We start from the raw sequence: 57,443 nt of genomic DNA, 5'->3' as shown, positions 1-57,443 counted from the left end.
CCCTCTGCCTTGGCAAACACACGCTGCATTTTGTCTTTGCTCCCATGGTGCACTGGCCGGAGGTCATGATGGCCTATGAGGAAAGCGAAAAAATCCTGTTTGCCGCCGATGCCTTTGGCTCCTTTGGCGCCCATAACGGCGCGCTGTTCAGCGACGAAGTGGCGGATGCAAAGGCGGAGCTGCCCGAAATGCGACGGTATTACGGCAATATCGTCGGCAAATACGGCCCGCAGGTTCAGGCGGTTTTGAAAAAGGCGGCAGGGCTGGACATTGCGGTTATCTGCCCGCTGCATGGCCTCATCTGGCGAGGCGATTTCGGCTGGGTGCTGGAGGCCTATGATAAATGGAGCAAATACGAACCGGAGGAAAAATCCGTGGTGGTGTTCTATGCCTCCATGTATGGCGATACCCAGAATGCGGCGGAAATTCTGGCCGGGATGCTGGCCCAGGAGGGTGTGAAGGGCATCCGGGTTTATGACGTATCCAAAACCCACGTTTCCTATCTCATTTCCGAAGTGTTCCGGTGCAGCCATCTGGTGATGGCGGCTCCGACGTATAACAACGGCCTGTATCCGGCTATGGAAAACCTTTTGACGGATATGGCGGCCCTGAATCTGCAAAACCGCACAGTGGGGCTGATTGCCAACGGTTCCTGGGCGCCCCAGTCCGGGAAGATCATGGATGCAAAGCTGAGCGCCATGAAGAATATGCGGGTACTGGATGGCACTGTGACGCTGCGTTCCTCCCTAAAGGAGGAGCAGACAGAGGAGCTGGCCGCCCTCTGCCGGCAGATCGTGGAAAGCCTGTGACACGAAAAAAAGCCGGGAAGCTGCATTCCCGGCTTTTTTCATATCTTTGTGACAAAGTTACAGAACCTTTCTCCTTTTTTGCATAAGATAAAGAAAAACAAAAAAGGAGGGCGAACGATGAGCGTCGTCACAATCACAAAAAAGAATTTTCAAAAGGAAGTTTTGCAGGCGAAGCAGCCCGTGCTTTTGGATTTCTGGGCGGAATGGTGCGGGCCGTGCCAGATGCTTTCCCCGGTGGTGGAGGAGGTCGCCCGCCAGGTGAAGGATGTAAAGATCGGGAAGATCAACGTGGATGAGGAGCAGGAGCTGGCCATGCAGTTTCGGGTGATGAGCATTCCCACGCTGGCCTACATAAAAAATGGGACTGTGGTGGAAAAATCTGTGGGGCTGAAATCCAAAGAAGGAATTCTGGACCTGATGGGCAAATAGAGTCAGCCTGTCAAGCGACGACAAAGGGAAGGAGGATGAGATATGCAGTATCTGCTGACATTTTTAGAAGGAGTGATTTCCTTCATCTCCCCCTGCCTTTTGCCCATGCTGCCCGTCTATATCTCCTATTTTGCCGGAGAAGGCGGCGGGGAGGGAAACAGGCGGGTCTGGCCCCGGGCGCTGGCGTTTGTCCTTGGGTTTACGGTGGTCTTTGTGGCGCTGGGGCTGTTTGCCGGGGCGCTGGGCAGTCTGCTCCGGAAGTATCAGATGGTGTTTCAGATCGTCTGTGGGCTGATCGTTGTGATCCTGGGCCTGAGCTTCTTGGGCGTGATCCGCATCCCGCTGTTTTCCGGCGGGAAGGCGGGGCGGGAAATCGCCGTGCGAGGCGTGATTTCAGCCTTTCTGTTCGGGCTGGTGTTCTCCATCAGCTGGACGCCATGCGTGGGTGCGTTTCTGGGAGCGGCCCTGATGCTGGCCTCCCAGCAGGCTTCGGTCTGGCAGGGGCTTTTGCTGCTCCTCTGCTATTCCCTGGGCCTGGGGATTCCCTTCCTGGTGAGCGCCGTTCTCATCGGGAAGCTGAAAACCGCCTTTGATTTCATCAAGCGGCATTACAAAACCATCAACCTGATTTCGGGAATTTTCCTGATTCTCATGGGGATTCTCATGATGACCGGCCTGTTGGCCCGACTGCTGTCCCTGCTGAGTTAGCCGGAGGAAGAAAAAATGAGCAAAGCGAAAAAGACGTTTTTATGGATGGGGATATTTGTCGTCGTGCTGGCGGCTGCGGCCCTGGGATATAGCGCACTGTCTAAAAATTATTCGGCGGAACCGGCGCCCAGCGCCGGCAGCAGCGAAACTCGGGAGGCTGCGCCGGATTTCACCGTGCTGAACGAACAGGGAGAGGAAGTAACGCTTTCCTCCTATTTTGGAAAGCCCATTATCTTGAACTTCTGGGCCACATGGTGTCCCAACTGCCGGGAGGAAATGCCGGATTTTCAGGATATCCATGAGCTTTATGGGGACCGCATCCATGTTCTCATGATTAACGAAACGGACGGAGCGCGGGAAACCCAACGAAAGGCCCGGGAATACATCGCGGAGGAAGGATACACCTTCCCCGTGCTCTATGACACGACCTTTGAAGCTACGGAGATTTATGCGCCCCGCTATATCCCAACGACGGTTTTCATCGATGCGGAGGGAAATGTGGTGCACCGGCAGGAGGGAGCAATGCCGACAGAGGTGCTGGGCAAATGGATGGAAGAACTGCTGAAATAGAAATAGGGAATAAGACGCCCGGATTGCCGCGGGCGTCTTGTTTGCTGTTGTTGCCCTTCTCGCAGAATCTATGGTATACTGGAAAAAATACATGTTTTCGCCGCAAACCGGATAAAAATAGAAAGAGGAGGGATGGATATGCTGGAACAATACCTGCCTTTTTTCACAAAGCTGACGCCGCAGCAACAGGCGGTTCTTTCGCAGAACACCACGCGGCATACGGCAAAAAAAGGGGAGATTGTCCATAACGGTTCGCTGGACTGCATCGGCATACTCATTCTCGTGCGTGGGCAGTTCCGGGTGTTTACCCTCTCGGAGGAGGGCCGGGAAATCACGCTCTACCGCCTTTGGGAGCGGGATATCTGCCTGCTTTCGGCTTCCTGCATGCTGAACAGCATCCAGTTTGATGTGTCTGTGGAGGCGAAAAAGGAGACGGAATATTGGAAAATTCCTGCTTCTGTATACCGGAAAGTAATGCAGCAAGCGGCGCCCATGGCCAACTATACCGGCGAGCTTCTGGCGGCCAGGTTTTCGGATGTCATGTGGCTGATGGATCAGATCCTATATAAGCGGATGGATTCCCGGCTGGCGGCCTTTCTTTTGGAGGAGAGCCAGCTCGAAGGGGGACGGGAGCTGAAGATGACCCATGAAGCCATTGCCCGGCATCTGGGAAGCGCCCGGGAGGTGGTGACCCGCATGCTCAAATATTTCCAATCTGAGGGATTGGTAGCACTCTCCCGAGGAAGCGTGACAATATCGGATGAAACAGGGCTGCGGAAACTGGCCGAGGAAAGCCTGCGGTAAATAAATGGCGGTATGGGCAAAAACTGGCGGAAAATAAGCCACAGTTTCCATGTTTTTTTGTTTGACGGAAATAAGGAAGGGTATATATAAATTATAGAAAAATAAAACTATACGAGAGAAAAAGGAGCGAAGAAGCATGTTGCAGGAAAAGGTAAAACAGCTGTTAAACGAGCAGATCAATAAAGAGTTTTATTCGGCTTATCTCTATTTGGATATCGCCAACTATTATACCGAACAGGGACTCCATGGATTTGCCAACTGGTATACGGTTCAGGCACAGGAGGAGAGGGATCATGCGCTCCTGTTCATGAAGTATTTGCAGAACAACGATGAAAAAGTCACCTTTGAGGCGGTTGCAAAGCCGGATAAGGTGTTTGCTGATCTCAAAGCGCCGCTTTCCGTGGGATTGGAGCATGAACGCTATGTCACCAGCCTGATTCACACCATCTATGACGCGGCATACAGCGTGAAAGATTTCCGGACCATGCAGTTTTTGGACTGGTTCGTCAAGGAACAGGGCGAGGAAGAAACCAATGCAGACGATCTGGTGAAAAAGATGGAGCTTTTTGGATCCGACGCCAAGAGCCTGTATATGCTGGATCAGGAGCTGGCCGGCCGGGTATACGCTGCGCCTTCGCTGGTTCTCTAAAAACGGGAAATACGAAAAGAACAGGCGATATTTTCGCCTGCTCTTTTTTTGTTGAAAATTATATAGGACCTTTTTTCCTGTTGCATTCGCACAAACATTTGGCAGTTTTCCGCGAGTGTTTGGGGAAATGCGGCCAGCCTGCATTTCTTCCAACGCCAAATTTTTGTGCCAAGACCCTTTTGACGCTCTTGGAACCTGATGGACAAGCAAGGTTTATTTGCCCGCCGCCCGGTCCTTTTCCAGAAGGGCAATGGCCTGATCCAGGGAATCCAGCCGGGCATAGAGCATAGACTGGACGGTTTCGTCCGGCTGCTGAAGATCCGGGATCATCACCGGATGCAGACCGGCGCGATAGGCGGAGGTTACGCCCGCGGGGGAATCCTCCAGGGCGATGCAGTCTCCCGGGTCCATTTGAATGGACGCGCAGGCTGCCAGATAGATATCCGGGGCCGGCTTGCTGTTTTCCACCATATCGCCGCAGACGATACCTGAAAAATAATCCGTGAAACCGGCATTTTTCAGGTTATATAGGGTGGTGGCCCGGTCCGTCGAGGTGGCCAGAGCCAGGGGATATCCCCGTTCCTTTAAATAGGCCAGCAGCTCCCTTGCCCCTTTCAGCACCGGCATGCCATGGGTAGCAATATAATCCTCAATATAGGCGGTTTTGAGCTTGCGGTAGCGATAGAAGTCAAAGTCCGCACCCAGCGCCTCCTGAAACACCAGATGACAGTTTTTGATGTTGCGCCCCAGGAGCTTCATGACCAGATCGGCATGAATGGGATATCCGGTGACACGCCCGACATGCTCCCAGCCTGCAATGGCCAGGCGCTCGGTGTCAAATAAGGTGCCGTCCATATCGAATACAACTGCTTTAATCAACTGCGGTTCCTCTCCATTTTCTTAAAATACGCCCACCCGTCACCCATTATAGCATAGATAGAGAAAAAAAGGATGGAAAACGCGAAAAAAACGTGGAGTCTCCCAATTTTTGGAGCAAAATGGGCGAAAAGGACAGAATGGCAAAACGCAGAGGGGCTAGGCGAAGACAGAGAAGGCCTGCGCCCGCCTGTTGGAGATTGAGATATGCAGAATACAAATTTCTGATAGGAAGATATGTTGATTTTGTGGGGCGTGAATGCTAAAATACGGCTAAGAACTTCGGAGGAGGGAAGGGATGGAGCTTCGGGTTTTGAGTTATTTCCTGACGGTGGCCAGGGAGGAAAACATTACAAAGGCGGCGGCGCTGCTTCACGTTACGCAGCCCACCATTTCCCGCCAGCTGATGCAGCTGGAGGAAGAATTGGGGGTCAAGCTGTTCCGGAGGAGCAATCACAGCATTCTGTTGACAGAGCAGGGGATGCTCCTGAAACGGCGGGCCCAGGAGCTGGTTTCCCTGGCGGAAAAGACAAAGCGGGAACTCAGCCAGGAGGAGGCGCTGGGCGGCGAAATCTCCATTGGCAGCGGGGAATATCAGAACAGCTCGCTATTGGCGGAAATTCTTGCCGCGTTCCATGAAAGATACCCCGGCGTTTGTTTTACGATGTTCAGCGGAAATTCCGACGATATCAAAGAGCGCATGGAACGGGGGCTTTTGGATATTGGCTTTTTGCTGGAGCCGGTGGATATGGGGAAATATGCGTTTATCCGAAGCCCTTATAAAGAGGAATGGGGGGTCCTGGTGCCGGAGGGATCGCCGCTCTCCCAAAAGGGCTTTGCCGCGCCAAAGGATCTCGCGGACAAACGGCTGCTGTTTACCCGCCGGGATCTGATCAAAAAAGAGCTAACCAACTGGTTTGGCGAGTATGCCGACCAGCTCCGGATTGTGGCCAGCGGCAACCTGCCGTATAATCTGGCGGCCATGGCCCGACAGAACATGGGGATCTTTCTCAACCTCAAGCTGGGTTGTACTTATGAAGGGCTGCGCTATATTCCCCTGATGCCTCGTCTGGAAAGCAGCACGGCTCTCGCCTGGAAGAAAAACCAGATGATGCCGCCCGCGGTAAGCGCTTTTATAGATTTTGCAAAGAAATACATAAATTGTATATCTATAGATAAAATATAAGTATTTTACATTTCTTGAAGGCTTCGATACAATATAGGTGTCCGATGAAGGGCGCCTATATTTTTGTCCCTAAAAGAGGGCTTTGGGGCCGCAGAAAAACAAAAAAACGGGATGGTTTAGAAATAAAAAGGGGATATCCACGGGATATGCCGTCAACGAAGCCCCCTGGTTATTGCGGAGAGGAGTTTACAAGTCCGATGACAAAGCAGGAAGTATCTGAACGGTTTCAGATTCCCATAGCGATCCTGGATGAATATGAAAGCTGGAATTTATGCGATTCTGTCCGGCAGGTCATGGAAGCATGGCAGTATGACGACCGGGATATCGAACGGCTCAGCCTGATTATGACGCTCCATGACATTGGCTTTGCAAAAGAGGAGATCTTTTCATATATGAAGCTGTATCTCGCCGGCAGGGATACGCGGGCGGAACGGCTGGCATTGCTGAATAAACGGCGTTTGGCGTCGCTGGATGAGATTCACTTCAGAGAAATGCAGCTGGCCCGGCTGGACTATCTGCGCTATGAAATTCAAAAGGATAAAAAGAAGAAAGGATGATTGCAATGAAAAAGATGATAGCACTGATGCTCTCTATCCTGCTACTGTTTACACTGAGCGCCTGCGCGGGCGACAGCGGGCAGGAAAGCGGGAACGCGGCGGAGAATACGCCCGCCGAAACGGTTATACCTTCTTTGGAGGCGCAGGGCAGCGCAGCTGCCGAACCCGAAGCCTCCGTGGGAGGCAAGGCGCTTGTTCTCTATTTCTCCTGCACCGGGAACACCGAGGCCGTGGCAAAGGAGATTGCCGCGCAGACCGGGGCAGAGGCAATGGAGCTTCTTCCGGAAGAGCCCTATACAGAAGATGATCTGAATTATCAGGACGACAACTGCCGCGCCAATCAGGAGATGAACGACGAAAATGCCCGTCCTGCGATATCCGGCCGCATAGAGAATCTTTCGGATTACGACACGCTGTATATCGGCTTCCCCATTTGGTGGGGCACGATGCCACGGATTATGAACACCTTTTTTGACGAATATGACCTGTCCGGCAAGACGGTGATGCCTTTCTGCACCTCTGGCGGCAGCGGAATCGATCAGGCGGTTTCGGCCATCCGGGAGGCAGAGCCGGATGCGGAAGTCCGGGAAGGGCTGCGGGTTGGAAGCGGATCGGCAGAAAACTGCACGGAGGCCGTTGCTGCATGGCTGGAAGGAAATGAATAGAAAGCAGAGAAATATATAGGCAGGAAACAACATATCAAGGGACGATCAAAAGGAACCGCAGTTTTTGCGCGGACTGCCGCCGGGCGCGCCTGGGCGGCTGGAGTGCCCATAAAAACCAAGCGGCACTGCGACAGATGGGAAAGGAGATTTTAAAAATGAAATTTCAGGATGCAAAGCAGTTTGAAGAAGTCAATGTATTCGGCATGGGCCAGCCCAACGACGCCTATGCGGCGTATTTCACCGGCCAATCCTTCTTAAACCCGCTGACAGGACCGGAGGCGGGCCTTCATCTTTCCAATGTGACCTTTGAGCCGGGATGCCGGAACAACTGGCATGTTCACCATGCGAAAAGCGGAGGCGGGCAGATTCTGATCTGCACGGCGGGGGAAGGATGGTATCAGGAAGAAGGAAAGGCGGCAGTGGCATTGGAGCCGGGGCGCGTGATCGTGATTCCGGCAAATGTGAAGCATTGGCACGGCGCAAAGGCGGATTCCTGGTTCAGCCATATCGCCATGGAGGTTCCGGGAGAAGAGACTTCCACCCAATGGCTGGAGCCTGTTGCGGATAAGGAATATCAGGAGCTTTAAGGAGGAATATCAATGAAAAAGAAGGTAGTTGCTTATTTTTCTGCCAGCGGTGTGACAAAGCGCGCTGCTGAACGGCTGGCAAAGGCCGCCGGTGCGGATCTGTTTGAAATCAAACCTGCCGTGCCGTATAGCCAGGCTGATCTGGACTGGACGAATAAAAAAAGCCGCAGCTCGGTGGAAATGGGGAACCCGGATTCCCGGCCGGAAATCGCAGAACGGATGGAAAATATGGAAGAATACGATACGGTATTTTTGGGCTTTCCCATCTGGTGGTATGTTGCCCCCACCATTATCGATACGTTTCTGGAAAGCTATGACTTTTCTGGAAAGACCATCGTTCCCTTTGCGACATCCGGCGGCAGCGGTTTTGGGAGAACGGCGGAGGTTTTAAAGCCGCTTTGCTCGGACACCGCGAAGTGGCTTCCGGGAAAAATGCTCAACCGCACATCCGAAAAGGAGATGGAGGAATGGGTTTCCAGCCTTTCCTGAGGGCATGCGGAGACGCGTGAACAGGAAAGAAGATTAAAGAAAAGGAGAAAAATATGCGGATCGTAGTGATCGAGAGCAGCCCGCATAAAAAAGGATCATCCAACCTGCTGGCCGAGCGTTTCATGGAAGGAGCGAGAGCGGCGGGGCACGAAACGGCGGTGTTTGATGCGGGACATGCGCGGATTGCTCCCTGCCTGGGATGCGGGGCCTGCGGCATGGACGGCCCCTGCGTGCAGAAGGACGACATGGGAAAGCTCCGGGAAGAGATTGCAAAGGCCGATATGATGGTTTTTGTAACCCCGCTCTATTATTTTGGGATGTCTGCCCAATTAAAAAAGGTCATTGACCGTTTTTATGCCTTTAATGGGGAATTATCCGCCCGGGGGATGAAAACAGCGATGATCGTGGCGGCATGGGACAGCAATGACTGGACGATGAAGGATATTCAGGCCCATTATGAGACGCTGTGCCGGTATCTGCATTTTGATAACCGGGGAGAGGTGCTGGGCATGGGATGCGGAAGCGTCGCCATGACAAAAGCCACTGCATATCCCGGGGAAGCATACCGGCTGGGCAAATCCCTGTAAGGAGAGTCCGGCCTGGGGCCGCGGCAAAGGATTTTGGGAGGGCAGTATGTGCGCCGTGAGCACACCTCTTTATTTGAATGGCGGCCAGGCGCCAATCTTATGATAAAAAAATAGAACAGTAAAAAACGGTGCATAGGAAATGCACCGTTTTTTGTCTGTTTTAATAGAAATTACAGCTTCTGGTTGAATTCCAGCGTTTCCCCATTGGGCCCGGCGATGGAGAAATATTTGACGCCGTTCTCCCAGAAATCCAGGAACAGGATGCCGTCCGTGAGGATCTCATATCCGCCTGCCTGGGCGGCGGCATAGGCCGCTTCGATATCCGTCACATTGAGAGCGATATGGTCGATGGCGCCGTTCACGCCCGGAGCCGCGCCATTCTGCCAGGTTTCCACAACCACGCCCTTCAGCTCCATAAAAGCCACAGGCTCGGGCGGGTTTGCCGCCTTATTGACCGTGCGGTAGATGGTCTGAAAGCCCAGGCTGTTATAGAAGGCGATGGTTTTTTCAATGTCGTTGGTGGGGATTCCGATATGCTGCAATCCCGTGACTGTTTCGCTGATATTCATGGCAAATTCTCCCTTTCCTTTTATGCGCTTTTTTACAAGCCGTTTTTTTAAGTATACTCTTTTTTCCGGGATTTGTCAGCAGACGGCGGCACATATATGGAGAGAATTTGGAAAAAGTAGAAACAAATTGTGAACACTGGGAATAGGATATTGCAATGGTCATAGGGGAATGATACACTTGTTTTAAACAAATGTTTGAAACTTTAATTTCAAACGGATGTTTCGGAGGCGAAAAATGCAAGACTATATCGCAATGGAAAATGTGAAAAAGGAATATAAAATGGGAGAAGTCGTCATTCCAGCGTCCAACGGGGTGTCGTTTTCCATAAAAAAAGGCGAATTCGTGGTGATCGTGGGGGCCAGCGGCGCGGGAAAAACCACGGTGCTCAACATGCTGGGCGGCATGGACAGCTGCGATTCCGGCAAAATTTTAGTGGACGGGGCGGATATCAGCCGCTATAACCGGCGGCAGCTCACGGAATACCGCCGCTATGACATCGGCTTCATCTTTCAGTTCTATAACCTGATCCCCAATTTGACGGCCAAGGAAAACGTGGAGCTGGCGGCAGAGATCAGCAAGAATTCCATGGATGTGGAAAAAGTGCTGGCCCAGGTGGGGCTGGAGGAACGGATGCAGAACTTTCCGGCCCAGCTTTCCGGCGGGGAGCAGCAGCGGGTTTCCATCGCCCGGGCGCTGGCGAAAAATCCCAAGCTCCTGCTCTGCGACGAACCCACCGGAGCCCTGGACTATAACACGGGCAAGGCGGTTTTGAAGCTCTTGCAGGATACATGCGTTCTCACGGGAATGACCGTGGTGGTGGTCACCCATAACCAGGCGATTGTGCCCATGGCCAACCGGGTGATCCGCATGCGCAACGGACGGGCCGACAGCATCACCACCAACGAACATCCGCTTCCTGTCAGCGAAATTGAATGGTAGGGAAAAGTTATGAAAACCTATTGGAAGGATATCTTTCGGGAAATATGGAAAACACGGGGCCGATTCCTGGCGATTCTGGCGATTATCGCCCTGGGAACCGGCTTTTTTGCCGGAATCAAGGTGGCTTGTTCGGATCTCAAGGAGACGGCGGATTCCTTTTATAAGGAACATGGCCTGATGGATTTTCGTCTGGCTTCGACCTATGGCGTGACGGAAGAGGATATCGCCGCGCTGGAGGCGCGGGAGGACGTGGCGCAGGTCATGCCCGGTTACAGCGCGGATGTCTTGGCCAACACGGGCTCGGGGGACTTTGTCTTGAAGCTGATGGCATTTGACGGCCCGCTGAACTCTTTTACGGTCAAGGAAGGACGGCTGCCTCAGGCTTCAGGAGAGATTGCCATTGAGCGAGTGGGAGCGGCCCAGAATATTGCTGTTGGCGACGAGATAGAACTGGCGTCCGGAAATGACGATCCCCTTTCGGATACTCTCAAAGTTGAGAGGGTGCGGGTGGTGGGAATTGTGGAGTCTCCCCTCTATCCCGGCGAAGGCCGGGGGACGGCCAATATCGGTTCGGGCAGCGTGGAATGCGTGGCCGTGATCCCCACTTCGGATTTTGCTTTGGAGGTCTATACCGACGCCTATATTACTTTGCGGGAAACCCAGAACCTGGCGGCGTATACCGCGGAATATGACGACACGATTGCGGCAAAACAGAAGGAGCTGGAAGCCTTTGCAGCACAGCGCGGCGCGCTGCGCCTGGAAGAGATTCGGGAGGAGGCCAACACCGAGATTGCCGATGCCAAACAGGAATTGGCCGATGGCGAAGCCGAGATGAACGAAGAACTGGCAAAGGCGCAAAAGGAGTTGGACGACGCCAAGGCAGAGCTTGAAAAGGGAGAAAAAGAGCTGGCTGACGGACGGGCGGCTCTGGAAAAACAGGAAAAGGACGGGCAGGCGCAGATTGACAGCGCACGCAAAGAATTGGAGGCGGGCGAAAGGCAGTATGAGGAGCTGCAGGCCGCCTATGAAACGAATAAGGCGCAGGCAGACGCCAGTCTGCCGGAGAGCAAAGCCGCTTTAGAGGAGCTGAAAGGGCAGATGGACAGCCTTTCCGTGCAAATTGCCGCACTGGAGGAAGCTTCTCCCGAAGCGCCGGAATTGCCGCAAATGAAGGCCCAGCTGGCAGCTATGCAGGAGCAATATGACGCAGGCATGGCGGAAATTGAGAAGGCTGAAGCGGGGCTGAAGCAGATGGAGGATGCTCTGGCCTCTATGCGCAGCCAGTTGGACAGCGGAAAAAGTGAGCTGGAGAAAAATGAAAAGGCCCTGAGGGATGGTATTGCCCAGGGAAAACAGAAGCTGGCGGAAGCGGAGGCCGAGCTGGCCCGGGGCAAAGAGGAATATACCTCTGGAGAGGCAGAATATCAGGAGGAAAAGGCCAAGGCAGAGCAGGAGCTGGCAGATGCACGGCAGGAAATTGCCGATGCGGAGCAGGAGCTGGCAGACCTGGAGACGCCGGAATGGTATGTACTATCTCGGGCGGACTATCCAGGATATACAGAATATGGAGAAAATGCGGAAAGCATCGATAAAATTTCTCTGGTGCTGCCGGTATTTTTCATTCTGATTGCCGTGCTGGTGTGCCTGACGACCATGACACGCATGGTGGAGGAGCGGCGCACGCAGATTGGAACGCTGAAGGCCCTTGGTTTCGGCACGGGAAAGATTGTGAGCAAATACATGGTCTATGCCTTTGCTTCCAGCCTTATGGGAAGTGTAATCGGCCTGTTGATCGGATTCAAGGTGTTTCCGTGGGCCTGTTATACTGCCTTCCCCATCAGCTACCCCATATTCCCCATGGTGCATATGCCCTTCCATTGGGAATATGCGGGTCTATGCACGGCGGCGGCTGTATTGGCGACTCTGCTGGCCACCTTTGCCGCCTGCCGCAAGGAGCTGCGGGAAAGCCCGGCCAGCCTGATGCGGCCCAAGGCGCCCAAGGCAGGCAGGCGGATGCTGTTGGAAAAATTCGGGAGCCTTTGGAAGCGGATCTCTTTTGCCTATAAGGTGACGCTGCGGAATTTTGTGCGCTATAAAAAGCGGGTTCTGATGACTATTGTAGGCATTGCGGGATGTACGGCGCTCATGCTGGCGGGTTTCGGCCTGCGCTATTCCATCACATCCGTGATCCCGCGGCAGTTTGGGGAGATTTTCCACTATGACGGCGTAGCGGCTGAGAAAGACGGTGCCAGCGGGCAGGAAAAAGAAGCTCTCCTTTCGGCTATGGAGGAAGGAGGCATTTCTGGTCATCTGGCCGTGCTGCAAAAGACGGTGACAGCCGCAGCGGGTGACAACACGCTGGAAGCAAATCTGATTGTCCCTGAGGAACCGGATAAAATAGGAGAGTTCATCAGCCTGCGCACCCGGGAGGGAAAACAGCAGATCGATCTTGCGGCGGCGGGAACCGTTGTGAGTGAAAAGCTGGCTAACCGGCTGGAGCTGGAGGTAGGGGACGCCTTTGCCCTTCGCATGGGAGATGAGGAAATGACGCTTAGGGTAGGCGGCATCACGGAAAACTACACCCAGCATTTTGTCTATGTCACGCCGGAAGCATATGCCCAGGCCGCCGGAAAGGCCATGGAAGAAAACGCCGTTTTCTTTACGCTGGCTTCCGAGGATGACCGGGATGCGGTTTCGGAGCGGCTGGTGCAGGAACCGGCCGTGCTGGCCGTGTCCCTTACCCAGGAACAGCAAAAGACCATGGAGGATTCCATGGGGAACCTGAGCATCATTGTGCTGGTGATTATATTGTCCGCCGGGGCTTTGGCGGTAGTGGTGCTTTATAATCTCATGAATATCAACATTGCCGAGCGGACGAGGGAGCTGGCCACCATCAAGGTTCTGGGCTTCCGGGAGGGGGAGACAGCGGCCTACGTCTACCGGGAAAATATCCTCTGTACCGTGATTGGCATTGCCGTAGGCCTGGTTCTGGGAACCTTCCTTAAAAATTTCATTCTATCAGTGGCCGAGCTGGAGAGCATGATGTTTGCCCCGGAAACCGACGTTTGGAGCTACGTGTTCTCTGCCGGGCTGACCCTGGCTTTCACTTTCCTGGTCAACGGACTGTTTTTCTTCAAGCTGCGCCGCCTGAACATGGCGGAAAGCATGAAATCCGTAGAATAGGAAAAAAGTGCCGGAATCCGGAAAGTGTGGTATACTGATAAAAAAGGGGAAGCCACCGCAGGCAGCCTGCCTGCGGTGGGAAAAATAACGTGGAAAGGAGAGGAAAATGGTAAATTCGGAAAAGCAAAAGTGGATCTTGGAAAAAGCCGTTGAGATCTATAACCAAAAGGGCGAAATTGTTATCCGGGAACTGGCGCAGGCGGCCGGTATCAACGTGGCGTCTGTGAACTACTATTTCGGGAGCAAGGAAAACCTGATGGCGGAAGTGGAAAAATACCTGATCGCGGCTATCAACGATCTCATCGCGCCCATTGAGAAGGAAGAGCTTCCCGGAAGGGAAAAGCTGAAAAAGGTGCTTTATGCGCTCACGGAATATTTCGTGAAAAACCCGGGAACCATCAAATATTTTTATACAATTCTGGGCATCAACAACGAGCACAACCTGCTTCTGCTCAAGCATATTGTGGACCGCAAAAATCCTTACATTCAGCTGTGCTCGCGGATTATTCAGGAGGAGACGGGGATTACCGACGAGTTTGAGGTGTTCTGCCGCTATCTCATGTTCATCTGTTCCCTGGTGCCGCCGTTTTTGTTCTGTATGCTGGATGCGGATATGCTCCGCCAGCTTTCGGATTTCATGAATGTGAGCTATACCGAAAAGGAAATCCCCAAGGATCTTCTGCTGAAATATATGGACACCACCATAGGGCTGGTTTTATCCAAGCCGTGAAATCATCTTTTTCATCTTTCTATTTGAAGAATCGGAGAATGCCGCCGGAAAAAACCGGCGGTATTTTTCTGCCGGTTTCCATAAACCGGCAGATCATCGCCGCCTATCACTAAATGGAGAAAATTATTATAGCAAACAATAAAGAAACCCGGAAACAGAAAGCCGGGAAAACTGGGAACGGACGGCTTTCCCTTAATAAAAGGCGGGAAATTCCAGTGCGGCCGCCGTTTCCCGGCCATCCTTCTGCGCGGTTCCCGTGCAGCTCCAAACCGGCAGGCGGTTGCCAAGAACTGTGCGGCGGTAACAGAGGCGCGCCTCCTGGATTACGATAACATCCGGATGGGAAAGGCCATTAGTGTCAAGAGAGGAAATCTGCAGGGAGGCAGGGGAGGAAAGGCAGTCTGCAAGGGGGTGCAGAGAAAGCTCTCCCTGTTTTTCATAACGCCGGATACTGCTATGAATTTTTACAAGGCCATTCTGGCCATAGGAAACCGTGATTTCTCCTTCCGCTGAAAGATAGGAAGGAGGAAAGGAGAAGGTGACGGTCTGGCCGACAGTCAAGGTTTCCTCCCCCGCTTCGCCGGAGGAGAGGGATACGGGAAAGGCGATTTCCCCTTGCAGTCCCTCCTGATAGAGGCCATATTGCTGCAAAATCAGGCGTGCCTGGCGCATGGCGCTCTGGGGAGCCAGAGGCGCATACGCCTGGCGGGGAAAACTGCCGCGGGAATAGGTAAAACTGCCATCGGCCGGATTCAGCGTCAAGTCGCCGTCAGTCCCTGCGGCATAAAGGGAACCGTCCTCCAGCCGCCGGGTTTCTCCGGCGATGGAAAAAGTGTCTTTGAGCGCCGCCATCTGTTCGTCCGGCGCGGGATCGATTCCCTGGTAGGCATAACAGGGCGGTTCTGCCGGTTCCGGCCCGGCCAGGACCAGGGAGGACGGGCGGTATAGACGGGTGTTGACGACGTTCAGGCGATCCCAGTCGGCGCCATAGCCCCAAAAATAGAGCAGGGCGCCGGAAAGGACAAACAGAGCCGCCAGACTGCCACAGGCAATGCGCGTATTCTTTTTGGGGACATAGGGGCATATGGTTTGCCACCAGGAACGCCCAGCCAGCAGGCTGGCCGCAAAAATATAGAGGAGATAGCCCAGGACGCAGCCCACAAGATTGCAAAGGATATCGTCCACATCAAAAATGCGCCCCAGCGCCGGAAACAAAAATTGAAGGGATTCAATGAGGCCAGTGGTCAAAAGCCCGGCGAGGGCTGTGGGCAGAAGGCGCCGGAAAGGACGGGGGAACACTATGGGCAGGAGCAGCCCCAAGGGGACAAAGGCGAGAATATTGAGAAAAATCTGCAGGAGCATGACGGAATCTCGGTTGTGAAGGGCTGTGGAAAGCTGAAAACCGGGAAAAAAATTCGTCATGGCGGCCCGGAGCTCGGGAGTGACCGAGGGCTGGGGATTCAGAACCAGGGCAAACAGGGCCAGCATATAAGCCAACAGGGCAAAGCGCGCCAGATGCCTGGCCAGCGGCACAGGCCGGGAAAAGACGGCCCAAAACACGCCATAGAGAATGGCGGCGCAGGCGGCGGACAGGCAGAGAATCACGCCATGAGAGAGCATAGGGACATCCCCCTTTTTTTGAGATGCAGGGCGGCATATACCGATGTTTCCCGGGGAAAAGATTGTTTTTGCCGCCTATAGGTTATAGGGTATAGAAAAAACAGGGGGATTGCAAGGAAAAATGCAGGGGAATCTGTATCCATTTCGTAAAAAATCAAGCTGGGCGGGAAGGGAAAACTGTGGTATGATACAACAAAGATGGAAAACAGAAAGGAAACAGGCAATGCAGAAGCAGAAGGTTTTGGTTTGCGTATCCCGCTTTGAGGAGCGCTGCGCGGAGGCGAGGGAACGGCTTTTGGCGGCGGGGCTGGATGTGACGTTTACAGAAAAGAAGCTGCGGGAGCTGCCCGCGGAGGAGGTACGGGATCTGATCGCGGGAATTGACGCGGCGATTGTGGGGATGGACCCCTGGGGCGAGGAGATGTTCGCCATGGCGCCCCAGCTTAAAGTAATTTCCCGGTTTGGCGTGGGGGTGGACACCATCGATCTGGAAGGCGCCCGGCGGCGGCGCATCTATGTGACCAACGCGGCGGGCAGCAACGCCCAGGCTGTAGCGGAGCTGGCGGTGTTTCTCATGCTGGGAGCGCTGCGCCACGGCGGAGAGTTATCACACGCAATGACAGAGGGCCGCTGGCTGCGGCGGATGGGCGGTGAGCTTTCGGGAAAGACGGTGGGCCTTATCGGATTTGGGGAGATCGGACGGCGGACGGCCGAACTGGTTCGGGCCTTCGGCGCGGAAGTGATCGCCTATAAGCGAAGCCCAGCGCCGGAACTGGCCGGGAAATACGGGGTGACCTTCCTTTCCCGGGAGGAAGTCATGGAAAACTGCGATATCCTGAGCCTGCATATCCCGGGAACACCGGACAATTATCACATGGTCAACCGGGAAACCCTGAACCGGATGCGGCGGGGCGCCATTCTCATCAACACCGGGCGGGGAAGCCTGGTGGACGAATCGGCGCTGGCAGAGGCTGTTTCCTCGGGGCAGCTGGCCGGAGCCGGGCTGGACGTTTTTGAAGCAGAGCCTCTGGCTGCAGACAGCCCGCTTCGGAAGAATCCCCATATATTCCTTCTGCCCCATACGGGCGGGGAAACCGAGGAGGCATACCGCCAGATCGGGCTGGGAGCAGTCCAGGGCGTTTTGGAGGTGCTTTCCGGAAAGGAGCCGTCGCACTGGGTCAATCGCTGGTAAGGATAAAAAAACGCGGGAAACCGCGTTTTTTATTTGCCGGGAGCAGACAGCGGGAAATCGGGTTGCCACATGAAAAAAACTGCCGGCGGGAAAACGGCCAATCAAAAACAGCCGGAATAATTGATTTTCCCGGCCACTTTTCGACAGATAGGATTCCTTCCGCATCCTATAGCGTGTGATAGAACAGCCAAATATCCTCATATTCTCCGGCTGCATTGCAAAAGCCCCCGGGAATATTTCCCAGCCGGACAAAGCCCAGCTTCTCATAGAGACGGATGGCGGTGGTATTGGAGGCGACCACTGCATTGAACTGCAGCACACGAAAGCCCAGTTCCCGCCCTTTTTGCAGAGAATGGCGCACCAGTTTTTCGCCGATATGCAGGCCGCGCTTCCCTTTTTTTACGGCATAGCTGGCATTGGAGAGATGGCCGCAGCGGCCGATGTTGTTGGGATGGAGGATATAGAGGCCGACGATGGCTCCTTCTGCCTCGGCCACACCACAGAAGCTCTGGGAAGCAAAGAAGGGCTCGGCATCCGCAGGGGAGAGCGGCTCGGTTTGGGGGAAGGCGTTTCCTTCCTCCACAACCTGGTTCCAAATCTCCCGCATGGAGGGAAGATCTTCTTGGGCATAGGGGCGGATATGGATTTGCGGCATGATGAGGGTACTCCTTAGACAGCTTTATATAACAGCCCGAAATGCTGGGCACTATGCACCATTGTATCATAAAATAATTTGGAAATATAGAAAAAAATTCCTGTTTTGCTCTTGACAAAAAGCAGACGGGGGATTATTATAATGATAATGATTATTGATATTGAAAAGAGGGAGATGCAGCGTTGGAAAAGAAAGTACGGTATTCCCGGCAGAGAGAGCTGATCCGCCAAACCGTCCGCAGCCATCCCTCGCATCCCACAGCGGATGAGGTTTTCGCCATGGTGCGGGAAGTATGTCCCAATATCAGCCTGGCGACGGTATACCGAAATCTAAATTTCCTGGCCGAAGAAGGGAGCATCCGCAAAATCCCCACAGAAAACGGCCCGGACAGATTTGATGGCCAGGAGCCGGAACATTATCACCTGATCTGCACGCAATGCGGGCGGGTGATCGATATCGGTGCGGAAGTGTTTCGGGAGATTGCTGAGGAAATCTTTGAGGAAAATGGCTTTGTTATGAGCAGCCAGCGGCTGATCATATATGGAATCTGCGAGGATTGCAACCAAAAACAAAAGAAAGAGGGAGAAAAGAAATGAGCAATTTGAAAGGCACAAAAACAGAAGCGAATTTGATGGCGGCGTTTGCCGGAGAGTCTCAGGCGCGCAACAAATACACCTATTATGCCTCCAAGGCGAAAAAAGAAGGATATGAGCAGATTGCCGCTCTGTTCCTGGAAACCGCCAACAACGAAAAAGAGCACGCGAAGATTTGGTTCAAGCTTTTGAACGACGGCATCGGCGACACGGCTTCCAACCTGAAGGATGCGGCTGCCGGCGAAAACTATGAATGGACGGACATGTATGCGCAGTTCGCCAAAGAAGCCAAGGAAGAGGGCTTTGACAAGATCGCATATTTATTTGAGGAAGTGGGCAAAATTGAAAAGGAACACGAAGAACGCTATCTGGCCCTTTTGAAGAACGTGGAAGACGGCAAGGTATTTGAAAAGGCCGGCGTTGTGATCTGGAAATGCGCCAACTGCGGCCATATCCATGTGGGCGAAAAAGCTCCCCAGGTATGCCCCGTATGTGCGCATCCCCAGGCGTATTTCGAACTGCAGGCGAAAAATTACTAAGAAGAATCAACAAAAAAACGGCAGGCGCTGGGGCTTTCCCGGCGTCTGTTTGTTTGAAAGGAGAAAACTATGACCCCACTCACAATGGCGATGCTGGGAACCGGATTCACCTGCCTGGCAACAGTGGCCGGCGCCGCAATGGTATTTTTGTTCCGAAAGGAGATTTCTCCCGCAGTACAGCGGGTTTTTCTTGGGTTTGCGGCGGGCGTCATGACGGCGGCCTCGGTCTGGTCGCTTTTGATTCCGGCGATGGAAATGGCAGAGGAACAGGGGCTGGCTCCCTGGGTTCCGGCAGGGGGCGGCTTTCTTCTGGGCGTGGCATTTTTGCTGCTGCTGGATCGGCTGCTCCCCCATATGCATTTGGGTGACGATAAGCCCGAAGGGCTGCATTCCTCGCTGCGGCGGACAACGCTTTTGGTGCTGGCGGTGACGCTGCATAACATCCCCGAAGGGTTGGCGGTGGGCCTGGCCTTTGCCGTTGCGGGAACCAGCCCGGCGGCAACACTTTCCGGGGCCATTGCTCTGGCAATCGGCATGGCGCTCCAGAACTTTCCCGAGGGCGCGGCGGTTTCCCTGCCTCTCAAAAAAGAGGGATTGTCCAACGGGAAAAGTTTTGTTCTTGGTGCACTTTCCGGCGTGGTGGAGCCGGTGGCGGGAATCCTGGGCGTGCTGCTGGCCGGTTCTATCACGGGCGTTATGCCCTGGATTCTCTCTTTTGCTGCCGGTGCCATGATCTATGTGGTGGTGGAGGAACTCATTCCCGAAGCCCATCTGGGGGAACATTCCCATTCCGGAACCCTGGGGGTAATCGCTGGGTTTGTGATTATGATGGTGCTGGATACGGCCCTTGGCTGATTTTGTGGATAATCGCCGTGCATTTGCCGGGAAAATGTGATATACTTATAGCCGGATTTTAAAAACGAGTGGAGGCGGCAGAATGCAGGAGCAATCGTTTATCACATATCCTCCGGAAACGGTGGACAAGGTCCTGGAGATTCTCCGGGAGGAGATCGTCCCGGCGGAAGGGTGCACGGAGCCCATCGCCATCGCCTATGTGGCGGCCCGGGCGGCAAAGCTGCTGGGCAAAACGCCTGAGCGCATGGTGGTATATCCTTCGGGGAACATTATCAAAAACGTGAAGAGTGTTGTGATCCCTAACAGCGGTGGGCTTATTGGGATTGAGGCGGCCGCCGCAATGGGAGCTCTGGCCGGAGACCCGGAAAAGGAGCTTATGGTGATTTCCGAAGCTACGGAAGAGCAGGTGACGGCTGTCCGGGAGTTTCTCGAAAAGGATGCCATTCAGGTGGAGATGGAAAAGACGGATATCAAGCTGTATGTCCGCGTCGAAGTGTTTGCCGGCGGCGAGAGTGCCAGCGTGGAGATTAAGCATACTCACACCAATGTAACCAAAATGGTGAAAAACGGGGAGGTGCTTCTGGATATTCCCTGCGCAGACGGCGACTTCAATTCCTCACTGGCGGATCGGAGCATCCTTTCCATCGAAATGATCTATCACATGGCCCATACCATCGATTTGGAGCGGATCCGCGATCTGTTTTTGCAGGTGATTGATAAAAATACCCGTATTGCCTATGAAGGAATGAGCGGGCACTATGGCGTGAACACCGGGCGGATGATCATGGAAAATATTTCGGCGGGAACCTATGGCAATGATATCCGCAACCGCTGCGCAGCCTTTGCCGCCGCGGGGAGCGACGCCCGGATGAGCGGCTGCGCCCTGCCGGTCATGACCACCAGCGGCAGCGGCAACCAGGGTATGACGGCGTCTCTGCCCGTCATCCAATATTGCCGGGATATGCGCTTGCCGGAGGATACCATGATCCGGGCGCTGTTTTTCTCGCATCTCTCCACGATCCATATCAAGACCAACGTGGGGCGGCTCTCTGCTTACTGCGGAGCCATCTGCGCCTCTGCCGGCGTCAGCGGGGCGCTGACCATGCTGCAGGGCGGCGACCTGGAGGCGGTGGGGGATGCGATCACCAACACCCTGGGAAACCTTTCAGGAGTAATCTGCGACGGAGCCAAGGCTTCCTGCGCGCTGAAGATTGCTTCGGGGATGTATGCCGCTTTTGATGGTGCCATGCTGGCCATGCAAAACCAGAAACTGCGCCCCAAGGAAGGCATTGTGGGCGTGGGAATTGAAAACACTATCCAGCATGTGGGGGAATTGGCTCAGGATGGCATGAAGGAAACCGACCTGGCGATTTTGGAAATTATGTTGAGCAAGCTCTAAAGGTTTTGCCGGGCAAAAGAGCGGTTATAATAAAAAAGAATAAGAATAATATAACCAAACAGGAGGTTTAGTATAGTGAGCGAAGAATGTACCCATGACTGCGGATCCTGCTCCCAGGACTGCGCAGAACGGCAGAAAACGGATTTTTTGGAAAAGCCGCACCCCATGAGCAGCATTAAAAAGGTGATCGGCGTGGTGAGCGGCAAAGGCGGCGTAGGCAAATCCCTGGTGACATCGCTGCTGGCAGTGATGATGAACCGCAAGGGATATCACAGCGCGATTCTGGACGCCGACCTTACCGGGCCGTCGATCCCCAAGGCCTTTGGCATCAAGGAAAAGGCCACGGGAACCGAAGATGCGCTTTTCCCCGTGACCAGCAAAACCGGCATCGACATTATGTCTCTGAATCTGCTGCTGGAAAACGACACCGACCCAGTGGTTTGGCGGGGGCCGATCATTGCAGGCACCGTCAAGCAGTTCTGGACGGACGTGATCTGGAAGGATGTGGACTATATGTTCGTGGATATGCCGCCGGGAACCGGCGACGTTCCGCTGACCGTGTTCCAGTCCCTGCCCCTCGACGGCATCGTCGTGGTAACCTCGCCTCAGGAGCTGGTTTCCATGATTGTGGCCAAGGCTGTGAACATGGCGCATATGATGGATATTCCGATTCTGGGCCTGGTGGAGAATATGAGCTATGTGCAGTGCCCGGACTGCGGGAAGGAAATTCATGTGTTCGGCGAAAGCCATATCGACGAGATCGCCCGGCGGGAGGGCCTGAAAGTTCTGGGCAAGCTGCCCATCGATCCCAAGATCGCCGCCGCCTGCGACGCAGGGGAGATCGAGGATGTGAAGGAGAGTTTCCTGGAGGATGCGGTAGCTGTGCTGCAGACGCTGTAAAAGAAGAAAAAGCGTACCCCGTCGGGTGCGCTTTTTTGTGGGATAAACTCTCGGGATGTTTATTTTGGAGGAGAAACCGGGTATTGTAGAAACGGGACAGAGCCGTTCTCTTAAAGGCTTTGTCCTGTTTTATTTCCGGGAGGTATAACTTGGGAAAGCCGGGGATGGGGATCGCCCCCGGTTGGATAAAGAGAAATGCAGGCTGGCTATATGAACGGGCTGCTCCAGGCGGGAGCGGTTCCCGCAACGCTCCTCCTGCCGACGGGAAAAGCGAAAGGAATAAAAGGAGTCCCACTTATAAAAATCTTTTGCCTATTTTGTTTTTGAACAAGCAAGACGAAAAAAGTTTTCATGGAGCAGGTTTTGGCTTGGACGGGAAATATTAAGTGAAAAAAGGAGTCCAAGGCATAAAACTTTTGCCGGCTTTGTTTTTAAAGAAAGCTGGGCGAAAAAAGTTTTCATGGAGCAGATTTTGGGTTGGAAAGGAAATATTAAGTGAAAAAAGGAGTCCAAGGCATAAAACTCTTTGCCGGCTTTGTTTTTAAGAAAGCAAGACGAAAAAAGTTTTCATGGGAGCAGGTTTGGACTTGGAAGAGGAATATTAAGAGGAAAAAGGAATCCAAGTCATAAAATTTCTTTGCCTACTTTCTTTTTAAAGAAAGTAGGTTGACTTGCAGGAACAAGGCCTGTATACTAAAAAAAAGGAACCTTATCGAGAGTGGCGGAGGGACAGGCCCAAGGAAGCCCGGCAACCGGAAAAACCGGTGCTAAATCCTGCAGCGAAGGCTGAAAGATGAGGGCAAAACAGCAGCGATTGCAAGCGCCTCATGGGAAAGCCCGTGAGGCCTTTTTCGTTATGGGATGCCTTATGGAAAGGGACCTAGAAAAACCAAGGAGGACAAAAATGAAACGGTTATTTACATCGGAATCCGTAACCGAAGGGCATCCGGATAAGATCTGCGACCAGATTTCCGACGCGGTGCTGGATGAAATTCTCCGCCAGGACCCCTATGCCCGGGTGGCCTGCGAGACGGCAGTGAACACGGGGCTGGTGCTGGTGATGGGGGAGATCACCACGAAAGCCTATGTGGACATTCAAAAAATCGCCCGGGATACCATCCGGGAAATTGGCTTCACCGGCCCGGAAGCCGGGTTTGATGCGGATTCCTGCGGCATTCTCACCAGCATTGACGAGCAGTCGGCGGATATTGCCATGGGCGTCAACGATGCGCTGGAGCAGCGGGGAAGCGAGGAAAAGGAGACGGGCGCAGGCGACCAGGGCATGATGTTTGGATATGCCTGCAACGAAACCGACGAGTATATGCCCATGGCTATTTCCATGGCCCACGATCTCACGCGGCGGCTGGCCCAGGTGCGCAAGGAGGGGATTTTGGATTTTCTCCTGCCGGACGGCAAGAGCCAGGTGACGCTGGAATACGAGAACGGAAAGCCCAAGCGGGTGGATACCATTGTCATTTCCTCCCAGCACACGGAATGGGCGAAAAATGACCGCATCCGCGAGGGAATTATTGAAGAGGTTATCCGCCCGGTGATCGACGCAAAATGGCTGGACGGGAATACCCGTTTCCTCATCAACCCCACGGGACGCTTTGTGATCGGCGGCCCCAAGGGCGACAGCGGCCTCACCGGGCGCAAGATCATTGCAGACAGCTATGGCGGCTATGGCAGGCATGGGGGCGGCGCGTTTTCCGGCAAGGATCCGACAAAGGTTGACCGCAGCGCGGCCTATGCGGCGCGGTTTGTGGCGAAGAATATCGTGGCGGCCGGTTTGGCGGAAAAATGCGAGATTGAGCTGGCCTATGCCATCGGCGTGGCCCAGCCGGTGTCTATCCATGTGGATACCTTCGGCACGGGAAAAATGGACGACGGAAAAATCGAAGAGATGGTGCATGCGGAGTTTGACCTCCGGCCAAGGGCCATCATTGAGTCTCTGGATCTCCGCCGGCCTATCTATAAAAAAACAGCGGCCTATGGCCATTTTGGGCGCAAGGACGTGGAGTTCCCCTGGGAACGGCTCACTATGGCAGAACGCCTGAAGTAAGGAGAAAAACGGGTGTCATTTGTGGAAGGAACCGTCATGGAGATTATCTATCGAAATGACGAAAATGGGTATACTGTGCTGGAGCTGGACTGCGACGGCAGCCTGGTGGTGTGTGTGGGGACGATCCCTCTCATCCAGCCGGGAGAGTATGTGCGTTTTTACGGCGCCTATACCACCCATAAAAATTATGGGGAGCAGTTCAAGGTGGCCAGCATGGAGAGCAAGATGCCCGAGGGGGACGAGAGCATTAAACTCTTTTTGTCCGGCGGGCTGATTAAGGGCATCGGGGAAGTGCTGGCTCACCGCATCGTTCAGGAATTTCATAAAGACACCTTTAATATCATTGAAAACCACCCGGAGGAGCTGGCCAAAATCAAGGGAATCAGCCGCCCGGCAGCAGAGCGCATTCAGCAGCAGTTTAAAGAGGTTTCCTCCATCCGCGGCGTGGTGATTGAATTGCAGAAACTGGGGCTGACCATTCGGGAGGCGATGCTGGCCTATGAGGCCTATGGCCAGTCCGCTCCCTATCTCATCGAAAAAAATCCCTACCGCCTGATGGATGACATCCGGGGTATCGGCTTTGAAAAGGCGGACCGCATCGCGGCAGGCATGGGCATGGAGAATTATGGGGATCTGCGGCTCTATAACGGCATCCGCCATGTTTTGAAGCTCAAGATGGAGGGCGGGCATACCTGCCTGCCCCTGGAGATGCTGGTGAAAACGGCGGCCTCCATGCTCCAGGAGAGCGAGGAACGCACCCGCGCCATGCTCACCAAGCTCATCGCCCAGGGCGTGATTTCGGAAAATCTCTATAACGGAACCCAGGCTGTGGCCACGGCGGACGCCTATGCCGCCGAGTCCTTTGATGCCTATAAGCTGATGCAGCTTTGCAAGGCGACGCCGAAAAACGAGATTTCCCTGGCTCTTGCGGAAAAGGTTCTGATGACGGACAAGCAGCTTTCTGAGGAGCAGGAACGGGCGGTGCTGATGGCGCTGCAAAACAGCGTGGCGGTCATTACCGGCGGCCCGGGAACGGGAAAGACGACGATTCTCAACCAGATCATCACGATTCTGGAGAAAAGCGGGATCACGGCGGTGCTCGCCGCCCCTACCGGGCGCGCTGCCAAGCGGATGGAAAAGGCGACCCTCCGGGAGGCAAAGACCATCCACCGCCTGCTGGAATACGGCGTGACGCCGGGCGAGGAAATCAACGAATTCTGCCGGTTCAACCGGGACGAGGAAAATCCCATTGAGGCCGAGGCGATCATTATTGATGAGATGTCCATGGTGGATATCTTTTTGTTCCGCAGCCTGCTGGCGGCGGTGGCGCCGGGAACCCGGCTGATTTTGACGGGTGACGCTGACCAGCTGCCCTCCGTTGGGCCGGGGAATGTGCTGAAGGATATCATCGCCTCCGGGAAAGTTCCCGTGGCCGTGCTCACGGAGGTATTCCGCCAGCAGGGCAATATCGCCCTGAACGCCAGCCGGGTCAACCGGGGAGAGGCCATTGACCTGTTTCCCATGGGGGATTTTGTGTTCCTCCCGGCCTCCGGCCCGGAGGATACCCTGCGGCAGACGGTCTCGGTTTTTCTGGAGCGGCTGAAGGATGGATACAGCCTGGATGATGTGCAGATCATCTGCCCCGTGAAAAAAGGAGAAATCGGCGTATATAACATCAACAAAACCCTTCGGGAGGTGCTCAATCCGCGGCTTGTCGGCAAGGAGGAATTCACCTTTGGGGACACAACCTACCGCGTGGGCGACAAGGTGATGCAGACCACCAATAACTATTCCAAGGAATGGTATATCAAGGGCACGGTAAAAATGCTGAGCCGGGGAACCGGGGCCTATAACGGCGATCTGGGGCGCATTGAGGCCATTGATACGGAAGAAAAGACCGTAGATATTCTCTTTGACGGAGAGCGGATGGCGACCTATGAGTGGAACGAGATGGATCAGCTGGAGCATGCGTATGCCGTCACTGTGCATAAAAGCCAGGGCAGTGAATTCAACACGGTGATCTTGCCTCTCTATTACGGAGGCAACGATTTTCTGACCCGCAACCTGCTCTATACGGCGATTACCCGGGCCAAGGAAAAAATGATCGTCATTGGGAGCGCCCGGACCGTCCAGTTTATGGTCCATAACAGCCGGATCTCGCATCGGTTCACCGCCTTGAAATATGAGCTGAAGAGCTGCGGGGATTTTATGGACAACGTGGGAAGGGGCCAGGAGAGCCTGCAGCAGGAATATGAAAAGCTCCTGGGCATATTTGATGAAGATTAGAGAGGCGCTCCGCCGGCTGACAGACGCCATATTCTTTCCGGATATCCCGGTCTGCGGCTGCTGCGGAAAGGAATTAGAGGATCGGAAAAGCGGCGTCGGCTTTTGCCGAGACTGCGGAGCCGAGATGGAGAAACGGCGGCTCCCGGCCGCGGCGACGGATCGGGGCGTTCTGCTTTATGCCTGTTATCTCTATGGCGGGAGCGTCCGGCGGATCGTGCACCGCTATAAATTTGATTCCGGCAAATGGCTGGCTCCCTTTTTAGGAGAGGAGATGGCAAAACAGGCGGCGCAAATTCCGGGGCCGCTGGATGCTGTGGCCTTTGTTCCGCTGCATAAAAAGCGGCGGCGGCAGAGAGGATACGACCAGGCTGAGCTGCTGGCGAAGGAAGTGGCAAAAAGAAGCGGGCTTCCTTTGGTCTACGGGCTTTCCCGCACGATATCTACCAAAAAACAGTCTACTCTGAAGGCTGGGGAGAGAAAAACGAATGTCCGCGGCGCTTTTGTCCGGCGGAAGGAAACGCCGGAAACCGAGATTGCCGGGAAGCATTTTCTGCTCATCGACGATGTTGCCGCGACCGGCTCCACCCTAGCGGAATGCGCCCGGGTGCTCCGGGAATCGGGTGCGGCCAGCGTGTCGGCGCTTGTATATGCCCGTTCAGAAAACCAGGGAGAGATGGCGGACGCATAAGAGAGAAACAGAAAAGAGGTGCAGAAAAATTTCTGCACCTCTTTTGATGAATCGATATAAGCAGGGCAATCCATTGCCGAACCCGAGGCGGTTTTGACGGCTTTTGCCATGTGGAATGTTGCCTTAGATCAGACTTCTGCGGACGGCTCCTGCCGGCGGATATAGAGACCGATGGCGGTATCCAGCCGGGCACGCTGAATCATGCAGCTCACGGCATGGGGCTTCATGATATCGCCGCTGGTGTTATAGGCATTGGCTGCGCAGCCGCCGCTGCAAAAATATTTGGCATAACATGCCTGGCATTCCGGCTTTTTGAACACATGGCAGTCCCGGAAGGGATCGCCCACCGAAGGATCGAACGTGCCCTCCAGGACGTTGCCCATTTTGAAGCCCTCTTTGCCGACGAACTGATGGCAGGGGTAAATGTCTCCTTTGGGAGTGATGGCGGCATATTCCATTCCCGCGCCGCAGCCCCGCAAACGCTTATTGAGGCAGGGACCGGAGGAAAAGTCCACCATGAAATGGAAGAAATGGAAGGGACGCCCCTCCGCGCGGCGGGCTTCCAGCATGCGCCCCAGCCGCCGGTATTCCCGGTCGATGGCGGGAAGATCGCTTTCCTGAATGGCCAGGGGACCGTCCGTTACCACCGGTTCCAGAGAGATCTCCCGAAAGCCCTGATCCGCGATTGCCAGGACGTCATTGGCAAAATCCAGGTTGCGGGCCGTATAGGTGCCGCGGATATAGTATTCCTGGTCTCCCCGGGAGGCAATCAGGCGTTTGGCGTTGGCGATGACCTTGTCATAGCTGCCCTGCCCGGCGGCATTTTTCCGCTCGGCATCGTGAATTTCCCGGCGTCCGTCGATGCTGATAACCAGGTTTTTCATCTCCCGGTTGATAAAATCCACCATTTCATCCGTCACATGATAGGCGTTGGTGGTCATGGTGAAACGAATGACCTTGTTATGCCGCTTTTCCAGCTCCCGGCCATAGGCAGTAATGGCCTTGACAACGCTGAAATTGATGAGGGGCTCGCCGCCAAAGAAATCCACTTCCAGGTGCTTGCGCCCTTTGGATTGGGCAATGAGAAAATCGAGGGCGGCTTTGCCCACCTCCTCGCTCATGAGGGAGCGCTCTCCCATATAGGTGCCTTCTGAGGCAAAACAATAAGAGCAGCGCAGGTTGCAGTCATGGGCAATATGCAGGCAGAGGGATTTAATGACCGGCTTATTGAAGACCGGAGCCGAGGGTTCCACAAGGCAGGGACAGTCAAAAAGGCCGTCCTCCCGCAGCTCGGCGATTTCTTCCAGCGCCTCGGCGATATCAGTTGGGGGATATTTTCCCGAAAGAGCGGATGTGATCTCCGCGCCGTCCACCATGCCCGTTTCCATCAAATGGGCGATATCATAGACCAGCTCGTCCACATGATGAAGCGAACCGCTCTCCACATCCAAAATAAAATAGGTGTCCTCAAAATGTCCGGCGTGAATCAATGTTTTTCCTCCATGATGAAAAAAAGATTGCGCAAGCAATCCCTGATGTCGTAAATGTAGCCGGCGGCGGAGCCGCCGGCGCTGCGTAAAATAGGTTTACGCGTCCTTTTCGCACTTCTGATTGGCAACAGTGCAGGAAGTTTTGCAGGCAGACTGGCAGGATGCCTGGCATTCGCCGCAGCCGCCTTTTTCCATGCTGTTTTTCAGGCATGCTTTTGCAACCACTTTAATGTGTTTCATAGTAGTCCTCCTACTTTAAAATTTCCAAACATTTGGCCGGACAGAATACTCTATCCGGATTTAGATTCTATTATACACGAAACCTGCCCGGCAAACAAGGGGGCGCCTTACTTTCTTTAAAAAGAAAATAGGCAAAGAAAATTTATAACGGGGATATACCATTTATGTGGTTTTATTCGCTTCATCTAAGATTTGCCATGCCGATGGCCTTTTAACTGGGCGATCCCCATAAATCCTATCAAAGGACTGTGTTTGGAAAAAAGAACGGACAAAGGCAAGGTTTGATCCCGCTTCAGGTTTTCCTGCCTCCTTTGGAAACCAGCTTTTTCATAGATGACAGGCAAAAATCGAGGGGATGGATGATTTGCCGATTTTTCTGAAACAATGAAAAAATTCGGAAAGGAGAAGAAATATCGCTTCTATCGTCCCGATTACGTACTGTTTTATCTGGAAAAAGGGTTCAGCTCTCTTTTCTGTTTTCGAGAACGCATGTCCGATCCTTGTAAACTCTGCCTTGTCGGGGTATAATAAGCCTGATCTGTGGTTCTGCGGTCTGTGGTTGAAAATCGATGCCAGTCGCAGGCAAAACGATCCACGTAAGCCGGGGAAACTTCCGGTGAGCATGGTGCGGCTTAGAAGTCAGTCCGTCCGGGCAAACAGCCCGAGAGAAGCAGTAGTGGGGGGAGAATATCCTAGGAGCGAACCTTCCAGGCGGCGGGTGTGGGGGCAAAGACCAGGTCAGCGCGGAGCTGCGGATCCTCAAAAATTCCATATATTTGAGAGCATAGCAGGAGAAAAAAGATGATGCGGGCAGTCGACATTGCGAAATTGGGAAGTGACCGGAAAAAGGTGAAGGAGATCTACATGCGTGCGTTTCCAGGGAAGAACGCACGCCTTTTTGGATGATGCGCGCCATGGCGAAGATGCAGAATACCAGGTTTCTGGCATTTTATGAAGAGGCGCTTCTCTGCGGCTTTGTCTATATGGCTGTTGCCGGCAATATTGTGTTTGTCATGTTTTTCGCGGTGGAGGAAAGTCTGCGCTGCCGTGGATATGGGGGCCGGATCTTGGCAGAAATCCAGGCACAGCATCCGGCACAAAAATTGTCATTTCCATTGAAAAATGTGATTGGAGACGTACCGGATCTGGAAAAGCGGCTGCGGCGCAAAAGCTTTTATCTCCGAAACGGATTTCAGGAAACGGGGTTCCGCATCGAGCTGGAAAAACAGGAGCAGGAAATTATCATAAAAAATGGAACCTTTGACAGCAGAGAATTTTCTGGTTTTCTCAAAAAATACAGCAATGGGACTCTGCGGCCGCCCATATGGAAAGCAGATGCAGAAAATGAATAAAAAGAGAATCCCCCGGGGATTCTCTTTTTTGCTTTTGTCAGGAGGATGATGGCGAGGATTCGGACTGCATGGCCTGCTCTTCCCCACTGAGCTCCCGGCCAAATTTCTGCCATTTGGTTCCCCGAAAGCGCAGGAGGAAAAAGGTGATGCGGCAGACCCAGTCGATCACCATGGCCACCCAGACGCCGAACAGCCCCATATGGAGGAATTTCCCGAGGACAAAGCTGAAACCGATGCGGAAGGTCCACATAGAGGCCACCGAGACGATCATGGTGAATTTCACATCGTTGGAGGCCCGCAGGGTATTAGGCAGGACAAAGGAGAAGGACCACATGACCGCCGCGCAGATGCAATAGAAAATGATGATCTCGCTGGCCGTTCGGGTCGTGCCCGGCGAGAGCTGATAGATATTCAGTATCAGCGGCAGGGCCGCAACGATCAGAGCGCCTACCACGGCGATATAGAGGGTTGACATACGCACCAGGCGCTTTGTATATGTGCGCGCCTGGCCATAATCCATAGCCCCCACGCATTGGCCGACGACGGTAATCATGGCCAGGCTGATGGCATTGCCGGGAAGAACGCAGATGGCCGATAGGTTGTTGGCGACGGCATTGGCGGCGATGGCCGTGGTTCCAAAGGAGGAAACCAGGCTCAAAACCAGAATTTTGCCCAATTGAAACAGCCCGTTTTCAAAGCCGTTGGGAATGCCGATATAGAGAATTTTTTTAATCACGGGGAAATTAGGCCGAATGGAATGCAGATGGCGAACATAGATCTCATTCTTGGAATTATGCACCAAAACCAGCATAATAACAGCAGCCACGATCCGGGAGGCCAGGGAAGCCACGGCGACTCCCGCCGCCCCCATATGCAGGACAAAGACAGTATAGGCGTTTCCGCCGATATTGATGACGTTCATGAGCAGGGAGGTATACATGGAAACCTTGGAATTGCCCATGGAACGATAGAGGGCTGTGCAGGAATTATAGAGGGCGATGAAGGGATAGGAGAGAGCAGAGATCCAGAAATAGGTGACGGCGTTTTCCATCACGTCGGCGTCAATGGAGCCGAAGGTTAAAGAGAGCAGTCCTCGGTTGAAAATGAGGGCAACGGCCGCCATGGCGAAGGAAAAGAGCAATGCGGTAAGCAAAAGCTGTTTGGCGGATTCGCAGGCATCCCTGCGGTCCTTCTGGCCCAGATATTGGGAGGCGACGACCGCGCCGCCCGTGGTGAGCGCGCTTAGAATGTTGATGATGAGCAGATTGATGTTATCCACCAGGGAGACGCCGGAAATGGCGGCCTCCCCTGCGGCGGAAACCATCATTGTGTCCGCCATGCCCACCGTAACCGTCAAGAGCTGTTCGATCATCAGGGGAACGATCAGCCTGCGTAGATTTTCCTTTGAAAACAGCGGTGCCCTGGTTTCCACCTGTCCCCACCTCTTCATAATAAAAAGTAGATAAATATAACGGAAATTTAACGTATTCTTTATCTTCATCATAGCAGGAGGATGCAGGAATGGCAAGAAAAGAATAAAGCTTTCCCGATATTTTGAAGAAAAACCGCTGTTTTTTGTGGAAATGACAGGGATTTTAAAAAGCAGACAGGGATAAAATGGGAACGCTTTCAGCGCAAATGAGAAGAGAGCGAAAGGGGACAGACGGCGGAACGCTGCAGGAAATGAGCGGAACCCTAATCGATTCGGCTGGAAACCCGCCCGATGGGGGATGCTGTTTGCCCTTGCGGGAGATGGCGGAGAAAAGAAGGAAATCCGATTTTCAGCAAGGGAATGCAGAGCGGGAAAAGTGTGAGAAGCATGGTCTTAAAGAGTTGCGTCATTCCCGTGCCGATTTGCAAAGAAAGTATATTTCCTGGATTTTTGGCGGTGGGCTGTGGACTGGATGCCTGCCGCCCGTATGGGAGATACAAACACTATTTTATGGACAAAAAAGGAACCGGCGCCTGCCGGTTCCTTCAAATTTCGTTTAGTTTTTCCGGCTGCCGAATAAGCGCAGCAGATAGAGGAAGATGTTGATGAAATCCAGATACAGCTGCAAAGCCGAAATAATCGAAGCCTTCTTGAGCATCGCCGTATCTCCCTGGAAGGAGAAATAATAGGCCTTGATTTTCTGGGTGTCATAGGCGGTGTAAGCCAGGAAGAGGATGACGCCCACATAGCTGAGGATGATTTCCATGGTGCTGTTGTTCATGAAGAGATTCACGATGGTCACCAGCAGCAGCCCGATCAGGCCGAAAAGAAGCACCTTGCCCCAGCCCGAAAGATCCTGCTTGGTGAGATAACCCCAGGCGCCCATGATGCCAAAAACCAACGCCGTGACGCCGAAAATCGCGATGGCCGAGGTGACTTCATAGGTGAGGAAAATCAGGGCGAAAGTAAAGCCCGTGAGAGCGGCATAGAGAAAGAACATGGCGGTCGCTCCGCCGACGGAGATCTTTTTGAGCCGCGCGGAAAGGACGATAACCACCACCAGCTCCGCGATAATGACACCCCACATGACGCCCGGCGCCGTGAGAACCAGCCGCTCCATGAGGCCGGTGGCTGCGAGGGCAACAGCGACCAGGAAGGTAACTCCCAGCCCCGCAAACATCCAGAGATAGGTTTTTGCTGTATACCGGCCGAGGGATTCCTGTTGGGCAGCGGCTTCGCCGGTGGTATATACGCTGTTATTGTCGATCATGGAAAATGCCTCCTTGCAAGTTTCTCAATTGTTATTATTTTACCATATCCTTATATGTTATGTAAACAAAAAACGATTTTGCCAATCCAACAGCTGGAAAAATATTTGTTAGGAGAATGTAAATTTCCCCCGCGGATTTTTTGAAATGCCGCAGGGAAAAAAGGATATTGGGCCGGGAATGTGGAATACTATGATCATAGAAAAAGCCTGCGCCGGACAAGGCTTCCGTGCGCGGGGCGCGAAACAAACGCGCAATATGAAAGGGGGCACAAAAATGCGTCTGAGTGTTACAGGAAAAGGTATGGAGGTCTCCGAATACCTGCAGGGCATCGTTACAAAGAAGGCATCCAAGCTGGAAAGGTATTTCAAAAAGGATACCGAGGTGTTTGTCACTCTTTCCATTGAAAAGAGCCGGCACATCTGTGAGGTGACCGTCCCCTTCGACGGGGTTCTCCTCCGGACGGAGGAAGTCTCGGGGGATATGTATAACTCCATCGATGCGTCGCTGAAAAAGCTGGAACGGCAGATCCGGCGGCACCGCACCAAACTGGAAAAACGCCTGCATGAAAAGGCTTATGACTATGCTGAGCCCGTTTTTTATGAAGAAGAGGACGAGGCCGAGCCGGAAGCCCGGCTGGTTCGCCGCAAAAAGTTCGCCGTCAAACCCATGAGTCTGGAGGAGGCGGAAATGCAGATGGAGCTTTTGGGGCATAGCTTCTTCGTCTATGTGGATGCAGATACCCAGGAGGTAAACGTTTTATACCGCAGAAAAGACGGGGATTTGGGGCTGATCGAGCCTGAATATGAATAAGAATACAGAATCCGGCGGAAACGCCGGATTTTTTTGCGTCCTGCCGGCCGTCTTAAGGAGGAGGAAGGAAATTTGATCGGCGGACGGCAGAGCGCGGCTGTTCTCGGAAAAAGGCAGGTGGATTCCGGATTTGGCAGCTGCGGCAGGAAAAACGACAGGAAGCGGAGCGGCCTACATTTCCGGGAAAAGCAGATAATTATATTGCAGCGGCGCCGGCGGACCGCGCATATCCGGCAGGTTCCGCACATTTCAGGGGGAGCATCTTGATGGGTGCGGAAAGCCCGCAGAATTTTTCTGCAGCACTGTCCTTGCAAGGCGGCAGGCCTATGCCATGTGCCTGTAAGGAATATGCAAAATTATGAGTTGGACAGGGCATACCCTGTCCGCCTGCCGCGCTTCATGACAAAGCAGGCGCATTTTTGAAAATAAAGGAGAAAAAGGGAAGTTTTACCGCATATTTGCTTTTTGCTGGGAAGGGCGATTGAAACCGGACCCAAAAGATGGTACAATAAAACCGACTATATTGGGAGAGGTGTCCGGCGATGCCGGGCAGACAGGTAGAGTACGACACATGGGATTGTTCAAATTTGAGGATAAATTTCTAAAACGGGCCAAAAAGCAGGCGGATGCTGCTGAAAAGCTTCGGCCGGGTTTCCAGGCCATGAGCGACAGCGAACTGGCGGGAAAAACCCAGGAATACCGGGAACGCTTCCAAAAGGGGGAGAGCCTGGAGGAGCTCCTGCCGGAGGTATTTGCCCAGGTTCGGGAGGCCAGCCGCCGGGTTCTGGGGCTGGAGCACTATTATGTGCAGCTGGTGGGCGGCGCCATCCTCCATTATGGGGATATCGCCGAGATGAAAACCGGCGAGGGCAAGACGCTGGTGGCGACGCTGGCGGCCTGCCTGAACGCCATTCCCGGAAAAGGCGTGCATATCGTGACTGTCAACGACTATCTGGCCAAGCGCGACAGCGAATGGATGGGGAAGCTCTATAAATTCCTGGGCTACAGCGTGGGCCTGGTGATCCGGGATATGACGCCCGAGGAGAAAAAGGCGGCATATGCCGCGGATATTCTCTATGCAACCAACAATGAGCTGGGATTTGACTACCTGCGGGATAATATGGTGGTCTATAAGGAAAACATGGTGCAGCGGGAACTGAACTATGCCATCGTCGACGAAGTCGACTCGATCCTCATCGACGAAGCCCGCACTCCTCTCATCATTTCCGGCGCGGGAGACAAGGGAACCGAGCTTTATGAAATTGCCGACCGCTTTGTTCGCCGATTGAAAAAGGAAGAGGACTTTGTGCTGGATGAAAAGCAGAAGACCATCAACCTGACGGAAGAGGGTGTGAAAAAAGCGGAGGAGTTTTTCCATGTGGAAAACTTCAGCGACGTGGAGAACACGGAATATAACCATCACGTCAACCAAGCGCTCCGGGCCAACTACCTGATGAAGCGGGACACGGATTATGTCGTCCAGGATGGGCAGGTTATTATCGTGGATGAATTCACCGGCCGGCTGATGATTGGGCGGCGCTATTCCGACGGCCTCCATCAGGCCATTGAAGCCAAAGAGGGCGTGAAGGTGGAGCGGGAAAGTAAGACGCTGGCCACCATCACCTTCCAGAATTTCTTCCGGATGTATCACAAGCTGGCGGGCATGACGGGCACCGCCAAGACCGAGGAAAATGAGTTCCGGACGATCTATGACCTGGCGGTTGTGCAGGTGCCCACCAATAAGCCCATGATCCGCGAGGATTTGAACGACAAGATTCATCCCACCGTGCGGGATAAATTCAACGCCGTCATCGACGAAATCTGCGAAGTGCATGCCAAGGGCCAGCCGGTGCTGGTGGGCACGGTATCCGTAGAGAACAGTGAAATCCTGAGCCGCATGCTCAAGAAGCGGGGCATCAAGCACGAGGTCTTGAACGCCAAGCACCACGAGAAGGAAGCCCAGATCATTGCCCAGGCCGGAAAGCTGGGGGCTGTCACCATTGCCACCAATATGGCCGGGCGCGGAACGGATATCCTTCTGGGCGGCAATCCGGATTATCTGGCGAAAAACGAGATGAGCAAGCTGGGCTATGCCGAAGCGCTGATTTTTGAGGCGGACGGCCATGCGGAAACCGGCGATGCGGAGATCCTGGAAGCCCGGCGGGTCTATCAGGAGCTTTATGAGAAATATAAGGCGGTTACGGACGCCGAACACGAAAAGGTGGTGGCGACAGGCGGCCTTTATATCATCGGCACCGAGCGGCACGAGAGTCGCCGCATCGACAACCAGCTCCGCGGCCGGAGCGGACGGCAGGGCGACCCGGGTGTATCCCGGTTCTATATCGCCCTAGAGGACGATCTCATGCGCCTGTTTGGCGGCGAGCGCATCCGGGGCTTTATTGAAAAGCTGGCGGGAGGAGAAGACCTGCCGCTGGAATATGGCATGCTTACCAAGCAGATCGAGCGTGCTCAGAAGCGCATTGAGGAGCGGAATTTTGAAATGCGCAGCCATGTTTTGAAATACGACGACGTCATGAACAAGCAGCGGGAGGTCATTTACGGCCAGCGGCGGCGGGTTCTTCTGGGTGACGACTTAAAAGAGAGCATCCGGGGTATGATAGAGACGGCGGTCACGACAATTCTTGACCAGCATTGCCCGGCCAATATGTATCCTGAGGAATGGGAGCTGGAGGGTTTCAAGGCTGCCATCTGCGATCTCATTCCCGAGGGGCGCATTCCCCTCTTTGAAGGAGTGGAGCTGGGCAAGCTGGACGCCAAAAAGGCGCGGCAGATGATCCTTGACCAGGCCATGGCGGCCTATGACGAAAAGGAAAAGGAGATCGAGGCGGACGGCGTCAGCATGCGGGAAGCCGAGCGGGTGGTTCTGCTGCGGATGGTGGATTCCAAATGGATGGACCATATCGACGCTATGGATCAGCTCCGCCAGGGCATCGGCCTTCGAGCCTATGGCCAGACGGATCCTGTGGTGGCATTCCGGCAGGAAAGCTATGATATGTTCGACGCCATGATCCAGTCCATCGAGCATGATACCGTTCAGATGCTGTTCCGCATCAAAGTTACCAGCCCCATGGAGCGGCAGCAGACCATGAAGCCGCTGGAAGAGGGCCGGGGCGGCGAGGACGGCGCCAGCAAGACCAAGACTGTGGTCCGCAAGGAGAAAAAGGTGGGCCGCAATGATCCCTGCCCCTGCGGCAGCGGGAAGAAATATAAAAACTGCTGCGGCAGACAGGCCTGAGAAAGAGGCAGACAGAAAAATAGGCCTGCCGGGCCGGCCCGGAAATGGGGGAAAGGGAATTCATATGAAGAAGAAAATGATTATCATTGGAGCGACGGGCAGCGCCTATAAGCGGACGATTCCGGCGCTCCGGGATTCGGAAATCTGCGAAGTGACGGCCATCCAGGGGAGAAATGAAGAAAAGCTGAAAAAGACCTGCGGGGAATACGGTATCGGCCGATATTATCTGGATGCGGGAGAAATGCTGGAAAAAGAGGAATACGACCTGATCTATATCGCAAACCCTCCCTTCCTGCATAAGGAAATGATAGAAAAGTGCGCGAAAACGGACGCTCCCATTATCTGCGAAAAGCCGCTGGCCAGAAACCATGCCGAAGGGATGGAAATCGGAGAGCTTTTGGCGGCCGGGGGCCGGCCCTTCATGGTGGCCCATCATCTGCGCCATCAACAGGCATTTTCGGATATAAAGAAAATTATTGCATCGGGCGAGATCGGAACCGTCGCCAGCGGCTGGGGGCAATGGGGCTTTGCCATCAACCCCGAGGCGCCTTCCTCGGCATGGAAGCTGAACAAGGAGCTGGGCGGGGGAGGAACCTTCTCAGACAATGGGATCCATGTGGTGGATTTCATATTGGGGCTGTTTGGGGAGCCGGAGCGGGCCATTGGAGTCAGCCGGCTGGACGGATTCAAAGAGTCCTTTGGCAACGAAACCATGCTTCTCTTATATGGCGATAAAGATATCGCCGTTCATTCCTCCCATACCCTGCCCAGCCAGGGAAACCATCTGCTGCTCTATGGGACAAAGGGCTGCATAGAGATTTTCGGCGGGATGTCGGAGAAGTGTATCCGGCGGATGGACGTGACGACGGGCGATGGGAAAAGAACCATCGAATACCCGGAGGAAAATCTGTATAAAAACGAAGTGGAGGATTTCATCCGGCACTATCTGGAAGGCGAGACGGATGCCTGCCGGGGAACGACACTTCCCGAAGCCATTGCCGCCCTCCGGCTCATCGATGAGATCCGCGGGGCATAGCCGCAAAGAGCGGACAATCTGAAAAAAAGCAAAAAAACTGCCGCGGCACGCTGCGGCGGAAAAAATATCAAACAGAATGGGGTGAACTTTCGCATGATACTTTTGGACGAATACAAAAGCAAATTGGCAGACGCCGAAAAAATGCTGAAAGAGGCAGGTGAGTCCCTTTGACGTCGCTTCTTTGGAAGCGGAGCTGGAGGGATATAAAAAGCAGATGGAAGCGCCGGACTTCTGGGACGACGTGGACGAGGCCAATAAAATAACGAAAAAGAGCAAGCCGGTGGAGGCCAAGCTCTCGGCATATCATAAACTCAAGCAGGCCGCAGAGGATGCGGAAACCCTGATGGAGATGGCCGAAGAGGAGGAGGACGACAGCCTGGAGGGCGAGATCCGCGAGGCTGTGGAAGAAGTCTGCCAGATGGCGGAGCAGTTCCGCCTGGAGGCCCTTTTGAAGGGGGAATACGACAGTCACAGCGCCATCATTTCTCTGCATGCCGGGGCGGGCGGGACGGAAGCCCAGGACTGGAACTCCATGCTCTATCGGATGTATATGCACTGGGCGGAAAAGCATGGCTTTTCCTGCACGGTTCTCGATTATCTCGACGGCGAGGAAGCGGGCATCAAGAGCGTGACTATGCTCATCGACGGACTCAATGCCTATGGATATCTCCGCGCGGAAAAGGGCGTGCACCGATTGGTGCGCATCTCTCCCTTTGATTCGTCGGCCCGGCGGCACACATCCTTTGCGTCCGTGGACGTCATGCCTCAGCTGGATAACGACGACGGGGACATCGAGATCCCGGCCGACGAGATCAAGATGGACGTGTTCCGTTCTTCGGGGGCCGGCGGGCAGCATGTCAACAAGACGTCTTCGGCGGTGCGCCTGACGCATATCCCGACGGGCATCGTGGTTTCCTGCCAGAACGAGCGGTCCCAGGTGCAAAACCGGGAAACCTGCATGAACATGCTGCGGGCCAAGCTCATTGAAAAGCGGGAAAGCGAAAAGATGGAGCAGCTCCAGAGCCTGAAGGGCGAGATGAAAAAGATCGAATGGGGCAGCCAGATCCGCTCCTATGTGTTCCATCCCTATACCATGGTGAAGGACCACCGCACGGGTGTGGAAACCGGAAATATCACGGCGGTGATGGATGGAGAGATCGACGCCTTTATCAACGCCTATCTCATCATGAGCTAAAGGGAGCGGGCTATGCTGGAATGTATTGTGGTTTTCTTGGGCGTCCTTTTGGATCAGCTGAGCAAGCTGTGGGTCGTGGACGCCATGTATCAAAGCTCTATGGCGGTGTGGCCGGGGGTGTTTGGGTTCACCTATGTGGAAAACACGGGTGCGGCCTTCGGCGTGCTGGGGAAAAGCACGCTGGTGCTGACGGTGGTTTCCGCGCTGGCCATGGTTGTGCTCTGCTTCGTGCTGGTGAAATTCCGCAAAGAGCTTTCAAAATTTGGCCGGGTCGGGCTGGCCCTGATCATCGCCGGAGGGCTGGGGAACCTGATCGACCGGGTTTTTCTCGGCTATGTGGTGGATTTCATCAATCTGGAATTCATGCACTTTGCCGTGTTTAACGTGGCGGATATATGCGCAACGGTGGGGACCATATGCCTGCTGATCGCCATTATCTTCGGCGAAAGAAAAAAAGGAAAAGGGGAGTTGAGCGCAGATGGAGAACGAGATGGGCAAATATCCGGTGCCGCCGACCAAGGAGGAGAAGCGGCGGGTGCGGCTGGGAAAGCAGAGGATACGCATAGCGAAGCGCCTGAGCCGCCTGCAGCGCAAGCAGACGCGGCTGGCAGCCAAGCAGGAGAGGACGGCGCGGCGGATCGCGGACACGGCGCGTAAGCTGGAGAAGCTGAACGCAGAATGGGACAGCATGCCCCAATAGGAAAATGAGAGAAGAAAAAAGCGTAACAGCGGGACCGGAGGCGGCGCGCCTGGATAAATACCTATCCGAGGTGTTCCCCGAGCATTCCCGCTCTTTTTTTCAAAACTGCATAGAAAACGGCCAGGTTTTGGTGGACGGCCGCCCAGCCCGGGCCAAGGAAAAGCCCCGGGAAGGCAGCATCATCACCTTTTTCGCCGAGGAACCCCGGGAGCTGGAGGCAAAGCCGGAGGATATCCCGCTGGATATCGTCTATGAAGATGGGGATATCGCCGTCATCAACAAGCCCAAGGGGATGGTGGTGCATCCGGCGCCGGGCAACGAAACCGGGACGCTGGTCAACGCCCTGCTGTTCCATATGAAGGACTTATCCGGCATTAACGGCGTTCTGCGGCCGGGCATTGTGCATCGGCTGGACAAGGACACCACCGGTCTGCTTGTAATTGCCAAAAATGACGCGGCCCATATTTCCCTGGCGGAACAGATCCGGGAAAAGACGGCGCGCCGGGAATATACGGCCCTGGTGTTCGGCGGATTCCGGGAGGAGGAAGGGCGTGTGGATGCGCCCATCGCCCGGCATAAGACCGACCGCAAACGGATGGCAGTGGTGCCTGGGGGCAGGGAGGCAGTGACCTTGTTTCAGGTGGCGGCGCGATATGAAAAATATACGCTGCTGCATCTCCGGCTGACCACCGGACGCACGCACCAGATCCGTGTGCATATGGCTTATATCGGCCATCCGGTGGCGGGCGACGCGGTGTATACCAAACAGAAGTTCCCCTATCCCACCCAGGGGCAGATGCTCCATGCCCATCGCCTCACCCTGACACATCCGCGCACGGGCGAGCGCATGACATTTGAAGCGCCGCTGCCCGCCTATTTTCGAGAGATTTTATCCAGGCTGCGGGAGATTTAGGAGATGATTTTATGATTCGGCTGGCGAAACCGGCGGATCTGCCGGAGATCCTGAAAATTTATGAAGCTGCCCGGCAGTTTATGGCGCGAAGCGGCAACGCTTCCCAATGGGGCAGAGCCTATCCGCCCAGGGAACGGATTGAGGCGGATATCCGCGGGGGATGCCTCTATGTGGAAGAGGCGGAGGGAAAACCGGCGGGGGTTTTTGCCTTTCTTTTGGGGCCCGAGCCCAATTATGAGAGAATCGACGGGGCCTGGCGGAATAGCCTGCCCTATGGCACGATTCACCGGGTGGCCAGCGATGGAAGGGTTCCGGGCTTTTTTGGCCGGTGCATGGAATTTTGCAAAAAACAGACAGCAAATCTGCGCATTGACACTCATGAGGAGAACAAGGTCATGCGCCATTTGATTGAAAAAAGCGGGTTTACAGAATGCGGGATCATCCGCGTGGAGGACGGAAGCCCGCGAATCGCCTATCAGTATGTGGGCAAAAGAGAGGATGCTGCAAAAGAAAAAAGGACAAGCGACTGATGCTTCTATAGAAGGAAGCCGTATATTTTTCAAAGCCCGGCCTGAATTTTTGGAATTCGTGTGCCGGCCTTTCCGTCGCGGAAGGGCCGGCTTTATTTTTGAGAAGAGAGAGGTTGCCAAAGAACAGTTTTTCTTCGCTGCATGAGAGCAGGGATCTATAGAAGGAAGCGGGAATCTGCCCGGAAGCTTTTGGAATAGAAGTTTTTCAAAAGAAACCTTCGGCCCGGGCGGGCCGGAAAGAAAAGGCAGAGAAAATATGAAAATTTTCCGCGGGCGGCGTTTACATTTGCCGGAGGGTATGCTACAATAAAAAACAACAAGTGACCTTTAAACTTGTCCGGCGAGGCAGGAAAGGTATGAGATACGATGGGAAATTGATATCTGTAGAGATAGCCTTGCCGTTTTGGTGGGGCTTTTTTGTTAGAGAAACCCCAAAATGCGATGGAGGAGGAAAAAATGCAGCCAAAGGCGAAAGTCATGGATGAAAAGGCGGTGGAGCGGGCGGTGGTCCGCATATCGCACCAAATCATCGAAAAGAACAAGGGGACGGAGAATCTCTGCCTTGTGGGGATTCAGCGCCGGGGCGTGCCCATGGCGCGGCAGATTGCCCGCAATATCCTGACCTTTGAAGGGGCGCGGGTGGATGTCGGCGTGCTGGATATCACATTTTACCGGGACGACCTCTCGCTTTTAAACGAGCATCCCGTGGTCAACGGCACGGAGATCGGCTTTGACGTCAATGGGAAAACCGTCGTCATTGTGGATGACGTACTCTATACCGGACGGACGGTGCGGGCGGCCATTGAGGCGATTATGGACCTGGGGCGGCCGGATTGTATCCAGCTGGCTGTGCTCATCGACCGGGGACACCGGGAGCTGCCCATCCGGGCGGATTATGTTGGAAAAAACCTGCCCACATCCCGAAGCGAGGCTGTGGCCGTGCGCCTCAAGGAAATTGACGGCGCCCAGGAGGTTGTTATTTTGGAGAACAACGGAGGGGAGGAAAGCTAATGGCGCGCAGCCGGAAAGATCTGCTGGGCCTGAAAGGCGTCCCGGCAGAGGAAATCCAAGAAATTCTAAAAAATGCAAAGATGCTCAAGCAGCTGATCTCGCAGCCTTCCAAAAAGGCCAGCCATCTTTCGGGAAAAACCGTGATAACGCTGTTTTATGAGAACAGCACCCGAACGAGGATGTCCTTTGAGCTGGCGGGGAAATATCTTTCGGCCAATGTGGCGAACATCTCGGCTTCGGCCAGCAGCGTGCAGAAGGGGGAAACGCTCATCGACACGGGCAAAACCCTGGATGTGATGGGGACGGACGTCATCGTGATACGCCATCCCATGAGCGGTGCGCCGCACCTTCTGGCGAAAAATGTGAAAGCCAGCGTCATCAACGCGGGCGACGGAATCAATGAACACCCCACTCAGGCCCTTTTGGATATGTTCACCATGAAAGAGAAGCTGGGGGACTTGAAAGGCCTGGAAGTGGCGATCCTGGGCGATATCTACCATAGCCGTGTGGCGCGAAGCAATATTTTCGGCCTCACCACGATGGGCGCCCATGTGACGGTCTGCGGCCCGGGAACGCTGCTCCCCGGCGGCATTGAGAAGCTGGGCGCTTCGGCGACGCTGGATGCCCGGGCGGCGGTTCGGAATGCGGATGTGGTGATGGCGCTTCGCATTCAGCGGGAGCGGCAAAAGGGAGGCCTTTTCCCATCCGTGCGGGAATACCACCAGTTCTATGGGGTGGATGAAGAGCTTTTGAGCCTGGCCCGGCCCCATGCCCTTGTGATGCATCCCGGCCCGGTGAACCGGGGCGTGGAGCTGACCAGCAGCGTGGACGATGGGGAACAGTCGGTCATCACCGAGCAGGTGACAAACGGCGTGGCGGTGCGCATGGCGCTTCTATATCTCTTGACAAGGAGGGCGTGACTTTGAGAATTCGGATAACAAACGGAAAGCTGGTCAATCCCCGGGGCGAAAGCCAGGGAGATATCTCCATCTGCGACGGAAAGATTGAAAAGATCGGAGAGCCCTTTGGGGAATATGACCGGGTCATCGATGCAAAAGGGCTGGTGGTGACGCCGGGGCTGATCGATATGCATGTGCATCTTCGGGAGCCGGGCTATGAATATAAGGAAACCATTCTTTCGGGGACGCGGGCGGCCGTCAAGGGCGGCTTCACAGCCGTGGCCTGCATGCCCAACACAAATCCGGTCGCGGATAATGAAACGGTCGTGACCTATATCCTGTCGCAGGCCCAAAAGGCGGGCTATGCCAAGGTATACCCTATCGCCTGCATCACCAAGGGCCAGCAGGGGGAGGACATCACAGAATTCGGACGGCTGAAGGAGGCCGGAGCTGTGGCCTTTTCGGACGACGGACGCCCGGTGATGGACAGCGGCATCATGCGCCTGGCCCTGCAATATGGAAAGGGCTTTGATGCTCTCATGATCAGCCACAGTGAAGATCTGACGCTGTTAAACGGCGGCGTGATGAACGAGGGCGACACGGCCACGGCCATCGGCCTCAAAGGGATTACCCGTGCGGCGGAAGAGGTCATGCAGTCCCGGGATATCATTTTGGCGAGAACCTATGACACCCGGGTGCATCTGGCCCATATCTCCACCAAGGGGGCTGTGGAGCTGGTGCGCCGGGCCAAGGCCGAGGGCGTGAAGGTCACGGCGGAAACTGCGCCCCACTATTTCACGGCTGACGACACCTGGGTGATCGGCTATGACACGAACACAAAGGTGAATCCGCCCCTCCGGACAAAGGAGGACGTGGCGGCCATCAAGGCGGGCCTGGCGGACGGCACCATCGACGCCATTGCCACCGACCACGCGCCTCACCACGAGGATGAAAAAAATGTGGAATACGATATAGCGGCCAACGGCATCAGCGGCATCGAATCCTCCCTGCCCCTGTCCCTCAATCTGGTGCGGGAAGGAGTTATTTCGCTGGAACATATGGTGGAACTTTTAAGCTGCACTCCGGCGGAGATTCTCGGTGTGGAAGGCGGCGTTTTGAAGGAAGGCGCGGCGGCGGATATCACAATTTTTGATCCCGGCGCAAAATACACCTATACAAAGGAGAGCATGATCTCCAAGGGAAAGAACTCGCCTTATCTGGGCATGGAGATGCAGGGAAAAGCCGTGTATACCATTGTGGATGGAAAAATCCTGCTGGACGGCGGAAAGGTAGCGGAACATGATTGACAAACTGATTGAAGGAATCAAGCAGACAAAGTGCCCGGTGTGCGTGGGGCTGGATACCATGCATACCTATCTCCCCGAGGAATTCGAGGCGGATGAAAAAAAGCCGCTTCGGAGCATCGGCGACGCCCTGTTCGATTTCAACCGGGAAATCATCGATTCGATTAACGATATCGTCCCGTCGGTGAAAGTGCAGGTGGCCTATTATGAGCAATATGGCTCGGCGGGAATGCGGGCCTTCAAAAAAACCATTGCCTATGCCCGCAAGGTGGGACTGGTGGTGATCTCGGATGTCAAGCGAAACGATATCGGCTCGACAGCCACCGCCTATTCCAACGCCTATCTGGGCGGCGTGGAGATCGGCGGCGAGAGGCACTGCCCCTATGAATCGGATTTTATCACGGTGAACCCCTATTTCGGCATTGATGGGATTCAGCCGTTTTTGAACGACTGCAAAAAATATGGAAAGGGAATCTTTGCCCTGGTCAAGACCAGCAATCCATCGGGCGGCGAATTCCAGGATTTGAAAGTTTACCGCAAGCGGCTCTATGAGCGGGTGGCGGATAAGGTAGACGCCTGGGGGCAGGATCTCATCGGTGAATATGGATATTCGGCGGTAGGCGCCGTGGTGGGCGCGACGTATCGCGAACAAGCCCAGTTCCTGCGGGAAAAGCACCCGACGACCTTTTTCCTGGTGCCGGGCTACGGCGCCCAGGGGGCGACGGCCGCGGATATCGCCGTGAATTTTGACGCCAACGGGCTGGGAGCAGTGATCAATTCCTCCCGGGGCATTCTGCTGGCCTATAAAAAGCCGCAGTATGCGGGGATGAACTTTAAAAAGGCGGCCCGGGCGGCTGTTTTGGATATGAAGGAAGATATTCTGTCCGCCCTGAAGGCGAACGGGGTAAACCTGTGACCATGACAAAGGAAGGAAGCAAATGGCGTATTTAACTTTGGAAGATGGAACGGTATATGAAGGGGAGAGCTTCGGCGCGGAGCACGACGCTATCGGCGAAGTGGTCTTTAACACGGGAATGACCGGCTATCAGGAGGTTCTGACGGATCCATCCTATTCCGGTCAGCTGGTGACCATGACCTATCCCCTCATCGGCAACTATGGCGTCAATATGCAGGACCCGGAGTCGGATGCTCCCAAGGTTTCAGCCCTGATCGTCCGGGAGCTTTGTGAGCTGCCCAACAACTGGCGCAGCGAGGAGACGCTTGGAAAGTATATGAAGGACAACAACATTCTTGGCCTCTGCGGCATCGATACCCGCTCGCTTACCCGGCGCATCCGCAATCTGGGGACCATGCGGGGCATCATTACCATGGAGCGGCCCACGGAGGCGCAGCTGGCGCAGATGAAGGATTTTGCCGTTATCCGCCCGGTGGACAAGGTGACCTGCCGGGAGCCCTATGAGATGGGGGAAGGGGAAACGAAAATCGCCGTTCTGGATTTCGGCCTGAAACGCAACATTCTGCGGAGCCTGGCGGCCCACGGCGCAAAGCTCACGGTATATCCCGCCCATACCGATCCTCACAAGATTTTGGAGGGCGGTTTTGACGGCGTGATGCTCACCAACGGCCCGGGAGACCCCAAGGACAATCAGGAAATCATCCAAAATCTCAAGGTGATTATCGACGAAAGCGAACTGCCCATCTTCGGCATCTGCCTGGGACACCAGCTCATGGCCCTGGCCATGGGGGCGGACACCGCCAAGCTGAAATATGGGCACCGCGGCTCCAACCATCCGGTGAAGGATGTGGAAAAGGATCGGGTGTTCATCACCTCTCAGAACCATGGATATACCATCCTGCCCGAAAGCCTGCCGGAATGCGCCACCATCACGCATATCAACATGAACGACCAGACGATTGAGGGCCTGCGCTATGAGGGCAAAAAGATGTTTTCCGTCCAGTTCCATCCCGAGGCCAGCCCGGGGCCGGAGGACACGGCCTATCTGTTTGACGAGTTTCTGGCTATGATGAAGGAAAGCAGGTGACAACATGCCTTTAAATAAAGAGATCAAGAAAGTACTGGTGGTGGGCAGCGGTCCCATTATCATCGGGCAGGCGGCCGAGTTCGACTATGCTGGCACGCAGGCCTGCCGGGCGCTTCGGGAAGAAGGGATCGAGGTCGTCCTTGTCAATTCCAACCCGGCGACCATCATGACGGATAAGGAGATGGCGGACAAGCTCTATATTGAGCCGCTGACGCCTGAAGTCGTCAAAAACATCATCCGCAAGGAGCGGCCGGATTCCATGCTGGCCACCCTGGGCGGCCAGACCGGCTTAAATCTCGCAATGGAGCTTCACGACCAGGGCTTTTTGGAGGAAATGAACGTCCGCCTTCTGGGAACGGATATCGATTCCATCAAAAAGGCGGAGGACCGGGAAGCATTCAAAGAAACCATGGAGTCCATCGGCGAGCCGGTCATTGAAAGCGTGATTGTCAACACCGTGGAGGAGGCCCTGCAATTCGGCGAGGACACGGGCTATCCGCTCATCGTCCGCCCGGCCTATACGCTCGGCGGAACCGGCGGCGGCATCGCCCATGATCCCGAAGAATTGAAGGAGATCGCCCATTCGGGCTTGCAGGCCAGCCGCGTGCACCAGTGCCTCATCGAAAAATCCGTGGCGGGCTATAAGGAAATCGAATTTGAAGTGCTCCGGGATGGCAAGGGGAACTGCATCACGGTTTGCAGCATGGAAAATATCGATCCCGTCGGCATTCATACGGGCGACAGCATCGTAACTGCCCCGGCGCAGACGCTTCGGGACAAGGAATACCAGATGCTCCGGAGCGCCGCCATCCGCATCATCAATGCGCTGGGAATCGAAGGCGGCTGCAATGTGCAGTATGCGCTGGATACCGAGTCCATGCAGTATTATCTGATCGAGGTAAACCCCCGGGTCAGCCGCTCTTCGGCCCTGGCCTCCAAGGCTACGGGATATCCCATTGCCAAGATTGCGGCGAAGATTTCCATCGGCTATGGCCTGGATGAGATTGTGAACGGCGTGACCGGCAAGACCTATGCCTGCTTTGAACCCACCATCGATTATGTGGTGATGAAGTTCCCCCGCTGGCCCTTTGATAAGTTTACGGCGGCGGACAAGGCGCTGGGCACCCGGATGAAGGCGACGGGCGAGGTCATGGCCATCGGCTGGAACTTTGAGGCGGCGCTGGTGAAAGCCGTCCGGTCCCTGGAGCTGAATCTGGACAGCCTGGAGAGTCCCTTCGTCAAAAAATATACCCGGGAGCAGCTTCTCGCGCGCATCGGCGAGCAGGACGACGAGCGGCTGTTCCTCATTGCCCAGGCACTGCGCACGGGCGTGAGCATGGAGGAAATCCATGCCATCACAAAGATCGACTATTTCTTCCTGAATAAAATCAAGAGCATCGTGGAGATGGAGGAATTCTTAAAGACGCAGTCGCCGGAGACGCTTGACCGCAAGACGCTTTTGAGGGCCAAACGCATGGGCTTTGGCGACCAGGCCATGGCCCGGTTTCTGGGCATTTCCGAAAAGGAGATGCGGGCGCTGCGCGTGGAAAAGCAGGTGCTGCCCTCCTATAAAATGGTGGATACCTGCTCGGCGGAATTCGAGGCGATCAGTCCCTATTACTATTCCACCTATGGCGAGGAAAACGAGGCCAAGCCGGCAACGAATAAAACCGTCGTCGTGCTGGGCAGCGGCCCCATCCGCATCGGCCAGGGCATCGAGTTTGACTATTGCTCGGTTCACAGCGTCTGGGAGCTGAAAAAGGCGGGGTATGACACGGTTATCATCAACAACAACCCCGAGACGGTTTCCACCGACTTTGACACTTCCGACCGGCTGTATTTCGAGCCGCTGACCCCGGAAGATGTTTTGAACGTTCTGGAGCAGGAAAAGCCTCTGGGCGTGGTGGTCCAGTTTGGCGGGCAGACGGCCATCAAGCTGGCCAAGCATGTGGTGGATGCGGGATATAAAATCCTGGGAACCCAGCTGGAGGATATCGACGCGGCCGAGGACCGGGAGGTATTCGACGAGGTTCTGGAAAAACTGGGGGTTTCCCGGCCCAAGGGACTCACGGTGTTTACCGAGGATGAAGCCGTGGAAGCGGCGGAGACGCTGGGGTATCCCGTGCTGGTGCGCCCTTCCTATGTGCTGGGCGGCCAGGGCATGGAAATCGCCTATACGGAAAAAAATATCCGGGAATATATGCGCATCATCGGGCGGCAGAAGCAGGAGCACCCGATTCTCATTGATAAATACATGATGGGCAAGGAGATCGAGGTGGACGCTATCGCCGACGGCGACGATATCCTGATCCCCGGCATCATGGAGCATATCGAGCGAGCGGGCGTGCATTCGGGAGACAGTATTTCTGTCTATCCCACGGTGTCGCTGCCCCAGAGCCGGATCGACGAGCTCATCGACGTGACGACGCGTCTGGCCAAGGAGATGCATGTCGTCGGCCTGATGAATTTCCAATATGTCATTTCCGGTGACAAGCTCTATGTCATCGAGGTCAATCCCCGGGCCAGCCGGACCGTGCCCTATATCAGCAAGGTGACGGGCGTGCCCGTGATTCAGCTGGCCATGGACGTGATCCTGGGAAAAAAGCTCAGAGATCTGTCCTTTGGGACGGGGATGGTTCCGCCCCGCAAACTGTTCGCTGTGAAAGTCCCGGTATTCTCCTTCGAGAAGCTGCCGCAGGTGGAAGTGAGCCTGGGGCCGGAGATGAAATCCACCGGCGAAGTCCTGGGCATCTCCCGGGACTATAACGAGGCGGTTTTGAAGGGATTGATCGGCGCGGGCGTCATCGTTCCCTATGAAGGGGGCAAGGTCATCATGACCATCGCAGACAACGATAAACAGGAAGCCATTCCCATCGGCGCCGTGCTGGATTATCTGGGCTTTGATATCTATGCCACCGAGGGGACGGCGCGGCTTTTGAACTTCAACTTTGTGGCGGCCAACAAAGTCGGCGGTTTCCATGACCCGCATCCCAATATGCAGGACCTCATTGAGAGCGATCAGATCAACCTGATTATCAACACACCCACCAAGGGGCGCTCGCCCATGAGCGATGGGTTCCATCTGCGGCGGATGGCCGTGGAGCGGCGGATTCCCTGCCTGACCTCTCTGGATACGGCGCGGGCGCTGGCCCATTGCCTGAAGCTGCAAAAGACGGATAAGGATCTGGAGCCCTTGAATATTCAGGAGTTAGGCGACTTATGATAAAGAAACACGATATCTGCCGGGTGGCTTCTCTAGAGCCGCTGGCAAAGGATACCTATGCGCTGACGCTTAAAGTGAACGGCGATATGCTGAAGTATTTCCGCCCCGGGCAGTTTGCCCATATCCGCCTGCCCCATGCGGGGGAGCATCTGCTCCGACGGCCCATCAGCGTCAATACCATCGACCGGGAAGCCGAAACCATGCGGTTTGCCTTTCTCATACAGGGGGAGGGCACGCGGCGGCTTTCCCAGTGCCGTCCGGGCGACGAGCTGGATATCCTTGCGCCTTTGGGCCAGGGATTCAGGGTGAAGGAATCCCATCAAAAAATCTGGCTGGTGGGAGGCGGCATCGGCATCGCGCCGCTGCTCTCGCTGCGGGATACGGTTCCCGGGCGGGAATATACCGCCTTTCTGGGCTATAAGAGCCGGGAATACGCCTATGAGCGGAAGGAATTTGAAGGCTTCTGCAAGGCCGTCCACGTCACTTCTGACGACGGCTCCATCGGCGAGAAAAATTTTGTGACCGAGGCGCTCCGGCGGGAGCTTGAAAAAGAAAAGCCGGATGTGATCCTTTCCTGCGGCCCGCTGCCCATGTTCCGCTCTCTCAAGCGGGTTTGGGAGGAAGACGGCAGAGATGTGGAAACCCAGGTTTCCATGGAGCAGCATATGGGCTGCGGCACGGGCGGCTGCTATACCTGCACCTGCATGGTGGCGGGGGCGATGAAGCGGGTCTGCATGGATGGCCCCGTATTCGATATCCGGGAGGTGAAACTCTGATGGCAGATTTGCGTGTGAACATAGCGGGAGTAAACTTCAAAAACCCGGTGATCGCGGCTTCGGGAACCTTTGCTTTTGGCGAGGAGTATGCGGCTTTTCTGGATGTTTCCGCTCTGGGGGGGATTGCCCTGAAGGCGCTGACGCCGGAAATCCGTCCCGGAAACCCGCCCATCCGCATCGCGGAGACCCCCAGCGGGATACTGAACAGCGTGGGCCTGCAAAATCCGGGAGTGGACGCCTTTATTTCGGGGATTCTGCCCCGCATCCGCCGGTTTGATACGGTGAAGATCGCTAATGTCGCCGGGCGGACGGAGGAGGATTACTATACCGTCATTGAAAAGCTGAACGATACCGAGATCGATATGTTCGAGCTGAACGTATCCTGTCCCAACGTCAAGCAGGGAGGCGTGACTTTTGGAACCGATCCGAACAGTATGGCGGCTATCGTTGCAGGGGCGAAGGCCCGGGCGAAAAAGCCGCTTATCGTCAAGCTGACGCCGAATGTGACAAATATCGCCCTGATGGCAAAAACGGCGGAGGACGCGGGAGCGGACGCCGTTAGCCTGGTGAATACCTTCACGGCCATGGCCATCAACGCCAAAACCCGGCGGCCCGTGCTGGCCAATGTGACCGGAGGGCTTTCCGGTCCGGCCATCAAGCCCATTGCTCTTCGCATGGTGCATGAGGTGTATAGGGCCGTAAGCATTCCCATCATCGGCATGGGCGGCATTATGACAGGAGAGGATGCGGCGGAATTTCTGCTAGCGGGAGCCAGCGCCCTTATGGTGGGGACGGCGACTGTGGCCGAGCCGGATGCCATGATCCGTATTCTTGGGGAGCTGAACAAATTTTTGGATGAAAACAGCGCGGCGACAGCCCGGGAGCTGACCGGCGCTTTGGAATATTAAAAGAATCAAGGAGGAAATCATATGCTCACGAAAGAACAGGTACTTGCCATTTTGAAAGAGAGAGAAGCCGTTTTGGAGGGACACTTCCTCCTGACCTCCGGCCGTCATTCCGACCGGTATGTCCAGTGCGCAAAGCTCTTCCAGTATGCGGATACGTCGGAGATTATCTGCAAAGAGCTGGCAGAGAAATTCGAGGGAGAGAAAATCGACGTAGTCGTCGGCCCGGCCCTGGGAGGCGTGATCATGGCCTATGAGATGGGGCGTCAGCTGGGTGTCCGCAACATCTTTGCCGAGCGGGAAAACGGGAATATGACTCTGCGCCGCGGTTTCAAGGTGGAAAGAGGCGAGCGCGTGCTAGTCTGCGAGGATGTTGTGACGACGGGCGGTTCTGTGAAAGAGGTCATCGCCCTGCTTTCGGATATGGGGGCGGAAATCGTCGGCGTGGGGAGCGTCGTGGATCGCTCGAATGGGAAAGTGGATTTCGGCGTGCCCTTCCATGCCGTACTTTCCATGGAGGTCACATCCTATGAGGCAGACAACTGCCCGCTCTGCAAGGAAGGAAAAATCCCGGCCATCAAGCCGGGAAGCCGCAACCTGACCAAATAATATAAGCGAAAGAAAGCAAAAAAGACGCGGAAAAACCGCGTCTTTTTTATTGCATGGGTTGGGATATATGCTCCAAAATTCGATGTTTAAAGGTACAAATATCAAAACAGACGGGAGCCGATCCTCAATTTCCCGAACTCCGCCATGCAGGCAAGGGAATGAGGCAAAATCGGATCCACTTCCCCTCCTCCCCCGCATTTATGCCTTTTCGGGCGGAAGGATATAGGCGTATTTGACCTTGTCTCCGGCGACAAACTCCCGGGTATACCGCAGGGGAACGCCGTTTTCATCCACTACCACATCATAGACCAGCAGGAGCGGCTCACCGGCCGGAATCCCCAGTAGCCGGGCCTGAACCGGGTCCGCAGCGACGGCCTCAAAGGTGCGCTCCCGAGAGGTGAGCGTCCGGGAAGGGCCATCCCGGGTCATGAGGGCATTGAGGGATTCCTTCTCCAGATCCTCAGCCCGCAGATAAGAATAGGCCGGGAGAAGATGATCCACTGCATAGATCAGCGGAACGCCATCCACCAGAAGAAGGCGGGTTACCTTGACCACCAGAGATTCCGGGGGAAGACGGAGGACCTCCTGATCCTCGCCGCCCGCCGGCTCGATGGAAAGGGAGACGACCTGCCGCCCCGGAACAAAGCCGCCCTTCTCGCAGCTCTCAGAAAAGCTGTTGGCGCTTACGGTGAACAAGCTTTTGCCCTTTTTCTGGGTAACAAAGGTGCCCTTGCCCTGCAGCCGGACCAGCCGCCCCTCCTTGGAAAGCTCGTTTAAAGCCGTTCGGACAGTGATGCGGCTGACGCCATATTCCCGGGCCAGCTCGGGCTCAGAAGGGAGACTCTCGCCCGGCTTCCAGGTTCCGTCGTTCAAGGCATCCTCCAGCAGCCGCTTCAGCTGTTTATAGAGGGGAACGACGGCAAGGGTGTTGAGCTTTTCTTTTTCATCCATAGAGAGTCTCCTTTCGCAAAATAATAAAAACTGCTCCGCCCAATCGAGGGCAGGGCAGTTTTTAGTGTAGCCTTATTTGTTGAGTTCGTCAAGAATGGCAACGGATTTGGGGTTGCTCAGGCCGAAGCGGGTCACGCCCAGAGCCTTCAGCTCTTCAATCATTTCAATGCCGTTCACGCCGCCCGCCGCCTTGATCTGCGCGCGGTCGCCGACGGTCTCCTTGATGATTTTGACCTGTTCCACAGTAGTCGGGCCATAGAAACCGGATGCCGTTTTGACAAAATCCGCTTTGGCCTGAACGCAGATTTCCGAAGCAATCTTGATCTCTTCGGGATTGAGCATGGGGGATTGAATGATGACCTTCAAAATGCCCGGCGCCACTTCGCGGATCTTCTGAACCTCTTCCAAAACCTTGTCATGCATGCCCGAGCGGAGCATGGGGACATTCATAAACATATCCAGTTCATGGCAGCCGATTTCCACCCAATGTTTGGCGGCGAAAACCTTTTCCTCCGTGGATTCTTCCCCGGCGCTGGATGCACAGCCAACCGCGCCGCCCACCAGGGTTTTGGTGCCCTTCAGTTCCTGAATCAGATATTCATTATAGCAGGAGAGGCCATAGACCAACCAGTAATCGTATTTCTTGGCGTCGGCCACCAGCTGTTTCATATCTTCAAAGGTGTCCCGGGGATTGATACGCACGGAATCCAGCATCCGCGCCAGCTCATATGCTTTTTGTGTCATGTTGTGTTCCTCCTCATGTCTGATAAAATAGCGGGTACAAAGCATAAGTTGTTCTATATTGTTCTATAATAATAGGATACAATACATATTTTGTTCTGTCAACCCCCAAATGAACACTTTTATAAAGGAAAGAGAATTTCCCCAAATCTGATGAAAAAATGCGCACGGTTGAAATACAGAGGTTTGGTCCGGCTCAGGCAAAAAGGCCTGCATTCTGCGATGGCTTTGGGAGCTGATAAAAGGAAGAACAGCAAAGAAATGGAAGCGCGGCATTCCTGTGGCAGCACGAATGTGAGTTAAAACAGAAGTAAGGCAGTTGTTATATTGCCTTGTATCGGACCCGGGACATGGCGGAAAACGCCGGAAGAACGGTGCATGCTGTGAAAACTGCCATGTGGGGGGGCTGTGCCGCGCCTCTATGAACCGGGAGAAGGCAGGGCTGTAAATGGATCGCCTCGGAAGCCGGGAGGAACAAAATCCTTATTCGTATCCATAAAGCAAAGCGATATAGGTTCCGGGCTGTCTGTGTATGACAGTAATAAAAAAACCGGGGTGAGAACCCCGGTCTTTTCTGTTTAGTCCTCTAAAAAAACCATCTGCTGTTTGTTGACATCTCCTGAACCCAACGTCACGACGATATCGCCGCTCTGCCAGTGGGAGCGAAGGTATTCCTTGATTTCCTGGAATGTGGGGATATACCGGCAGTTATGGGAATGGGCGTCAATACGGGTGACCAGATCCGTCGCATGGATATCATGCAGATCAATGTCCCGGCCGGGATAGAGATCGGGCACAAGGACTTCATCCGCGTCGTCAAACGCCAAAGCGTATTTATCCTTCAGGGTTTTGGCCCGGGTGAAGGAATTGCACTGGAACACAACCCAGAGCTTCTTGTGGGGATATTTCTTTGCCCCCGCCAGACAGGCCCGGATCTCACTGGGATGATGGGCATAATCGTGAAAAATTTTCACGCCGTCCTTTTCCCCCACCAGCTCAAAGCGCCGCCCGGCCAGATGATAATGGGCGAGAGCCTTTGCGGCGTCTGCCACCGAGATGCCGTAGACGGTATATGCCAGTGCAATGGCGGCCAGCGCGTTTTGAACATTGTGCATGCCGGGGATATGAAGAGAAACATGCCCCAGGCTTTCGCCGTGATGGACAACATCGAAGGAGGGGCAGCCCATATCGTCAAAGGCGACATTTTCTACGCCAAAATCACTGTTGCCGGAAAGGCTGTAAGAGATAATATGCGCCTCTGTGCGGGCGAGCGCCCGCCGGGTATTGGCGTCATCCGTGTTGGCAAAGACGATGCCCTCCTTGGGAAGAAGGCGGATAAAATCCACAAAGGTATCGATGATCTCGTCAATATCCTTATAATAATCCAAATGATCGTCGTCAATATTGTTTAATATAATATAAGTAGGATGCAGGGTGAGAAAACTGCGAACATATTCGCAGGCCTCGGTGATGAAATGTTCGCTCTTGCCCAGCTTTACACCGCCGGAGAGGAAATCCACCATGCCGCCTACATGGACGGTGGGATCGATTCCCGAATCCTGGGTGATAAGGGCCAACATGGAGGTGATAGTGGTTTTTCCGTGGCATCCTGAGACACAGACGACGTCCTTATAATCCCGGCTGACCTGCCCCAGAAGCACGGAACGTTCCAGCATGGGGATATGGTGCTGGACGGCATAGGAATATTCCGGATTGGAGGGTTTGATAGCCGCCGTATAGACTACAAGCCCGGCCCCTTCCACATGGGCGGCGTCGTGGCCGATCTCCACAGGAATGCCGCGCTTTTGGAGGGTATCCGTAAAGGCGGACTGCCGCTGGTCGGAACCCGAAACAGAATAGCCCAGATTATCGAGAATTTGCGCCAGACCGCTCATGGAACAGCCGCCGATCCCGATAAAATGAATCCGCTGGCCTTTATAATCAGAAATATCAATCATTATATCCTGTCCTTTCGGGGAAAAATCCCGCAAACATCTTTTTGGGGCATACATTCCTATGCATACCCAGACAACATTATACTCGATTTTGCCGTAAATAAGCAATAAAATTGAAAAAAATTCTGGATTTTTCTCCGGAGGAGTGGTAAAATACGAATTATTGAAGAATATTTATTGAAATCATTCGGGTAATTGGAGAGATAAACATGGATGTTTTGACACGGAAAGAAAGATTATGTGGAATTACGGCGATTTTAACGAACAATCCCAGCCGCCTATATCCTCTTTCGCATTTTTCGGAATTGTTCGGTGCGGCAAAGTCTACGCTGAGCGAGGATGTGGCAATCATCAAAGAGGCTTTCGAGCGGCTCCAGCTTGGGGAGATCGAGGTGCTCATGGGGGCCAGCGGGGGGATTAAATATATTCCGCGGATGGATAAGCAGAGCAAAGATGAAATTGTGGGAGAAATTGTCGAGAAGCTGTCCAATTCCTCCCGGATACTGCCGGGCGGATTTATCTATACGGCGGATATTTTTCTGACACCGCGGTATGTGGATAAAATGGCGCAGATCCTCTGGGGATTTTTCTATAAAACCAATCCGGATTTTGTGATTACGGTGGAAGCTAAGGGAATTCCGCTGGCAATGGCGGTGGCCCGTCTTTTTGACAAACCGCTGGTAGTGGCCAGAAAGGAGAGCAAAATGACAGAGGGGAGCGTGGTGACGCTCAATTATCTTTCAGGCTCCTCCAAACGGCTGCAGACCATGTCTCTTTCTAAGCGCGCGGTAAAAGAAGGACAGCGGGCGCTGGTGATCGATGATTTTATCGCAGGAGGAGGCACGCTTCGAGCTATATTTGAGATGATGAAGGAATTCAGCATTACGGTCGTGGGCTGCGGCGTGGCTATTGCTACAAAGAATCCCTCCAAAAAACGCGTGGAAAACTACAAGAGCATCATCACGCTGGAGGAAATCAACGAAGAGATGTCCTTTATCAAAGCTTCCTCCAATATCCTCGAATAAACGGCCTGTTCGGCAAAAAAAGAGGATTTTTCATATTTTTGGCGAATACATAATGTAAGTTATTCAAAGTACTTCAGAAGGGTGGAGGAAGCAATGAATATTACGGACATTCGTATTCGGCGAGTCAGTGAATCGGGTAAGATGAAGGCAATTGTATCAGTGACGTTTGACGATATGTTCGTCGTCCATGATATGAAGATCATCGAAGGACAAAACGGCTTGTTTATCGCCATGCCCAGCAGGAAAACGCCCAGCGGGGAGTATAAGGACGTGGCGCATCCCATCAATACGGCGGCGAGGGAGGAACTGCAGGAGCGGATTCTGGAGCAATACGCGCAGCTGCCCGAAGAAATGGAAGAGATGGCAGGCGAATAGGAATATAGAAAGCCCCGTGCCTTTTTAAAGGCACGGGGCTTTTTTATTCGTTTTTCATACATACCCGAACGAAAAAAGGGAGAGAGGGAGGAGAAGATGAGGGGAGGGAGGAACGAAAGAGGGAGGGAGAGGGAGATAAGTGCGGATTTAGAAAAAAGTAAGAAAAAAGTAAAAAAAGGTGTTGACAAGGGAGGGGGGATTTGGTATGATAAACAGGCGCTCGAGAAACGGGCCTTGAAAAAGGGCGTAACAAAGGCGCAAAAAGAACCTTGAAAAGACAATATAGCGTAAAAGAACAAGCAAACATAGCTTAA

General features: G+C 54.3%; 57 protein-coding genes and 1 riboswitch (1 of these 58 running past the window's edge). Of the genes, 46 read left to right on the top strand and 11 right to left on the bottom strand.

Annotated features, from left to right (window positions below):
- The 6 genes from H8693_RS06890 to H8693_RS06865 all read left to right on the top strand — a co-directional run.
- A protein-coding gene (locus H8693_RS06890) for an FprA family A-type flavoprotein (RefSeq protein ID WP_249280377.1) crosses the window boundary here: on the top strand, positions 1-809 show its 3' portion. Its footprint begins 391 nt before the window's first position; only the last 809 of its 1,200 coding nucleotides appear in the window; its start codon lies off the left edge, out of view; it ends in the stop codon at positions 807-809.
- 117 nt (positions 810-926) lie between these two features.
- Entirely contained in the window at positions 927-1,238 is a 312-nt protein-coding gene (gene trxA / locus H8693_RS06885) for a thioredoxin (protein WP_178621302.1), read from the top strand.
- Positions 1,239-1,280: 42 nt separating this feature from the next.
- Complete coding sequence (locus H8693_RS06880) at positions 1,281-1,946, top strand: cytochrome c biogenesis CcdA family protein (RefSeq protein ID WP_249280376.1); 666 nt, start codon at positions 1,281-1,283, stop codon at positions 1,944-1,946.
- Positions 1,947-1,961: 15 nt separating this feature from the next.
- Positions 1,962-2,516 carry a TlpA family protein disulfide reductase gene (locus H8693_RS06875; protein WP_249280375.1) on the top strand — a complete coding sequence of 185 codons (555 nt, stop codon included), beginning with the start codon at positions 1,962-1,964 and terminating at the stop codon, positions 2,514-2,516.
- 138 nt (positions 2,517-2,654) lie between these two features.
- Positions 2,655-3,320: a Crp/Fnr family transcriptional regulator gene (locus H8693_RS06870; protein WP_330605728.1), complete on the top strand. Its 666-nt coding sequence runs from the start codon at positions 2,655-2,657 to the stop codon at positions 3,318-3,320.
- A 136-nt stretch (positions 3,321-3,456) separates the two neighbouring features.
- Positions 3,457-3,969: a ferritin gene (locus tag H8693_RS06865; protein WP_249280373.1), complete on the top strand. Its 513-nt coding sequence runs from the start codon at positions 3,457-3,459 to the stop codon at positions 3,967-3,969.
- 213 nt (positions 3,970-4,182) lie between these two features.
- Here the strand turns inward: H8693_RS06865 and H8693_RS06860 are convergent, their stop codons facing one another.
- Complete coding sequence (locus H8693_RS06860; protein WP_249280372.1) at positions 4,183-4,848, bottom strand: HAD family hydrolase; 666 nt, start codon at positions 4,846-4,848, stop codon at positions 4,183-4,185.
- Between the two features lie 295 nt (positions 4,849-5,143).
- Between H8693_RS06860 and H8693_RS06855 the strand changes: the two genes are divergently transcribed.
- From H8693_RS06855 to H8693_RS06830, 6 genes are all read left to right on the top strand, one after another.
- Positions 5,144-6,031, top strand: a complete 888-nt coding sequence (locus tag H8693_RS06855; RefSeq protein WP_249280371.1) for a LysR family transcriptional regulator — start codon at positions 5,144-5,146, stop codon at positions 6,029-6,031.
- Between the two features lie 197 nt (positions 6,032-6,228).
- Positions 6,229-6,588 (top strand): MerR family transcriptional regulator, encoded by a 360-nt coding sequence (locus tag H8693_RS06850; RefSeq protein ID WP_249280370.1) that lies wholly within the window; start codon positions 6,229-6,231, stop codon positions 6,586-6,588.
- Positions 6,589-6,593: 5 nt separating this feature from the next.
- On the top strand, positions 6,594-7,253 hold the full coding sequence (locus tag H8693_RS06845; RefSeq protein WP_249280369.1) for a flavodoxin: 660 nt from the start codon (positions 6,594-6,596) through the stop codon (positions 7,251-7,253).
- Between the two features lie 155 nt (positions 7,254-7,408).
- Positions 7,409-7,840, top strand: a complete 432-nt coding sequence (locus H8693_RS06840) for a cupin domain-containing protein (RefSeq protein WP_249280368.1) — start codon at positions 7,409-7,411, stop codon at positions 7,838-7,840.
- A gap of 12 nt (positions 7,841-7,852) precedes the next feature.
- Entirely contained in the window at positions 7,853-8,329 is a 477-nt protein-coding gene (locus H8693_RS06835; protein ID WP_249280367.1) for a flavodoxin, read from the top strand.
- Between the two features lie 53 nt (positions 8,330-8,382).
- Positions 8,383-8,916 carry a flavodoxin family protein gene (locus H8693_RS06830; protein ID WP_249280366.1) on the top strand — a complete coding sequence of 178 codons (534 nt, stop codon included), beginning with the start codon at positions 8,383-8,385 and terminating at the stop codon, positions 8,914-8,916.
- Between the two features lie 170 nt (positions 8,917-9,086).
- On the opposite strand, the gene H8693_RS06825 is transcribed toward H8693_RS06830, so the two are convergent.
- Complete coding sequence (locus H8693_RS06825; RefSeq protein ID WP_178618675.1) at positions 9,087-9,485, bottom strand: VOC family protein; 399 nt, start codon at positions 9,483-9,485, stop codon at positions 9,087-9,089.
- A gap of 235 nt (positions 9,486-9,720) precedes the next feature.
- On the opposite strand from H8693_RS06825, the gene H8693_RS06820 reads away from it, so the two are divergent.
- From H8693_RS06820 to H8693_RS06810, 3 genes are all read left to right on the top strand, one after another.
- Positions 9,721-10,425 carry an ABC transporter ATP-binding protein gene (locus H8693_RS06820; protein WP_249280365.1) on the top strand — a complete coding sequence of 235 codons (705 nt, stop codon included), beginning with the start codon at positions 9,721-9,723 and terminating at the stop codon, positions 10,423-10,425.
- A gap of 9 nt (positions 10,426-10,434) precedes the next feature.
- Positions 10,435-13,608, top strand: coding sequence for an FtsX-like permease family protein (locus H8693_RS06815; RefSeq protein WP_249280364.1), 3,174 nt, complete (start codon positions 10,435-10,437; stop codon positions 13,606-13,608).
- Between the two features lie 106 nt (positions 13,609-13,714).
- On the top strand, positions 13,715-14,338 hold the full coding sequence (locus H8693_RS06810) for a TetR/AcrR family transcriptional regulator (RefSeq protein ID WP_249280363.1): 624 nt from the start codon (positions 13,715-13,717) through the stop codon (positions 14,336-14,338).
- A 192-nt stretch (positions 14,339-14,530) separates the two neighbouring features.
- Here the strand turns inward: H8693_RS06810 and H8693_RS06805 are convergent, their stop codons facing one another.
- On the bottom strand, positions 14,531-15,958 hold the full coding sequence (locus H8693_RS06805; protein WP_249280362.1) for a VanZ family protein: 1,428 nt from the start codon (positions 15,956-15,958) through the stop codon (positions 14,531-14,533).
- Between the two features lie 223 nt (positions 15,959-16,181).
- Between H8693_RS06805 and H8693_RS06800 the strand changes: the two genes are divergently transcribed.
- Positions 16,182-17,150: a phosphoglycerate dehydrogenase gene (locus H8693_RS06800; protein ID WP_249280361.1), complete on the top strand. Its 969-nt coding sequence runs from the start codon at positions 16,182-16,184 to the stop codon at positions 17,148-17,150.
- Between the two features lie 166 nt (positions 17,151-17,316).
- On the opposite strand, the gene H8693_RS06795 is transcribed toward H8693_RS06800, so the two are convergent.
- Entirely contained in the window at positions 17,317-17,805 is a 489-nt protein-coding gene (locus tag H8693_RS06795) for a GNAT family N-acetyltransferase (RefSeq protein WP_178620162.1), read from the bottom strand.
- A 182-nt stretch (positions 17,806-17,987) separates the two neighbouring features.
- Between H8693_RS06795 and H8693_RS06790 the strand changes: the two genes are divergently transcribed.
- The 9 genes from H8693_RS06790 to H8693_RS06750 all read left to right on the top strand — a co-directional run bounded on the left by H8693_RS06790 (position 17,988) and on the right by H8693_RS06750 (position 27,127).
- The gene (locus H8693_RS06790) at positions 17,988-18,401 is read left to right on the top strand and encodes a Fur family transcriptional regulator (RefSeq protein ID WP_178620165.1); all 414 of its coding nucleotides are present in this window, start codon (positions 17,988-17,990) and stop codon (positions 18,399-18,401) included.
- Positions 18,398-18,937: a rubrerythrin gene (gene rbr / locus H8693_RS06785; RefSeq protein WP_178620168.1), complete on the top strand. Its 540-nt coding sequence runs from the start codon at positions 18,398-18,400 to the stop codon at positions 18,935-18,937. Before H8693_RS06790 ends, rbr begins: the two co-directional genes overlap by 4 nt.
- Positions 18,938-19,006: 69 nt before the next feature.
- The gene (locus H8693_RS06780; RefSeq protein ID WP_178620171.1) at positions 19,007-19,792 is read left to right on the top strand and encodes a ZIP family metal transporter; all 786 of its coding nucleotides are present in this window, start codon (positions 19,007-19,009) and stop codon (positions 19,790-19,792) included.
- 82 nt (positions 19,793-19,874) lie between these two features.
- Entirely contained in the window at positions 19,875-21,191 is a 1,317-nt protein-coding gene (locus H8693_RS06775) for an L-cysteine desulfidase family protein (protein ID WP_249280360.1), read from the top strand.
- 75 nt (positions 21,192-21,266) lie between these two features.
- Complete coding sequence (locus H8693_RS06770; protein WP_249280359.1) at positions 21,267-22,091, top strand: P-loop NTPase; 825 nt, start codon at positions 21,267-21,269, stop codon at positions 22,089-22,091.
- Positions 22,092-22,240: 149 nt separating this feature from the next.
- Positions 22,241-22,477, top strand: a complete 237-nt coding sequence (locus H8693_RS06765; RefSeq protein ID WP_249280358.1) for a hypothetical protein — start codon at positions 22,241-22,243, stop codon at positions 22,475-22,477.
- Between the two features lie 320 nt (positions 22,478-22,797).
- Positions 22,798-22,891: riboswitch (SAM riboswitch) on the top strand.
- Between the two features lie 104 nt (positions 22,892-22,995).
- Positions 22,996-24,153 (top strand): methionine adenosyltransferase, encoded by a 1,158-nt coding sequence (metK, locus tag H8693_RS06760; protein WP_178620180.1) that lies wholly within the window; start codon positions 22,996-22,998, stop codon positions 24,151-24,153.
- A 12-nt stretch (positions 24,154-24,165) separates the two neighbouring features.
- On the top strand, positions 24,166-26,439 hold the full coding sequence (recD2, locus tag H8693_RS06755) for an SF1B family DNA helicase RecD2 (protein WP_249280357.1): 2,274 nt from the start codon (positions 24,166-24,168) through the stop codon (positions 26,437-26,439).
- Positions 26,429-27,127, top strand: a complete 699-nt coding sequence (locus tag H8693_RS06750) for a ComF family protein (RefSeq protein WP_249280561.1) — start codon at positions 26,429-26,431, stop codon at positions 27,125-27,127. Before recD2 ends, H8693_RS06750 begins: the two co-directional genes overlap by 11 nt.
- Positions 27,128-27,255: 128 nt before the next feature.
- Here H8693_RS06750 and scfB read toward each other — a convergent pair whose 3' ends face one another.
- Positions 27,256-28,617: a thioether cross-link-forming SCIFF peptide maturase gene (scfB, locus tag H8693_RS06745; RefSeq protein WP_249280356.1), complete on the bottom strand. Its 1,362-nt coding sequence runs from the start codon at positions 28,615-28,617 to the stop codon at positions 27,256-27,258.
- 96 nt (positions 28,618-28,713) lie between these two features.
- Complete coding sequence (scfA, locus tag H8693_RS06740) at positions 28,714-28,857, bottom strand: six-cysteine ranthipeptide SCIFF (protein WP_178620191.1); 144 nt, start codon at positions 28,855-28,857, stop codon at positions 28,714-28,716.
- 914 nt (positions 28,858-29,771) lie between these two features.
- Here scfA and H8693_RS06735 point away from each other — a divergent pair.
- Positions 29,772-30,209: a GNAT family N-acetyltransferase gene (locus H8693_RS06735; protein WP_249280355.1), complete on the top strand. Its 438-nt coding sequence runs from the start codon at positions 29,772-29,774 to the stop codon at positions 30,207-30,209.
- 37 nt (positions 30,210-30,246) lie between these two features.
- Here H8693_RS06735 and H8693_RS06730 read toward each other — a convergent pair whose 3' ends face one another.
- Positions 30,247-31,659, bottom strand: coding sequence for an MATE family efflux transporter (locus tag H8693_RS06730; protein ID WP_249280354.1), 1,413 nt, complete (start codon positions 31,657-31,659; stop codon positions 30,247-30,249).
- A gap of 167 nt (positions 31,660-31,826) precedes the next feature.
- Here H8693_RS06730 and H8693_RS06725 point away from each other — a divergent pair, with 167 nt between their 5' ends.
- Complete coding sequence (locus H8693_RS06725) at positions 31,827-32,201, top strand: hypothetical protein (RefSeq protein WP_249280353.1); 375 nt, start codon at positions 31,827-31,829, stop codon at positions 32,199-32,201.
- On the opposite strand, the gene H8693_RS06720 is transcribed toward H8693_RS06725, so the two are convergent.
- Complete coding sequence (locus H8693_RS06720; protein WP_249280352.1) at positions 32,198-32,911, bottom strand: Bax inhibitor-1/YccA family protein; 714 nt, start codon at positions 32,909-32,911, stop codon at positions 32,198-32,200. The genes H8693_RS06725 and H8693_RS06720 overlap by 4 nt on opposite strands.
- A gap of 274 nt (positions 32,912-33,185) precedes the next feature.
- Here H8693_RS06720 and hpf point away from each other — a divergent pair, with 274 nt between their 5' ends.
- From hpf to pyrE, 16 genes are all read left to right on the top strand, one after another.
- Positions 33,186-33,722, top strand: a complete 537-nt coding sequence (hpf, locus tag H8693_RS06715) for a ribosome hibernation-promoting factor, HPF/YfiA family (protein WP_178619733.1) — start codon at positions 33,186-33,188, stop codon at positions 33,720-33,722.
- Positions 33,723-34,293: 571 nt separating this feature from the next.
- Positions 34,294-36,978: a preprotein translocase subunit SecA gene (gene secA, locus H8693_RS06710; protein WP_249280351.1), complete on the top strand. Its 2,685-nt coding sequence runs from the start codon at positions 34,294-34,296 to the stop codon at positions 36,976-36,978.
- Positions 36,979-37,042: 64 nt separating this feature from the next.
- Positions 37,043-38,014, top strand: a complete 972-nt coding sequence (locus H8693_RS06705) for a Gfo/Idh/MocA family protein (protein ID WP_249280350.1) — start codon at positions 37,043-37,045, stop codon at positions 38,012-38,014.
- A 93-nt stretch (positions 38,015-38,107) separates the two neighbouring features.
- Positions 38,108-39,209, top strand: a protein-coding gene (gene prfB, locus H8693_RS06700; RefSeq protein WP_249280349.1) for a peptide chain release factor 2 whose coding sequence is annotated in 2 segments (ribosomal slippage) — positions 38,108-38,182 and positions 38,184-39,209 — 1,101 coding nt in all. Because the reading frame shifts where the segments join, the coding sequence is not laid out codon by codon here.
- Between the two features lie 12 nt (positions 39,210-39,221).
- Positions 39,222-39,866 carry a signal peptidase II gene (gene lspA, locus H8693_RS06695; protein ID WP_249280348.1) on the top strand — a complete coding sequence of 215 codons (645 nt, stop codon included), beginning with the start codon at positions 39,222-39,224 and terminating at the stop codon, positions 39,864-39,866.
- Positions 39,867-39,913: 47 nt separating this feature from the next.
- Positions 39,914-40,822, top strand: coding sequence for an RluA family pseudouridine synthase (locus H8693_RS06690; protein WP_249280347.1), 909 nt, complete (start codon positions 39,914-39,916; stop codon positions 40,820-40,822).
- A gap of 11 nt (positions 40,823-40,833) precedes the next feature.
- Positions 40,834-41,352, top strand: a complete 519-nt coding sequence (locus H8693_RS06685) for a GNAT family N-acetyltransferase (protein WP_249280346.1) — start codon at positions 40,834-40,836, stop codon at positions 41,350-41,352.
- A 441-nt stretch (positions 41,353-41,793) separates the two neighbouring features.
- Positions 41,794-42,363: a bifunctional pyr operon transcriptional regulator/uracil phosphoribosyltransferase PyrR gene (gene pyrR, locus H8693_RS06680; protein ID WP_283243772.1), complete on the top strand. Its 570-nt coding sequence runs from the start codon at positions 41,794-41,796 to the stop codon at positions 42,361-42,363.
- Complete coding sequence (locus tag H8693_RS06675; RefSeq protein WP_249280344.1) at positions 42,363-43,283, top strand: aspartate carbamoyltransferase catalytic subunit; 921 nt, start codon at positions 42,363-42,365, stop codon at positions 43,281-43,283. The genes pyrR and H8693_RS06675 overlap by 1 nt, the downstream gene beginning before the upstream one ends.
- Before the next feature lie 2 nt (positions 43,284-43,285).
- The gene (locus H8693_RS06670; protein ID WP_249280343.1) at positions 43,286-44,569 is read left to right on the top strand and encodes a dihydroorotase; all 1,284 of its coding nucleotides are present in this window, start codon (positions 43,286-43,288) and stop codon (positions 44,567-44,569) included.
- Positions 44,562-45,482, top strand: coding sequence for an orotidine-5'-phosphate decarboxylase (gene pyrF / locus H8693_RS06665; RefSeq protein ID WP_249280342.1), 921 nt, complete (start codon positions 44,562-44,564; stop codon positions 45,480-45,482). Before H8693_RS06670 ends, pyrF begins: the two co-directional genes overlap by 8 nt.
- A gap of 22 nt (positions 45,483-45,504) precedes the next feature.
- The gene (locus H8693_RS06660) at positions 45,505-46,569 is read left to right on the top strand and encodes a carbamoyl phosphate synthase small subunit (protein ID WP_249280341.1); all 1,065 of its coding nucleotides are present in this window, start codon (positions 45,505-45,507) and stop codon (positions 46,567-46,569) included.
- A 4-nt stretch (positions 46,570-46,573) separates the two neighbouring features.
- Positions 46,574-49,792 (top strand): carbamoyl-phosphate synthase large subunit, encoded by a 3,219-nt coding sequence (gene carB / locus H8693_RS06655; RefSeq protein WP_249280340.1) that lies wholly within the window; start codon positions 46,574-46,576, stop codon positions 49,790-49,792.
- Entirely contained in the window at positions 49,789-50,568 is a 780-nt protein-coding gene (locus tag H8693_RS06650; protein WP_249280339.1) for a dihydroorotate dehydrogenase electron transfer subunit, read from the top strand. The genes carB and H8693_RS06650 overlap by 4 nt, the downstream gene beginning before the upstream one ends.
- Complete coding sequence (locus tag H8693_RS06645) at positions 50,568-51,476, top strand: dihydroorotate dehydrogenase (protein WP_249280338.1); 909 nt, start codon at positions 50,568-50,570, stop codon at positions 51,474-51,476. Before H8693_RS06650 ends, H8693_RS06645 begins: the two co-directional genes overlap by 1 nt.
- Before the next feature lie 21 nt (positions 51,477-51,497).
- The gene (gene pyrE / locus H8693_RS06640; protein WP_249280337.1) at positions 51,498-52,082 is read left to right on the top strand and encodes an orotate phosphoribosyltransferase; all 585 of its coding nucleotides are present in this window, start codon (positions 51,498-51,500) and stop codon (positions 52,080-52,082) included.
- A gap of 198 nt (positions 52,083-52,280) precedes the next feature.
- On the opposite strand, the gene H8693_RS06635 is transcribed toward pyrE, so the two are convergent.
- From H8693_RS06635 to murC, 3 genes are all read right to left on the bottom strand, one after another.
- A complete protein-coding gene (locus H8693_RS06635; RefSeq protein WP_249280336.1) occupies positions 52,281-53,033 on the bottom strand; it encodes a GntR family transcriptional regulator in 753 nt (250 codons plus the stop codon).
- Between the two features lie 72 nt (positions 53,034-53,105).
- Positions 53,106-53,777: a deoxyribose-phosphate aldolase gene (gene deoC, locus H8693_RS06630; RefSeq protein WP_178621225.1), complete on the bottom strand. Its 672-nt coding sequence runs from the start codon at positions 53,775-53,777 to the stop codon at positions 53,106-53,108.
- 575 nt (positions 53,778-54,352) lie between these two features.
- Positions 54,353-55,732, bottom strand: coding sequence for a UDP-N-acetylmuramate--L-alanine ligase (gene murC, locus H8693_RS06625; RefSeq protein ID WP_178620113.1), 1,380 nt, complete (start codon positions 55,730-55,732; stop codon positions 54,353-54,355).
- 206 nt (positions 55,733-55,938) lie between these two features.
- Between murC and purR the strand changes: the two genes are divergently transcribed.
- From purR to H8693_RS06610, 3 genes are all read left to right on the top strand, one after another.
- A complete protein-coding gene (gene purR / locus H8693_RS06620) occupies positions 55,939-56,754 on the top strand; it encodes a pur operon repressor (RefSeq protein ID WP_249280335.1) in 816 nt (271 codons plus the stop codon).
- 93 nt (positions 56,755-56,847) lie between these two features.
- Positions 56,848-57,129, top strand: coding sequence for a septation regulator SpoVG (gene spoVG / locus H8693_RS06615; protein WP_249280334.1), 282 nt, complete (start codon positions 56,848-56,850; stop codon positions 57,127-57,129).
- A gap of 96 nt (positions 57,130-57,225) precedes the next feature.
- Complete coding sequence (locus H8693_RS06610; RefSeq protein ID WP_249280333.1) at positions 57,226-57,402, top strand: hypothetical protein; 177 nt, start codon at positions 57,226-57,228, stop codon at positions 57,400-57,402.
- Positions 57,403-57,443: the final 41 nt, after the last annotated feature.

This window comes from Guopingia tenuis (genome assembly GCF_014384805.1).
GTDB lineage: Bacteria > Bacillota > Clostridia > Christensenellales > Christensenellaceae > Guopingia > Guopingia tenuis.
Note: the sequence above shows the minus strand (reverse complement) of the source record. Positions and strands in the feature narration are given on the sequence as shown.

Bases quoted from the DNA above. Each gene is read 5' to 3' on its own strand.
- trxA (WP_178621302.1), top strand. From the start codon at position 927: ATGAGCGTCGTCACAATCACAAAAAAGAATTTTCAAAAGGAAGTTTTG.
- H8693_RS06880 (WP_249280376.1), top strand. From the start codon at position 1,281: ATGCAGTATCTGCTGACATTTTTAGAAGGAGTGATTTCCTTCATCTCC.
- H8693_RS06875 (WP_249280375.1), top strand. From the start codon at position 1,962: ATGAGCAAAGCGAAAAAGACGTTTTTATGGATGGGGATATTTGTCGTC.
- H8693_RS06870 (WP_330605728.1), top strand. From the start codon at position 2,655: ATGCTGGAACAATACCTGCCTTTTTTCACAAAGCTGACGCCGCAGCAA.
- H8693_RS06865 (WP_249280373.1), top strand. From the start codon at position 3,457: ATGTTGCAGGAAAAGGTAAAACAGCTGTTAAACGAGCAGATCAATAAA.
- H8693_RS06855 (WP_249280371.1), top strand. From the start codon at position 5,144: ATGGAGCTTCGGGTTTTGAGTTATTTCCTGACGGTGGCCAGGGAGGAA.
- H8693_RS06850 (WP_249280370.1), top strand. From the start codon at position 6,229: ATGACAAAGCAGGAAGTATCTGAACGGTTTCAGATTCCCATAGCGATC.
- H8693_RS06845 (WP_249280369.1), top strand. From the start codon at position 6,594: ATGAAAAAGATGATAGCACTGATGCTCTCTATCCTGCTACTGTTTACA.
- H8693_RS06840 (WP_249280368.1), top strand. From the start codon at position 7,409: ATGAAATTTCAGGATGCAAAGCAGTTTGAAGAAGTCAATGTATTCGGC.
- H8693_RS06835 (WP_249280367.1), top strand. From the start codon at position 7,853: ATGAAAAAGAAGGTAGTTGCTTATTTTTCTGCCAGCGGTGTGACAAAG.
- H8693_RS06830 (WP_249280366.1), top strand. From the start codon at position 8,383: ATGCGGATCGTAGTGATCGAGAGCAGCCCGCATAAAAAAGGATCATCC.
- H8693_RS06825 (WP_178618675.1), bottom strand. From the start codon at position 9,485: ATGAATATCAGCGAAACAGTCACGGGATTGCAGCATATCGGAATCCCC.
- H8693_RS06820 (WP_249280365.1), top strand. From the start codon at position 9,721: ATGCAAGACTATATCGCAATGGAAAATGTGAAAAAGGAATATAAAATG.
- H8693_RS06815 (WP_249280364.1), top strand. From the start codon at position 10,435: ATGAAAACCTATTGGAAGGATATCTTTCGGGAAATATGGAAAACACGG.
- H8693_RS06810 (WP_249280363.1), top strand. From the start codon at position 13,715: ATGGTAAATTCGGAAAAGCAAAAGTGGATCTTGGAAAAAGCCGTTGAG.
- H8693_RS06805 (WP_249280362.1), bottom strand. From the start codon at position 15,958: ATGCTCTCTCATGGCGTGATTCTCTGCCTGTCCGCCGCCTGCGCCGCC.
- H8693_RS06800 (WP_249280361.1), top strand. From the start codon at position 16,182: ATGCAGAAGCAGAAGGTTTTGGTTTGCGTATCCCGCTTTGAGGAGCGC.
- H8693_RS06795 (WP_178620162.1), bottom strand. From the start codon at position 17,805: ATGCCGCAAATCCATATCCGCCCCTATGCCCAAGAAGATCTTCCCTCC.
- rbr (WP_178620168.1), top strand. From the start codon at position 18,398: ATGAGCAATTTGAAAGGCACAAAAACAGAAGCGAATTTGATGGCGGCG.
- H8693_RS06780 (WP_178620171.1), top strand. From the start codon at position 19,007: ATGACCCCACTCACAATGGCGATGCTGGGAACCGGATTCACCTGCCTG.
- H8693_RS06775 (WP_249280360.1), top strand. From the start codon at position 19,875: ATGCAGGAGCAATCGTTTATCACATATCCTCCGGAAACGGTGGACAAG.
- metK (WP_178620180.1), top strand. From the start codon at position 22,996: ATGAAACGGTTATTTACATCGGAATCCGTAACCGAAGGGCATCCGGAT.
- H8693_RS06750 (WP_249280561.1), top strand. From the start codon at position 26,429: ATGAAGATTAGAGAGGCGCTCCGCCGGCTGACAGACGCCATATTCTTT.
- scfA (WP_178620191.1), bottom strand. From the start codon at position 28,857: ATGAAACACATTAAAGTGGTTGCAAAAGCATGCCTGAAAAACAGCATG.
- H8693_RS06735 (WP_249280355.1), top strand. From the start codon at position 29,772: ATGGCGAAGATGCAGAATACCAGGTTTCTGGCATTTTATGAAGAGGCG.
- H8693_RS06730 (WP_249280354.1), bottom strand. From the start codon at position 31,659: ATGAAGAGGTGGGGACAGGTGGAAACCAGGGCACCGCTGTTTTCAAAG.
- H8693_RS06725 (WP_249280353.1), top strand. From the start codon at position 31,827: ATGGGAACGCTTTCAGCGCAAATGAGAAGAGAGCGAAAGGGGACAGAC.
- H8693_RS06720 (WP_249280352.1), bottom strand. From the start codon at position 32,911: ATGATCGACAATAACAGCGTATATACCACCGGCGAAGCCGCTGCCCAA.
- hpf (WP_178619733.1), top strand. From the start codon at position 33,186: ATGCGTCTGAGTGTTACAGGAAAAGGTATGGAGGTCTCCGAATACCTG.
- secA (WP_249280351.1), top strand. From the start codon at position 34,294: ATGGGATTGTTCAAATTTGAGGATAAATTTCTAAAACGGGCCAAAAAG.
- H8693_RS06705 (WP_249280350.1), top strand. From the start codon at position 37,043: ATGAAGAAGAAAATGATTATCATTGGAGCGACGGGCAGCGCCTATAAG.
- lspA (WP_249280348.1), top strand. From the start codon at position 39,222: ATGCTGGAATGTATTGTGGTTTTCTTGGGCGTCCTTTTGGATCAGCTG.
- H8693_RS06690 (WP_249280347.1), top strand. From the start codon at position 39,914: ATGAGAGAAGAAAAAAGCGTAACAGCGGGACCGGAGGCGGCGCGCCTG.
- H8693_RS06685 (WP_249280346.1), top strand. From the start codon at position 40,834: ATGATTCGGCTGGCGAAACCGGCGGATCTGCCGGAGATCCTGAAAATT.
- pyrR (WP_283243772.1), top strand. From the start codon at position 41,794: ATGGAGGAGGAAAAAATGCAGCCAAAGGCGAAAGTCATGGATGAAAAG.
- H8693_RS06675 (WP_249280344.1), top strand. From the start codon at position 42,363: ATGGCGCGCAGCCGGAAAGATCTGCTGGGCCTGAAAGGCGTCCCGGCA.
- pyrF (WP_249280342.1), top strand. From the start codon at position 44,562: ATGATTGACAAACTGATTGAAGGAATCAAGCAGACAAAGTGCCCGGTG.
- H8693_RS06660 (WP_249280341.1), top strand. From the start codon at position 45,505: ATGGCGTATTTAACTTTGGAAGATGGAACGGTATATGAAGGGGAGAGC.
- carB (WP_249280340.1), top strand. From the start codon at position 46,574: ATGCCTTTAAATAAAGAGATCAAGAAAGTACTGGTGGTGGGCAGCGGT.
- H8693_RS06650 (WP_249280339.1), top strand. From the start codon at position 49,789: ATGATAAAGAAACACGATATCTGCCGGGTGGCTTCTCTAGAGCCGCTG.
- H8693_RS06645 (WP_249280338.1), top strand. From the start codon at position 50,568: ATGGCAGATTTGCGTGTGAACATAGCGGGAGTAAACTTCAAAAACCCG.
- pyrE (WP_249280337.1), top strand. From the start codon at position 51,498: ATGCTCACGAAAGAACAGGTACTTGCCATTTTGAAAGAGAGAGAAGCC.
- H8693_RS06635 (WP_249280336.1), bottom strand. From the start codon at position 53,033: ATGGATGAAAAAGAAAAGCTCAACACCCTTGCCGTCGTTCCCCTCTAT.
- deoC (WP_178621225.1), bottom strand. From the start codon at position 53,777: ATGACACAAAAAGCATATGAGCTGGCGCGGATGCTGGATTCCGTGCGT.
- murC (WP_178620113.1), bottom strand. From the start codon at position 55,732: ATGATTGATATTTCTGATTATAAAGGCCAGCGGATTCATTTTATCGGG.
- purR (WP_249280335.1), top strand. From the start codon at position 55,939: ATGGATGTTTTGACACGGAAAGAAAGATTATGTGGAATTACGGCGATT.
- spoVG (WP_249280334.1), top strand. From the start codon at position 56,848: ATGAATATTACGGACATTCGTATTCGGCGAGTCAGTGAATCGGGTAAG.
- H8693_RS06610 (WP_249280333.1), top strand. From the start codon at position 57,226: ATGAGGGGAGGGAGGAACGAAAGAGGGAGGGAGAGGGAGATAAGTGCG.